The sequence below is a fragment of the Actinomadura sp. NPDC000929 genome (assembly GCF_040492065.1).
GTDB classification, from domain to species: Bacteria; Actinomycetota; Actinomycetes; order Streptosporangiales; family Streptosporangiaceae; genus Spirillospora; species Spirillospora verrucosospora.
Window position 1 is genome coordinate 1 of sequence record NZ_JBEUPA010000005.1, and the last position, 56,315, is coordinate 56,315.

General features: G+C 69.4%; 57 protein-coding genes and 1 riboswitch (1 of these 58 running past the window's edge). Of the genes, 29 read left to right on the plus strand and 28 right to left on the minus strand.

The features are described from left to right. Positions 1-735: 735 nt before the first annotated feature. The 7 genes from ABWI04_RS02975 to ABWI04_RS03005 all read right to left on the minus strand — a co-directional run bounded on the left by ABWI04_RS02975 (position 736) and on the right by ABWI04_RS03005 (position 8,732). Entirely contained in the window at positions 736-1,092 is a 357-nt protein-coding gene (locus ABWI04_RS02975; RefSeq protein ID WP_353831319.1) for a hypothetical protein, read from the minus strand. Between the two features lie 63 nt (positions 1,093-1,155). After that, positions 1,156-1,746 (minus strand): phospholipid scramblase-related protein, encoded by a 591-nt coding sequence (locus tag ABWI04_RS02980; RefSeq protein WP_345173111.1) that lies wholly within the window; start codon positions 1,744-1,746, stop codon positions 1,156-1,158. A gap of 410 nt (positions 1,747-2,156) precedes the next feature. Next, positions 2,157-3,785, minus strand: coding sequence for a chaperonin GroEL (groL, locus tag ABWI04_RS02985; protein ID WP_185031769.1), 1,629 nt, complete (start codon positions 3,783-3,785; stop codon positions 2,157-2,159). Between the two features lie 907 nt (positions 3,786-4,692). Further along, complete coding sequence (locus ABWI04_RS02990) at positions 4,693-5,709, minus strand: hypothetical protein (protein WP_353831320.1); 1,017 nt, start codon at positions 5,707-5,709, stop codon at positions 4,693-4,695. 297 nt (positions 5,710-6,006) lie between these two features. Next, positions 6,007-6,285, minus strand: coding sequence for a MoaD/ThiS family protein (locus tag ABWI04_RS02995; protein WP_149262935.1), 279 nt, complete (start codon positions 6,283-6,285; stop codon positions 6,007-6,009). A gap of 15 nt (positions 6,286-6,300) precedes the next feature. Next, complete coding sequence (gene thrC / locus ABWI04_RS03000) at positions 6,301-7,545, minus strand: threonine synthase (protein ID WP_345173106.1); 1,245 nt, start codon at positions 7,543-7,545, stop codon at positions 6,301-6,303. Positions 7,546-7,561: 16 nt separating this feature from the next. Next, positions 7,562-7,702, minus strand: a riboswitch (SAM riboswitch). Positions 7,703-7,796: 94 nt separating this feature from the next. Then, positions 7,797-8,732 carry a cation diffusion facilitator family transporter gene (locus tag ABWI04_RS03005; RefSeq protein WP_345173105.1) on the minus strand — a complete coding sequence of 312 codons (936 nt, stop codon included), beginning with the start codon at positions 8,730-8,732 and terminating at the stop codon, positions 7,797-7,799. A gap of 120 nt (positions 8,733-8,852) precedes the next feature. Between ABWI04_RS03005 and ABWI04_RS03010 the strand changes: the two genes are divergently transcribed. Beyond that, positions 8,853-10,346 (plus strand): alpha,alpha-trehalose-phosphate synthase (UDP-forming), encoded by a 1,494-nt coding sequence (locus ABWI04_RS03010; protein WP_345173103.1) that lies wholly within the window; start codon positions 8,853-8,855, stop codon positions 10,344-10,346. 64 nt (positions 10,347-10,410) lie between these two features. Here the strand turns inward: ABWI04_RS03010 and ABWI04_RS03015 are convergent, their stop codons facing one another. Both ABWI04_RS03015 and ABWI04_RS03020 read right to left on the minus strand, forming a co-directional pair. After that, the gene (locus ABWI04_RS03015; RefSeq protein WP_345173102.1) at positions 10,411-11,436 is read right to left on the minus strand and encodes a sulfotransferase family protein; all 1,026 of its coding nucleotides are present in this window, start codon (positions 11,434-11,436) and stop codon (positions 10,411-10,413) included. A gap of 86 nt (positions 11,437-11,522) precedes the next feature. Continuing rightward, the gene (locus tag ABWI04_RS03020) at positions 11,523-12,074 is read right to left on the minus strand and encodes an RNA polymerase sigma factor (protein WP_089313869.1); all 552 of its coding nucleotides are present in this window, start codon (positions 12,072-12,074) and stop codon (positions 11,523-11,525) included. A gap of 52 nt (positions 12,075-12,126) precedes the next feature. Here ABWI04_RS03020 and ABWI04_RS03025 point away from each other — a divergent pair, with 52 nt between their 5' ends. Next, positions 12,127-14,181, plus strand: coding sequence for a serine/threonine-protein kinase (locus ABWI04_RS03025; RefSeq protein WP_345173100.1), 2,055 nt, complete (start codon positions 12,127-12,129; stop codon positions 14,179-14,181). A 184-nt stretch (positions 14,182-14,365) separates the two neighbouring features. Further along, positions 14,366-14,974: a PadR family transcriptional regulator gene (locus tag ABWI04_RS03030; protein ID WP_345173098.1), complete on the plus strand. Its 609-nt coding sequence runs from the start codon at positions 14,366-14,368 to the stop codon at positions 14,972-14,974. Positions 14,975-15,026: 52 nt separating this feature from the next. On the opposite strand, the gene ABWI04_RS03035 is transcribed toward ABWI04_RS03030, so the two are convergent. The 3 genes from ABWI04_RS03035 to ABWI04_RS03045 form a co-directional block, all read right to left on the minus strand. Beyond that, on the minus strand, positions 15,027-16,193 hold the full coding sequence (locus tag ABWI04_RS03035) for a hypothetical protein (protein WP_353831321.1): 1,167 nt from the start codon (positions 16,191-16,193) through the stop codon (positions 15,027-15,029). A gap of 208 nt (positions 16,194-16,401) precedes the next feature. Then, positions 16,402-17,223, minus strand: coding sequence for a trehalose-phosphatase (gene otsB / locus ABWI04_RS03040; RefSeq protein ID WP_345173094.1), 822 nt, complete (start codon positions 17,221-17,223; stop codon positions 16,402-16,404). Positions 17,224-17,242: 19 nt separating this feature from the next. Further along, the gene (locus tag ABWI04_RS03045; protein ID WP_353831322.1) at positions 17,243-17,572 is read right to left on the minus strand and encodes a DUF3263 domain-containing protein; all 330 of its coding nucleotides are present in this window, start codon (positions 17,570-17,572) and stop codon (positions 17,243-17,245) included. Positions 17,573-17,891: 319 nt separating this feature from the next. Here ABWI04_RS03045 and ABWI04_RS03050 point away from each other — a divergent pair, with 319 nt between their 5' ends. Further along, a complete protein-coding gene (locus ABWI04_RS03050; protein WP_353831323.1) occupies positions 17,892-18,506 on the plus strand; it encodes a MarR family winged helix-turn-helix transcriptional regulator in 615 nt (204 codons plus the stop codon). On the opposite strand, the gene ABWI04_RS03055 is transcribed toward ABWI04_RS03050, so the two are convergent. The 6 genes from ABWI04_RS03055 to ABWI04_RS03080 all read right to left on the minus strand — a co-directional run bounded on the left by ABWI04_RS03055 (position 18,503) and on the right by ABWI04_RS03080 (position 24,452). After that, on the minus strand, positions 18,503-18,799 hold the full coding sequence (locus ABWI04_RS03055; RefSeq protein ID WP_353831324.1) for an SHOCT domain-containing protein: 297 nt from the start codon (positions 18,797-18,799) through the stop codon (positions 18,503-18,505). The two genes, ABWI04_RS03050 and ABWI04_RS03055, sit on opposite strands and share 4 nt — an antisense overlap. A gap of 107 nt (positions 18,800-18,906) precedes the next feature. Continuing rightward, positions 18,907-21,171 carry a S8 family peptidase gene (locus ABWI04_RS03060; protein ID WP_353831325.1) on the minus strand — a complete coding sequence of 755 codons (2,265 nt, stop codon included), beginning with the start codon at positions 21,169-21,171 and terminating at the stop codon, positions 18,907-18,909. Positions 21,172-21,361: 190 nt separating this feature from the next. Beyond that, positions 21,362-23,026 (minus strand): monocarboxylic acid transporter, encoded by a 1,665-nt coding sequence (locus ABWI04_RS03065; RefSeq protein WP_353831326.1) that lies wholly within the window; start codon positions 23,024-23,026, stop codon positions 21,362-21,364. Further along, positions 23,023-23,310 (minus strand): DUF485 domain-containing protein, encoded by a 288-nt coding sequence (locus ABWI04_RS03070; protein WP_353831327.1) that lies wholly within the window; start codon positions 23,308-23,310, stop codon positions 23,023-23,025. The genes ABWI04_RS03065 and ABWI04_RS03070 overlap by 4 nt, the downstream gene beginning before the upstream one ends. A 178-nt stretch (positions 23,311-23,488) precedes the next feature. Then, a complete protein-coding gene (locus ABWI04_RS03075; protein WP_345173084.1) occupies positions 23,489-23,773 on the minus strand; it encodes a GlsB/YeaQ/YmgE family stress response membrane protein in 285 nt (94 codons plus the stop codon). A gap of 31 nt (positions 23,774-23,804) precedes the next feature. After that, complete coding sequence (locus ABWI04_RS03080) at positions 23,805-24,452, minus strand: TetR/AcrR family transcriptional regulator (protein WP_345173082.1); 648 nt, start codon at positions 24,450-24,452, stop codon at positions 23,805-23,807. Positions 24,453-24,635: 183 nt separating this feature from the next. On the opposite strand from ABWI04_RS03080, the gene ABWI04_RS03085 reads away from it, so the two are divergent. Continuing rightward, positions 24,636-25,820, plus strand: coding sequence for an FAD-binding oxidoreductase (locus ABWI04_RS03085; RefSeq protein ID WP_353831328.1), 1,185 nt, complete (start codon positions 24,636-24,638; stop codon positions 25,818-25,820). Positions 25,821-25,824: 4 nt separating this feature from the next. Here the strand turns inward: ABWI04_RS03085 and ABWI04_RS03090 are convergent, their stop codons facing one another. Beyond that, positions 25,825-27,123 (minus strand): cytochrome P450, encoded by a 1,299-nt coding sequence (locus tag ABWI04_RS03090; RefSeq protein WP_345173079.1) that lies wholly within the window; start codon positions 27,121-27,123, stop codon positions 25,825-25,827. Positions 27,124-27,302: 179 nt separating this feature from the next. Here ABWI04_RS03090 and ABWI04_RS03095 point away from each other — a divergent pair, with 179 nt between their 5' ends. The 3 genes from ABWI04_RS03095 (at position 27,303) to ABWI04_RS03105 (ending at position 28,598) form a co-directional block, all read left to right on the plus strand. Next, on the plus strand, positions 27,303-27,740 hold the full coding sequence (locus ABWI04_RS03095) for a peptidase inhibitor family I36 protein (RefSeq protein WP_353831329.1): 438 nt from the start codon (positions 27,303-27,305) through the stop codon (positions 27,738-27,740). 119 nt (positions 27,741-27,859) lie between these two features. Beyond that, positions 27,860-27,991 (plus strand): hypothetical protein, encoded by a 132-nt coding sequence (locus ABWI04_RS03100; RefSeq protein WP_345173076.1) that lies wholly within the window; start codon positions 27,860-27,862, stop codon positions 27,989-27,991. Between the two features lie 250 nt (positions 27,992-28,241). After that, the gene (locus ABWI04_RS03105; RefSeq protein WP_353831330.1) at positions 28,242-28,598 is read left to right on the plus strand and encodes a hypothetical protein; all 357 of its coding nucleotides are present in this window, start codon (positions 28,242-28,244) and stop codon (positions 28,596-28,598) included. A gap of 85 nt (positions 28,599-28,683) precedes the next feature. Here ABWI04_RS03105 and ABWI04_RS03110 read toward each other — a convergent pair whose 3' ends face one another. The 3 genes from ABWI04_RS03110 to ABWI04_RS03120 form a co-directional block, all read right to left on the minus strand. Beyond that, positions 28,684-29,250: a GlcG/HbpS family heme-binding protein gene (locus ABWI04_RS03110; RefSeq protein WP_353831331.1), complete on the minus strand. Its 567-nt coding sequence runs from the start codon at positions 29,248-29,250 to the stop codon at positions 28,684-28,686. Positions 29,251-29,445: 195 nt separating this feature from the next. Beyond that, entirely contained in the window at positions 29,446-30,249 is an 804-nt protein-coding gene (locus ABWI04_RS03115; protein WP_353831332.1) for a phosphatidate cytidylyltransferase, read from the minus strand. Beyond that, positions 30,246-32,027, minus strand: a complete 1,782-nt coding sequence (locus ABWI04_RS03120) for a histidinol-phosphate aminotransferase family protein (RefSeq protein ID WP_353831333.1) — start codon at positions 32,025-32,027, stop codon at positions 30,246-30,248. The genes ABWI04_RS03115 and ABWI04_RS03120 overlap by 4 nt, the downstream gene beginning before the upstream one ends. A gap of 176 nt (positions 32,028-32,203) precedes the next feature. On the opposite strand from ABWI04_RS03120, the gene ABWI04_RS03125 reads away from it, so the two are divergent. Next, entirely contained in the window at positions 32,204-32,896 is a 693-nt protein-coding gene (locus ABWI04_RS03125) for a hypothetical protein (protein ID WP_345173068.1), read from the plus strand. 122 nt (positions 32,897-33,018) lie between these two features. On the opposite strand, the gene ABWI04_RS03130 is transcribed toward ABWI04_RS03125, so the two are convergent. Together ABWI04_RS03130 and ABWI04_RS03135 are read right to left on the minus strand one after the other, a co-directional pair. Then, complete coding sequence (locus ABWI04_RS03130; RefSeq protein ID WP_353831334.1) at positions 33,019-33,774, minus strand: hypothetical protein; 756 nt, start codon at positions 33,772-33,774, stop codon at positions 33,019-33,021. Positions 33,775-33,919: 145 nt separating this feature from the next. Beyond that, positions 33,920-34,585, minus strand: a complete 666-nt coding sequence (locus ABWI04_RS03135) for a metallophosphatase domain-containing protein (RefSeq protein ID WP_353831335.1) — start codon at positions 34,583-34,585, stop codon at positions 33,920-33,922. 77 nt (positions 34,586-34,662) lie between these two features. On the opposite strand from ABWI04_RS03135, the gene ABWI04_RS03140 reads away from it, so the two are divergent. Continuing rightward, a complete protein-coding gene (locus tag ABWI04_RS03140; protein ID WP_353831336.1) occupies positions 34,663-36,408 on the plus strand; it encodes a hypothetical protein in 1,746 nt (581 codons plus the stop codon). A 128-nt stretch (positions 36,409-36,536) separates the two neighbouring features. Here ABWI04_RS03140 and ABWI04_RS03145 read toward each other — a convergent pair whose 3' ends face one another. Together ABWI04_RS03145 and ABWI04_RS03150 are read right to left on the minus strand one after the other, a co-directional pair. Next, a complete protein-coding gene (locus tag ABWI04_RS03145; RefSeq protein ID WP_353831337.1) occupies positions 36,537-37,109 on the minus strand; it encodes a hypothetical protein in 573 nt (190 codons plus the stop codon). Between the two features lie 1,078 nt (positions 37,110-38,187). Further along, positions 38,188-38,775: a hypothetical protein gene (locus tag ABWI04_RS03150; RefSeq protein WP_353831338.1), complete on the minus strand. Its 588-nt coding sequence runs from the start codon at positions 38,773-38,775 to the stop codon at positions 38,188-38,190. A gap of 84 nt (positions 38,776-38,859) precedes the next feature. On the opposite strand from ABWI04_RS03150, the gene ABWI04_RS03155 reads away from it, so the two are divergent. From ABWI04_RS03155 to ABWI04_RS03175, 5 genes are all read left to right on the plus strand, one after another. Then, positions 38,860-39,192 (plus strand): hypothetical protein, encoded by a 333-nt coding sequence (locus tag ABWI04_RS03155; RefSeq protein ID WP_353831339.1) that lies wholly within the window; start codon positions 38,860-38,862, stop codon positions 39,190-39,192. A gap of 26 nt (positions 39,193-39,218) precedes the next feature. Next, complete coding sequence (locus tag ABWI04_RS03160; protein WP_353831340.1) at positions 39,219-39,443, plus strand: tyrosine-type recombinase/integrase; 225 nt, start codon at positions 39,219-39,221, stop codon at positions 39,441-39,443. Positions 39,444-39,446: 3 nt separating this feature from the next. Next, positions 39,447-39,596 carry a hypothetical protein gene (locus tag ABWI04_RS03165; RefSeq protein ID WP_353831341.1) on the plus strand — a complete coding sequence of 50 codons (150 nt, stop codon included), beginning with the start codon at positions 39,447-39,449 and terminating at the stop codon, positions 39,594-39,596. Between the two features lie 403 nt (positions 39,597-39,999). Continuing rightward, a complete protein-coding gene (locus tag ABWI04_RS03170) occupies positions 40,000-40,926 on the plus strand; it encodes a restriction endonuclease (protein ID WP_353831342.1) in 927 nt (308 codons plus the stop codon). A gap of 335 nt (positions 40,927-41,261) precedes the next feature. Continuing rightward, positions 41,262-42,302, plus strand: a complete 1,041-nt coding sequence (locus tag ABWI04_RS03175) for a pentapeptide repeat-containing protein (protein ID WP_353831343.1) — start codon at positions 41,262-41,264, stop codon at positions 42,300-42,302. Between the two features lie 692 nt (positions 42,303-42,994). Here ABWI04_RS03175 and ABWI04_RS03180 read toward each other — a convergent pair. Both ABWI04_RS03180 and ABWI04_RS03185 read right to left on the minus strand, forming a co-directional pair. Further along, positions 42,995-46,336: a tetratricopeptide repeat protein gene (locus ABWI04_RS03180; protein WP_353831344.1), complete on the minus strand. Its 3,342-nt coding sequence runs from the start codon at positions 46,334-46,336 to the stop codon at positions 42,995-42,997. 82 nt (positions 46,337-46,418) lie between these two features. Further along, positions 46,419-46,856: a hypothetical protein gene (locus ABWI04_RS03185; RefSeq protein WP_353831345.1), complete on the minus strand. Its 438-nt coding sequence runs from the start codon at positions 46,854-46,856 to the stop codon at positions 46,419-46,421. A gap of 312 nt (positions 46,857-47,168) precedes the next feature. Here ABWI04_RS03185 and ABWI04_RS03190 point away from each other — a divergent pair, with 312 nt between their 5' ends. From ABWI04_RS03190 to ABWI04_RS03255, 14 genes are all read left to right on the plus strand, one after another. Beyond that, positions 47,169-47,966, plus strand: a complete 798-nt coding sequence (locus ABWI04_RS03190) for a Scr1 family TA system antitoxin-like transcriptional regulator (protein WP_353831346.1) — start codon at positions 47,169-47,171, stop codon at positions 47,964-47,966. 76 nt (positions 47,967-48,042) lie between these two features. After that, positions 48,043-48,453 carry an ATP-binding protein gene (locus ABWI04_RS03195; protein ID WP_353831347.1) on the plus strand — a complete coding sequence of 137 codons (411 nt, stop codon included), beginning with the start codon at positions 48,043-48,045 and terminating at the stop codon, positions 48,451-48,453. A gap of 122 nt (positions 48,454-48,575) precedes the next feature. Beyond that, positions 48,576-49,421, plus strand: coding sequence for a sigma-70 RNA polymerase sigma factor region 4 domain-containing protein (locus ABWI04_RS03200; RefSeq protein ID WP_353831348.1), 846 nt, complete (start codon positions 48,576-48,578; stop codon positions 49,419-49,421). A gap of 10 nt (positions 49,422-49,431) precedes the next feature. Further along, a complete protein-coding gene (locus ABWI04_RS03205; RefSeq protein ID WP_353831349.1) occupies positions 49,432-50,256 on the plus strand; it encodes a protein phosphatase 2C domain-containing protein in 825 nt (274 codons plus the stop codon). Positions 50,257-50,376: 120 nt separating this feature from the next. Continuing rightward, the gene (locus ABWI04_RS03210; RefSeq protein ID WP_353831350.1) at positions 50,377-50,763 is read left to right on the plus strand and encodes an SCO3933 family regulatory protein; all 387 of its coding nucleotides are present in this window, start codon (positions 50,377-50,379) and stop codon (positions 50,761-50,763) included. A gap of 13 nt (positions 50,764-50,776) precedes the next feature. Then, entirely contained in the window at positions 50,777-52,117 is a 1,341-nt protein-coding gene (locus ABWI04_RS03215; RefSeq protein ID WP_353831351.1) for an FtsK/SpoIIIE domain-containing protein, read from the plus strand. 88 nt (positions 52,118-52,205) lie between these two features. Further along, on the plus strand, positions 52,206-52,490 hold the full coding sequence (locus ABWI04_RS03220) for a hypothetical protein (RefSeq protein WP_353831352.1): 285 nt from the start codon (positions 52,206-52,208) through the stop codon (positions 52,488-52,490). Next, positions 52,490-53,323 carry a DUF2637 domain-containing protein gene (locus tag ABWI04_RS03225; RefSeq protein ID WP_353831353.1) on the plus strand — a complete coding sequence of 278 codons (834 nt, stop codon included), beginning with the start codon at positions 52,490-52,492 and terminating at the stop codon, positions 53,321-53,323. The genes ABWI04_RS03220 and ABWI04_RS03225 overlap by 1 nt, the downstream gene beginning before the upstream one ends. 18 nt (positions 53,324-53,341) lie before the next feature. After that, positions 53,342-53,749 (plus strand): hypothetical protein, encoded by a 408-nt coding sequence (locus ABWI04_RS03230; RefSeq protein WP_353831354.1) that lies wholly within the window; start codon positions 53,342-53,344, stop codon positions 53,747-53,749. Beyond that, positions 53,749-53,898 (plus strand): hypothetical protein, encoded by a 150-nt coding sequence (locus ABWI04_RS03235; RefSeq protein ID WP_353831355.1) that lies wholly within the window; start codon positions 53,749-53,751, stop codon positions 53,896-53,898. Before ABWI04_RS03230 ends, ABWI04_RS03235 begins: the two co-directional genes overlap by 1 nt. 15 nt (positions 53,899-53,913) lie before the next feature. After that, entirely contained in the window at positions 53,914-54,069 is a 156-nt protein-coding gene (locus ABWI04_RS03240; RefSeq protein ID WP_353831356.1) for a hypothetical protein, read from the plus strand. Positions 54,070-54,214: 145 nt separating this feature from the next. Beyond that, complete coding sequence (locus ABWI04_RS03245) at positions 54,215-55,588, plus strand: replication initiator (protein WP_502913120.1); 1,374 nt, start codon at positions 54,215-54,217, stop codon at positions 55,586-55,588. Continuing rightward, complete coding sequence (locus ABWI04_RS03250) at positions 55,570-55,749, plus strand: helix-turn-helix domain-containing protein (RefSeq protein WP_353831358.1); 180 nt, start codon at positions 55,570-55,572, stop codon at positions 55,747-55,749. Before ABWI04_RS03245 ends, ABWI04_RS03250 begins: the two co-directional genes overlap by 19 nt. After that, positions 55,749-56,315: the start of a site-specific integrase gene (locus ABWI04_RS03255; protein ID WP_353831359.1), read on the plus strand. The gene runs 657 nt beyond the window's last position; only the first 567 of its 1,224 coding nucleotides appear in the window; its start codon is at positions 55,749-55,751; its stop codon lies off the right edge, out of view. Before ABWI04_RS03250 ends, ABWI04_RS03255 begins: the two co-directional genes overlap by 1 nt.

The following is a 56,315-nucleotide window of genomic DNA, read 5'->3' on the forward strand; positions in this document are numbered from 1 at the left end:
AGCGTTCGTCCTGAGCCAGGATCAAACTCTCCATCAAGGTCCAACGACCAGCCAGGGGGCGAACCCCGACCAGCCAAACCTCAGGAAACAATCCCGGCATCACCATCCCCAACGGGATGGCATTGCCTCAAAGAAATCCCCACCATCCCCGAAGAGATGGCACGGGGCGACCCGGCCGAAACAGACCGGGCCGATAAAGGCACTGGCTTTTAACACGCTGTTGAGTTCTCAAGAAACGGACACCCACCGTACCGGACCCGCTTTCGCGTTTCCCGCCCCGGGGCGACTTGTTCTTACTTTATCAGATCCGCTCGGACTGTCAATTCCGGGCTTTTCCGATACGCCATTCCGAATCCGCTTGCGCGGTTCCTTCCCGGCGGTGTTGCTATTTCATCAGATCCGGCCCGATTGTCAAATCGATCCTTTTCCGACCCATCCCGACGATGCGGGCGCGACGAAGTCGCGTCAGCTGATCGAGGATGGTTCCCCCGGGCCGGCCGCCGTCAGGCGTCCCGCACTCCCGTGGGGCGAAGTGAACAGTATGCCCAAGCGGAGGGGACGTCAAACCAGCTCGCACGCCCCAATGGCGCGGACTCGCGCGCGCGGCGCGCTCTGAGCCGCTCCAGCACGCGACCTACCTCGGGTTTCGTCCGGATCCACCCTGTTTGAACCGCTCGAACATCCCATTCACGCGGGCGAGGTTTCATTTCGGCAACGCCGACCGTTCGGCGCGCCTCAGGGCTTGGCCAGGTATCCGCCGACGAACAGCACACCTTCGGCGATCACCCAGGCGAAGGCCGTGACGGTGAGGGTCACGTCCAGCCGCCAGGGCCTGCGCCGGACGGCCGGCATCGACCACGCCGTGACGGCGACGGCCGCGGCGGCGACCGCCACGGGCGCCGAGATCCGCACGGCGTCCTCGAATCCGGCCGCGCATTCCAGGTCGCGGCCCTCGTCCTCACCGCAGAAGGCGGCGTCGCCCCAGCCGCCGAGGGCCGAGAAGAGCCAGAGGACGGCCAGCGCGCAGTTCGCGATCGTCGGAATCGCCGGCGAGATCCGCCAGCCGTTCGGGCGCCCGGACATGGCCTGCACGACCGGAACGTACCTCGCCTGGCGGGAGCCGGGAACCCCTCCGTGGGCGCGGCCTCCGGTCCGTCAGGTGATCTCTTTGGCCTCGTGCAGGTTCATGTCCATGACGATGGCCGTCATGACCGCCATCGTCCGCAGCGGTTCCCGGACGGGGTCGGCGATCTCCACCGCGTACTTGTCGGCGGTCGTGAGCAGGTGGGTGGCGAGGCCCGCCCACTTCTTGCGGACGTGCGCCACCTTGCCGCCGTCGGCGTCCTTCACCTCGAAGTTGTTGCGCGGCACGTCGACCTCGACCGTGCCGATGAGCGTCCCGTCGTCGTCGTAGACGACGTAGCGGCGGCCGACCCTCTCGGTGACGAAGGAGCCGACGCGCTCTCCGTCCGGCCGGAGGATCTCGGTGTACTCCCGGCCGCTCTGCTTGTCCACGACGTACAGGGGGTCGCCGTCGGGCGTCGTCAGCAGGACGGCTCGGGCGTCGAGGTTCGACTTGCCGGGGAACAGGCCGCGCATGACCGCGGCGTTGCCCTTGTCGTCGGTCGGCGCCGCGATGGCGAGGACGGTCCCGCCTTCGTCCAGCACCTTGTACCGCGACTTGGCCAACGGTCCCCTGCGAGGCTGTTCGACCCTGAGCACCGGGGAGCTGAACACTTCGCTCACGTGTTCTCCTGCCTCGTCGGCCGCATCGGCGACCGCCTCACTGTTCACTTCGCCTGCGCCCGCGTCCTCGGCGGCACGCCCTCCAACCGGCGATCCTGCCAAGCGCCGGGCCCGCAGGGGAAGCACTTTGCGCGCCCGTCTCCGCACGGCGGAATCGCCGCGCCCGCGCCCGGCTCACTGACCTGCACCGCCGTGGCCCGGGGTGCCCGTCCGAGAAACATTCTTCTTTCGGCCCGGCGTCCCCTGAGCATCCCCACGGACATCTCCGGCGCCCTACGAGCTTCCACAGAGCGTCGTCCTGCCCGAACCAGGGCTTCGACCCGCACCGGCCCTCGCGGACGCGGAAAGGGGCGGTTCCCGAAGGAACCGCCCCTTTCACATGCACTCGGAAGTGCGAACCGCGGACTCGCTCAGAAGTCCATGCCGCCGGCGTCGGGCATGCCGCCCGCCGGGGCCGGGTTCTTCTCGGGCTTCTCGGCGATGACGGCCTCGGTGGTGAGGAACAGCGCGGCGATCGACGAGGCGTTCTGCAGCGCGGACCGGGTCACCTTGGCCGGGTCGAGGATCCCCGACTCGAACATGTTGACGTACTCGCCGGTGGCGGCGTTCAGGCCCTCGCCCGGGGTCAGGTTGCGGACCCGCTCCACCACGACGCCGCCCTCGAGGCCGGCGTTGACGGCGATCTGCTTCAGCGGCTCCTCGAGAGCGCGCTTGACGATGTTCGCACCGGTGGCCTCGTCGCCCGCCAGCTCCAGCTTGTCGAACGCCTTGGTGCCGGCCTGCAGCAGCGCCACGCCGCCACCGGGGACGATGCCCTCCTCGACCGCGGCCTTCGCGTTGCGGACGGCGTCCTCGATGCGGTGCTTGCGCTCCTTGAGCTCGACCTCCGTCGCGGCGCCGGCCTTGATGACCGCGACACCGCCCGCGAGCTTGGCCAGGCGCTCCTGGAGCTTCTCGCGGTCGTAGTCGGAGTCGGTGTTGTCGATCTCGGTGCGGATCTGGTTGACCCGGCCCGCGATCTCGTTGGCGTCACCGGCGCCGTCCACGATGGTGGTCTCGTCCTTGGTGATGACGACCTTGCGGGCGCGGCCCAGCATCTCGGTCGTGGTGTTCTCCAGCTTGAGACCCACGTCCTCGCTGATGACCTGGCCGCCGGTCAGCGTGGCGATGTCGCCCAGCATGGCCTTGCGGCGGTCGCCGAAGCCCGGCGCCTTCACGGCCACGGACTTGAAGATGCCGCGGATCTTGTTGACGACCAGGGTGGCCAGGGCCTCGCCCTCGACGTCCTCCGCGATGATCAGCAGCGGCTTGCCGGACTGCATGACGCCCTCGAGGACGGGCAGCAGGTCCTTGTTGGCCGACGCCTTGCCCTGAACGATCAGGATGTACGGGTCCTCGAGGACCGCCTCCATCCGCTCGGGGTCGGTCACGAAGTAGTGCGAGATGTAGCCCTTGTCGAAGCGCATCCCCTCGGTCAGCTCGAGCTCCAGACCGAAGGTCTGGCTCTCCTCGACCGTGATGACGCCTTCCTTGCCGACCTTGTCCATCGCCTCGGCGATCATCTCGCCGATCTGCGGGTCGCCCGCGGAGATGGACGCCGTGGAGGCGATCTGCTCCTTGGTCTCCACGTCCTTGGCGAGCTTGGACAGCTCCTCGCTCACCCGCTCGACGGCGGCCTCGATGCCGCGCTTGAGCGACATCGGGTTCGCGCCGGCGGCCACGTTGCGCAGACCCTCGCGCACCAGCGCCTGGGCCAGCACGGTGGCGGTGGTGGTGCCGTCACCCGCGACGTCGTCGGTCTTCTTCGCTACTTCCTTGACGAGCTCCGCGCCGATCTTCTCCCACGGGTCCTCGAGCTCGATCTCCTTGGCGATCGACACACCGTCGTTGGTGATCGTGGGAGCGCCCCACTTCTTCTCCAGCACGACGTTGCGGCCCTTGGGACCAAGGGTCACCTTCACGGCGTCGGCGAGCTGGTTCATGCCGCGCTCGAGACCGCGGCGGGCCTCCTCGTCGAACGCGATCATCTTTGCAGCCATAGGCTCCAGTCCTCCCGGAACAAGGTGGCTTAGACGGATCGAGCCGACGCCCGCGACGGACGGCCCCGCCGACGACTTCCATTCCGCCGCCGGCCTGAGGCCTCATCGCCCCGACCCATGACTGTGTGAAGTTGTCACTCTCCACATCAGAGTGCCAATGCTTGTTTAGCACTCTACCCTGTCGAGTGCAAGCGCCACACATCACCGCCGCACGCGTCGCGCCGACCCGCTCGGAAGCGCTCTGACCTGCGCCGGAGGGTCACGTCAGCGCTGCCGACCGGCAGGAGGCGTCCGTCCGAAGAGCAGCCGAACCATCGCCTCGCCATGCGCGGCTCACCTCCCCGTAACGCTTTCGTTCTGCCTTGAGCAGGTGCCGCCCGAGCGCGGGGAGCGCCGGTCGTTCAGACGCCGGCCGTCCGGCTGCGCGCACGGGCGAGATCACCCTCGGTCGCGCCATCCGCCACTCCGACGGCGCCGCCGGCTTCGACGAGATCGAGTCCCCTACCGGGCTTCCCCGGGCTGACCCTGCGGCTGCTCGACCCGGCGACCGCAGCGCGCCGCGCGGACCGGCACCTCGCCTGAGAGGGGGTGCCGTCGCGGCCACCCGTTCCGCGTGCCATTGCACCGGCGGCGGCCTGTGCCGCTGTTTTTCCGCGGATTTTTTCGTCACGGACCGTTGGTGCCGGTTCTGTCGGTGCGACGACGTTTGCGGCGGCCCGGTGCACCGGGAATCACCACGGCCCGTTAGGGCCGCTTTCATGGAGTATGGCGAATGGTGAGGATGTTCTTTCAGTCCCGGGCAAAGGGCCGCCGCAAACGGGTCCGGACATTGGGCGGCCGCTCCGGCGTCGATGGTGACCGGGCCGGAGCGGCCGTGGTGCTTCGGTGTCCTGCTAGGAACCGCGGTTCACCGCTTGGTGGACTCCTGCTCGGGGCCCTCGACCGCGTTGATCACGGTGTTGTGCTTCCCGCCGTGGATGTGGCTGGTGATGGGCCCGGTCATCGTCGCGCTGTTGCCGGCGTAGACGTTCGAGCGGGGCGATCCGCTGAGGTTCGTGAAGATCGCGTCGCCCGAGCCGTTCTCGATGTTGGCGACGTCGCCGTTCTGGCCGACGATCGCCTTCTCGGCCGCGTGGACGTGCACCGGCCCGGGGCGGCCCCCCGTGGTGGCCAGCCGCTGTCCGGCCTGCGGAGCGTTGGCGTCGGCCTGCTGCTCCGGCGCGGCCTGCTGGGCCTCCTGCTGCGGAGCCGCCTGCTGCTCGCCCTGCTCCGGCGCGGCCTGCTGCGCGTCCTGCTGCGGAGCCGCCTGCTCCGCCTCCTGCTGCGGAGCCGCCTGCTGCTCGCCCTGCTGCTGAGCGGCCTGCTGCGCGTCCTGCTGCGGAGCGGCCTGCTCGGCGTTCTGCTGCGGGGCGGCCTGCTGCTCGCCCTGCTGCGGAGCCGCCTGCTGCGCCTCCTGCTGCGGAGCGGCCTGCTCGGCGTTCTGCTGCGGAGCGGCCTGCTCGGCGCCCTGCTCCGGCGCGGCCTGCAGCGACTCCTGCTGCGGGGCGGCCTGCTGAGGAGCCGCCTGCTGCTCGGCGGCCTGGTGCTCGGCCGCCTTGGCGAGCGCGACCTTGGTGGCCTCCTGCTCGGAGCCCTCGACGCCGGTGACGGCCGTGTTGTGCTTCCCGCCGTGGAGCTTCGTGGTGATGTCACCGGTCTTCACCGGCTTGTTCCCGATCACCGGCGCGGCCTTGGGCGACTTGGTGATGTCGGTGTAGATCAGGTCGCCCGGACCCTTCTCACTGATGTACGTGGGGCCGTTGTGCCCCACGTACGCCTTCTCCACCGCGTAGAAGTTGATGTCGGCCATGGCCGAGGGAGCCGCGAGGACGGCCGCTCCCATCGTTATGCCGGTCACGGCCATCGTGCGCAAAATGCGCTTCATGCCTTTCCTCACTCTCGTATGCCGTTCGGCGCCCCAGGGAGCGCCACTCCGGGTTCAATCTTCCAGGACGCGGCCAGCGAGAAACCCAAGTGACGGAGAGGCGGTGATCAAGATCAAAGCCGTGAAACTGGCGCTCGCTAAAACTTGTTCCATGCGCGTTTGGCCGGACGGGAGGAACAGTTGCCCAATCCAGCATCCACCGGGCAATCGCGTTCCGGAGAAGGGGGAATCGGCCAGATGTGAAAGGAAAAGCCCCGGCACGGTGGACGTGCCGGGGCCTCGCGGACGAGACGGACGTCAGCCGCCCGCCACCGCGGGGATGATGGAGATCTGGGCGCCCTCGGGCGTCGGGGTGTCGAGTCCCTCGGCGAAACGGACGTCCTCGTCCCCGACGTAGACGTTCACGAAACGGCGGATCTTGCCCGCGTCGTCCAGGATGCGGGCGGAGATGCCGGAGTAGCTGGCCTCGAGGTCGGCGACGACCGCGCGCAGGGTCGCGCCCTCGGCCTTCACCTCGGACTCGCCACCGGTGTAGGTCCGCAGGATCGTCGGGATACGGACGGACACGCTGCTCATGCTGCTCCTTCGTTCTCAGGCGAGGCCCGCGGCGCGGAACGCCTCCAGGGACGGGGCGATGTTCGCCGACGGCGCGACGACCGGGGCGACGGCGTCCAGGGTCTTCAGGCCGTCCCCGGAGTTGATGATCACGGTCTCGGCGCCCGGGTCGAGGGCACCGGCCTCGATGAGCTTGCGCAGGGTCGCGACGGTGACGCCGCCGGCCGTCTCACCGAAGATCCCCTCGGTGCGGGCCAGGAGCCGGATCCCCTCGACGACCTGCTCGTCGGTGACGTCCTCGACGGCGCCGCCGGTGCGGCGGGCCACGTCCAGGACGTAGGGGCCGTCGGCCGGGTTGCCGATGGCGAGGGACTTGGCGATCGTGTCGGGCTTCACCGGGCGGACGACGTCGTGGCCCGCCTTGAACGCGGCGGCGACCGGGTCGCACCCGGAGGCCTGGGCGCCGAAGACGCGGTACGGCTTCTCCTCCACCAGGCCCAGCTTGATGAGCTCCTGGAACGCCTTGTCGATCTTGGTCAGCTGGGAGCCGGACGCGACCGGCACGACGACCTGGTCGGGCAGCCGCCAGCCGAGCTGCTCGGCGATCTCGTAGCCGAGCGTCTTGGAGCCCTCGGCGTAGTAGGGGCGGACGTTGACGTTGACGAACGCCCAGTCGTCCTGCTCGCCCGCGATCTCGGACGCGAGCCGGTTGACGTCGTCGTAGTTGCCGTCGACCGTCACGAACGTCCCGCCGTACACGGCCGTCGTGATGATCTTCTGGGACTCCAGGTTCGACGGGACGAACACCGCGCTGCGGATCCCGGCGCGGGCCGCCGCGGCGGCGACGGCGTTGGCGAGGTTCCCGGTGGACGGGCAGGCCAGCACCTTGAACCCCAGCTCGCGGGCGGCGGCGAGCGCCACGGCCACGACGCGGTCCTTGAACGAGTGGGTCGGGTTGCCGCTGTCGTCCTTCACCCACAGGCTCTGCAGGCCGAGGCTCTCCGCGAGGTTGTCGGCGCGGACGAGGCGGGTCAGGCCCGGCTCGGTGTTCGGGGTGTCGGCGACGTTGGACGGGACGGGCAGCAGCCCGCGGTAGCGCCAGATGTTGCGCGGTCCGGACTCGATGGACTCCCGGGTGACGCCGTCGAAGTCGTAGGCGATCTCCAGGGGGCCGAAACACTCTTCACAGGCGTAGTAGGGCCCGAGGTCGCGGGACGAGCCGCATTCGCGGCAGACGAGAGCGGTAGCCGGTCCGAGGTCTGTGGCAGGCGTGAGTGCCATGAGGGCGAGGCCTTTCTCCCCATCTTCCCTGCGCCACCTTGGTCGCAGGCCGGAGTTGGCACCATCTCCCGGCCGGCCTCGCAGGATCGCGACGCGCCGCAGCCAGGTGGTTGCCGGGGCTTCGCAGGGCCGGTCCCTCCACCCCTCTGGATGAGCGTTATGAAGTTGTCGATCTACGAGCTTTGAACTCGTATGCGTGACTTTACATGAACTGACCGGATGCCAGACAGGCGGGTCCAGCGATTGAGACGTTACCCGGCGGGTGTCTTGATCACCCGTTGGGTCGGGTCGAGGAACACGTGCCGGACGGTCGGGACGCGCTCGCGGAGCCGCCGGTCGATCTCGCCGGCGACGTCCTCGGCCTCGTCGGCGCTGATGTCGTCGGAGAAGTGCACCTTCGCGGCGACGAGGATCTGCTCGGGGCCGAAGTGCATGGTGAGCAGTTCGTCCACGCCGGTCACGCCGGGCGCGCCGCAGATCTCGGCGCGGATCTCGCGCTGCTCGGCGGGGTCGGCCGCCTGGCCGATGAGCAGGCCCATGCTCTCCCTGCCGATCGAGAAGGCGAGGACGACCAGGAGGATCCCGATGAGGACGGACGCGAGCCCGTCCCAGAACTCCGACCCGGTGATCTGGCGCATCGCGAGGCCGCCGGCGGCGAGCGCGAGGCCGATCATCGCCGCGGTGTCCTCGAACAGCGCGGTCTTGAACGTCACGTCGGGCGACTTGCGGACATGCTCGACCAGGTCGCGGTCGCTGTCGCGCGTCTCCTTCTTGGCCTGGTAGAAGGCGCGGATCCAGGACGTCCCCTCCAGCACCGCGCCGAGGCCGAGGACGGCGTAGGCGAGCCACACCGTCGTCCCGCCGCCGCCGTGACCGGTCATGGTCAGGATGCCCTCGAAGATCGAGAATCCGGCGCCGGCCACGAAGATGCCGAACGCGGCGAGCAGCGACCACACGTACCGCTCGTTGCCGTATCCGAAGGGGTGGCGCCGGTCGGGGGGCCGCTCGCTGCGCCGGAGCGAGGTGTAGAGGAAGCCCTGATTGAGGGTGTCCGCCACCGAGTGCGCGCTCTCCGCGAGCATGGCGCTGGACCCGGCCAGCAGGCCGGCGAACAGCTTCGTGATCGCGAGGATGAGGTTCGCGGCACCGGCGACGAGCACGGTTTTCGTCGTCTCGGACTTGCTCATTGCCGCCGGATACCCCCTGGGCGGATGACTAATCGGGCGGAACGGACACAAGGGCGGGCGATGCCGGCCACCTCGCGGGTCACTTTGATGCGCCTCGGCCGCAACTGAGACCCTTCCCGTATGAGCCAAGTGCTGGTGGCCTCGAACCGGGGTCCGGTGTCGTTCTCGCTGTCGGACGACGGCGGGCTCACCATGCGGCGCGGGGGCGGCGGTCTCGTGTCGGGCCTCGCCGCCGTGACGGGCGCCCCGCGCGACCCCGGCCCGCCGCGTCCGGCCGAGACGGCGCGGGAGCCGTCCTCGACGGGAGCGGACGTGCTCTGGGTGTGCGCGAGCCTCGGCGAGGCCGACCGCACGGCGTCGCGCCGTTCCCCGGACGGCCGCCTCGACCTCGCCGGGTACGAGACCGGCGGGGCGGCGGTGCGCATGCTCGACATCCCGGCGGCCACGTTCGACCGCGCCTACAACGGCGTCGCCAACTCGACGCTGTGGTTCGTCCACCACCTGTTGTACGACACGCCGCGCAGCCCGCACTTCGACGCCCGCGCCCGGCGGGACTGGCAGTCCTACGAGGCGTACAACGCGGCCTTCGCGGACGCCCTCGCACGCGACGCCGCCCAGGGCGCGAAGGCGGCGATCCAGGACTACCACCTGTCGCTGGCTCCGCGGATGCTGCGCGACCGGCGCCCCGACCTGAAGATCGTGCACTTCTCCCACACGCCCTGGGCGCCGCCGGAGTACTTCCGGCTGCTCCCGGACGACATCGGCGCGCAGGTCCTTCTCGGCATCCTGGGCGCCGACCACGCCGGCTTCCTCACGGAGCGGTGGGCGTCGGCCTTCCTCGACTGCTGCGAGCTGCTGCCGGGCGCGCGCGTCGACCGCGTGGCCCGCACCGTCTCCTGCTCGGGCCACACCACGCGCGTGGGTGTGCACGGTCTCGGCGTGGACGGGGCGGCGCTGCGCAGGCGCGCCGCCGAACCGGACGTCGTCGAGAGGGCCCGCGCGCTGCGCGAGCAGGTGGGCGACCGCCGGCTCATCGTGCGGATCGACCGGACGGAGCTGTCCAAGAACATCGTGCGCGGGCTCGCCGCGTACCGGGAGATGCTCGTCAACCATCCCGAGTGGCGCGGACGCGTCGTGCACCTCGCGTTCGCCTACCCGTCCCGCTACGACCTGCCCGAGTACCGGGAGTACACCGCGGCCGTCCAGCGCATGGCCGGGCAGATCACCGACGAGTTCGGCACCGCCGACTGGGACCCGCTGATCCTCCAGGTGAACGACGACTACCCGCGTTCCCTCGCCGCCTACGGCCTGGCCGACGTCCTGCTCGTCAACCCGATCCGGGACGGGATGAACCTGGTCGCCAAGGAGGGGCCCGTCCTGTCGCGGCACGGCTGCGCGCTCGTGCTGTCGCGAGAGGCGGGCGCGGCGGCGGAGCTGTCCGAGGACGCGCTGGTGGTCAATCCCTACGACGTCTCGCAGACGGCCGAGGCCCTGCGCCAGGCCCTGCTGATGCCGCGCGCCCGGCGGGCCGAACGCTGCGCCCGCCTCGCCGACGCCGCGACCGCCCTGCCCCCGCAGCGCTGGTTCGCCGACCAGCTCGCCGCGCTGGACTAGCTCCCCGCGTAAAGGGAGCGGCGTGCTGCTCTGCGGGCGTCAGGGCAACACGCCGCGGGTCCGGTCAGGGGGCGCTGCCGGCGGACTGCTCGGCGGTGAGGAGGCACTCGACGGGGTTCGGCTCGTGGTGCTGCCTCCACCGCTCGCGCAGCGCGGCCTTGCTCTGCGCCATGCGCCGGTGGGCGGCGGTGCGGGTGAAGCGGGCGAGCAGGGCCGCGGACGGCTTCGGCAGGCCGCTCGGCTCGTAGCCGTACTCGGCGAGCCGCTCGCCGAACGCGGCCTCGGCCAGGCTGATCTCCCACGCGTCGAGGCGCTCCGCCCATGATCCGACGCGGTCGGTCGTGACGGCGTCGCGGGTCCGGCCTTGCCACTTCCTGGTGGACGGGACGATCCGCTTCGCCAGCCCCTCCGGGTGGGTCATCTCGGGGTCGAAGTCCTCGCCGAGGAAGCCGCAGAGCCGGGTCAGCTCGTCGGCGGGGTCGGCGACGAGCCGCTCGTACTGCAGCTCGTAGTAGGAGTCGGGGCCGAGGCGCTCGGCGAGCCGGCGGCCGCGGTCGATCGTCTCCCGCCAGGCGGAGACGGCGTGGTGGATGTCGGCGTCGAACCAGGGCATCTCCATCAGCGACGCGACGCAGTCCCGGCCGTCCCGGACAAGATGGACGAACTGGGCGTCGGGAAACATCCGCAACAGCGTGCCGACGTGCTGGGAGTAGCTCGGGCGCTTGTCGCCCCAGCGCGGTTTGCCGTGCAGGCGGGCGTAGGCGCGGAAGACGATGCCGACCGCCGAGCCGAGCGTCGGAGGCCCGTCGGCGATCTCCTCCACGAGCCCGTCGGCGTCCATGCCGAGCGCCCGCACCTTGGTGGCGCGTTCTCCGACGATCCACTCCGCGAGCATCCGCCTGTTCTTGCTGTCCCGGAGGTCACCGTAGTCGCACCTCGCCGCATAGGCGGGCAGGACGAACCGGGTCTCCGCCGGGATCGCGATGCGGGCGTGCGAGTGGAGCATCAGGCGCAGCAGCGTCGTGCCCGAGCGAGGACAGCCGAAGATGAAGATCGGACGATCGCGGCGGAGGGCCGGTCCTGGTGGCATGCACCGCATGCTGGTGCAGAAGCCCAGTTCAGAACCCGGCTTCTGCACCCACTGTTACGGTCCGATGACCCACCCTTGACCGGCGGTCAGGTGTAGGACTCGCCGAGCGTCTGCCTCACCTGCTTGCGCGCCTCGTGGATGCGGGACTTCACCGTGCCGAGCGGGAGCTTGAGCTGCTCGGCGATCTCCGCGTACTCCAGCTGCGAGACGTCCCGCAGCACCAGGGCCTGGATGAGGTCGGGCTTGCGGGCCTCCAGGTCCTCCATGGCGTCGAGGATGTCGACCCGGGAACCCGCGATGACGCTCGTCCGGCGCGGGTCGGGACGCTGCTGGGGAAGCTCGCCCGCCTGCTCGACCGAACGCCGCTTCAGCGAACGGTAGGTGGAGCGGGCGGAGTTGGCGACGACGACGTGCAGCCAGGTGCTGAAACGCGACCGGCCCTCGAACCGGTGGATGTTCCGGGCGACCTGGAGCAGCGCGTCCTGGCACGCCTCCTCGGCGTCCTGTCGGCAGGGCAGGAACCGGGAGCTGTGCCGCAGCACGTCCGGCTCGATCTTGCGGAGGAGCTCGTTGAGGGCGCCCTGGTCGCCCTGCGCGGCCTTGACCGCCAACTCCTCGGTCCTCTCGTCGAATGCCATGCCGCCTCATTGCTCGTTCGCGCGCTCACCCCGTTGTTGGGATGATACGGGAGTGTCTTTCCCACCATCAGTAGGCCGTTACCGGATCGATCGCGTCCTGGGGTCGGGGGCGTTCGCCTCTGTATGGCTGGGGCACGACGACGCCCTCGAGTCCCAGGTCGCCATAAAGGTCCTGAACGGCAGCCTGATCGACGATCTGGACGTGCGCAACAGGTTCCTCGAGGAAGCCCGGATCCTGCGCCGCGCCGACTCCGAGCGACTCGTCCGCGTCCACGACATCGGCGAGCTCCCGGACGGGCGCCCCTACTTCGTGATGTCGTACGCCGACCGCGGAACGCTCGGCGATCGCATGCGCGAGCGGCCACTTCCGGTCAGCGAGGCGGTGGCGCTCGCCGAGCAGATCGCCTACGGCGTCGAGGTGATCAACACGCTGGGCGTCATCCACCGCGACCTGAAGCCGTCCAACGTGCTGTTCCAGTCGACGCCGGACGGCGGCGAGAAACTGCTCATCGCCGACCTCGGCCTCGCCAAGGCGCTCGCGCACGCGTCCGGCGCCTTCACCCTTCCGGTCGGCACGCCCGGGTACATGTCGCCCGAGCAGGCGCGGTTCGGCGGCGGGCTCGACATCCGCGCGGACGTGTACGGCCTCGGCGCCCTGACCTACCACATGCTCACCGGGCGGGCCCCGGGCCCGGCGCCGGTCAAGAAGGCGCCGAGCGAGCTGCGCGAGGGCCTGCCCCCCGCGTTCGACCAGGTGGTCCTGCGGGCGCTGGAGGTCGAGCGGGAGAAGCGGTGGCCGACCGCCGAGGCGTTCGCGGAGGCGCTGTCCACGCTGCGGCCCACCTCCGCGCAGGCCGCGCCGGCGCCCGCCCAGACGGCGCCCCCGCCGCCCGAGCCGCAGATCGACGCCGACGCGACCGTCCAGGACTTCTACCGCGAGGGCGTCCAGGTCCAGCAGCAGCCCCCTCCCGTGCAGCAGCCCGGGCCCGCGCAGCCCACTCCCGCGCAGCCCAACCCCGCGCAGCCCGCCGCGGCGGCGGGCCAGAGCGCGCAGCCCGGCATGCACACGCGGTTCGACCGGCCCGGCGAGGACGACCTCCACACGTCCGAGATACGCGTCCCGCCCAGTACGCCGTCCGAAGAGGTGACGGTCGTCGACCGGCCCAGCGGGCGCTCCACACCCTTCACCCAGGTGGAGGCGCCCACATCACCCGACAACGACAACAACCCGACGATCGCCTACCAAGGTCCGCCGCCACAGGGCCAGCCGCAGGCGCCGCCGCAGAACCAGCCGCAGGGGCCGGACGACAAGACGACCGCGTTCCCGGCCCAGTCGCCGCAGGGCGGGGCCCCGCAGGGCGGGCCGATGCAGCAGATGGGCCCGGGCGGCCAGCAGCCCTACGGGCCGCCGCCGACCGGTTTCCAGCCTCCGCCGCAGGGGCCGGTCCAGGGCGGCGGGCAGGGCGGGCCGCGCGGCGGCGGAGCCCCGAAGAAGTTCGTCACGCCGCTGATCATCACGGCGGTCGTGCTGGTGGTCGCGGTGATCGGCGGCCTGACGCTCGGCATGATGTTCTCCGGCGGCGACGACGGCGGCAAGGACGGCAAGGACAAGAAGCCGGCGGTCCCGAAGGACTTCGTCGCGGCCGCCGACGGCTCGGGCAAGATCAGGACCGCGGTCCCGAAGGCGTGGCCGGTTCAGGGGCAGGAGCCGACGTGGACGCCGTCCGCCGTCGGCCTCGCCGACGGCCAGCCGCGCCCGGTGCTGCGCGCGACGCCGGACAAGGCCGCGTTCCTCGGCAACGGCAAGGGCCCCGGCGTGTTCGTCGGCGTGACCACCGACCTCGGTGCGAACCAGCTCCCGCCGCCGCGCGCCGCCGTCCACCCGCAGTGCACGAAGGCCGCGCCGGAGAACTACACCACGCCGGACGGCGCCCTCAGCGGGACGATCACCCGCTTCACCGCCTGCAAGACCGGCACGCCGTCGGTCACCGAGGTCGGCCTCAAGGACAAGTCCGGCAAGTTCGGCCTGTGGATCCGGGTCAAGGAGACCGACGGCCGCGACGCCACCAAGGACATCCTCGACAACCTGAAGGTCACCGGCCCCTGACCCGGGGCTCGGACCGGTACCACGAAGACCCGCGCATCGAGGCGCGGAGCGGCCCCCCGCTCCGCGCCTCGTTCCGTTCGGCGCGGGCGCACTCCGCAGTGATTCGCGTCACAATGTTGCATCGCGACATGTTAGCGATATATCGTTGAGGCATCGCAACCGATCAACAACGAAGGAGACTGCGATGCACGAGCACACGATGAGAAGGCGCGGCGGCTTCAGGCGACCGGAGGAGCGGGGTCGCCGCGGCGACCCGTTCGGCCCGTGGGGGTCCGGCGGCCCGGGAGGACCCGGCTTCGGTCCGGGCTTCGGTCCCGGCCATCGCGGACGCGGTGGCCGCGGGCGGCGCACCCGGCGCGGCAACGTCCGGGCGGCACTGCTCGCCCTGCTCGCCGAGCGGGCGATGCACGGCTACGAGATGATCCAGGAACTGGACGGCCGCACCGGCGGCGTCTGGCGGCCGAGCCCCGGCTCGGTCTACCCGACCCTCCAGATGCTGGAGGACGAGGGCCTGGTCAGCAGCGAGGAGCAGGGCGGCAAGCGGCTGTTCTCCCTCACCGACTCCGGCCGGGAGGAGGCGTCGGCGCAGACCGCCGCCCCCTGGGACGAGGTCACCGAGGCCGCCGGCGAGAACGTCCTGCGCGGGCGCGAGGCCGTCGGCCAGCTGATGGGCGCCCTCCAGCAGGTGATGTCCGTGGGCAGCGAGGCGCAGAAGGCGCGCGCGCTGGACGTCGTCAACGACGCCCGCCGCCGCCTGTACGGGATCCTCGCCGACGACCCCGAAGCCGAGTGAACCTCAGGGAGCACCGACCGGAACCGCCGTGGCCGCCCAGGTCACGGCGGTTTCATTTTCCCTTCGGAAACGGCGCCTCCCTGGCGAGCCGGTCGGCCATGTACAGCTGCTTCCACACGTACAGGGCCATGTCCGAACGCCTGACGCGGCGGTCGACCGGGACGCCCACCGTCGCGCGGACCAGGTACGCCGAGCCCGGCGGAAGGTACTTGTCGCCGCCCTCCCCCGCGACCAGCGCGCCGCCCGCGAGCCGCCGCACGACCTGGCTGTCGGTCGGCGGCGTGCACAGGCCCTCGGGGACGCCGGCCTGCGGCATGCAGCGCCCCCGCGCCGCCGGCGTGACGAGGTCGCGCCGGACGAACACGTCGCCGGGGAAGTCGAGCAGGACCTTCTCGCCGCTCGGGTTGGCGAGGATGTACTCGATGTAGGGGAACGCCGTCCCGGACGGCGGCGTGGACCGGGACGCCGTCCCCACGCCGTCGCTGATCCCGGACGTCACCGCGGCGATCCTGTACCGGGAGCCGTCGGCGGTGCCGATCGTGAGGGGCGCGCCCGCGGGCGGCAGCTTGGCGGCGCCGCCCGGCGCCCGCTCGCCCGCGGCCGGGGCCGCCTCGGTCGCGCCCTCGTCGCCGGAGCCGGGCGTCAGCACGACCCCGGCCGTGACCAGCCCGGCCAGGACGAGCACGCCCGCCGCGACCAGTCCGCTTCGGCGTCCCTTCCGCCGCCGCTCCCGGCGCTCGCGCTCGCGCTCGCGAGGCCCGAGCCGCACCTGGACGCCGCTGGTCTCGCGGACGCCCATCGGCCCCGTCGCCGACGACCGCTCCTCGGGTTCGGAGTAGGCGTCCTGCGCCTCGGGCACGGCGGCCCACTCCGACCCGCCGAGCGGCGGCTCCGCGCGCGACCGCGGCGGCTCGGGAGGCGACGGCGGCGGCAGCGGGGGCGACGGCGGGGGCGTGCCCCAGACGCGCGGCGGCGCCTGCGCGGCCGGCGCGGTGTGGACGATCGGACGCGTGGGGGCGTCCGGCGGGATGGGAGGCCCCGGCGGAACGTGCACGCCGGGCGGAACGTGCACGCCGGGCGGGACGTGCACGCCGGGCGGGACGTGGGCGCCGGGCGGGCGGCCCGGCGTCCCCTCTCTGGGCGTGGCCCTCGGGATGCCCTGGGAGGGCGTGTGCCTGATCTCGCCTGGACGGCGCGGAAGTCCCGGTTCCGTGTCCACCGTCTCGCCTCCCGATGTCCCTCGTGCGGCTTCCCCGCGAACCACACTCCCCACAATTCACCACATTTTGACCTAATCGCCTTCCGCTGCCACACCGGCCCCCGGAGTCTCGCGAGATGCGACAAGTCGAGCCGGGAGTCTTGTCACCTGACGGACAATTACTCCGCGCTCCGGCGCCCCGGGCGACGCCGGAGGCCGTTGGAGTGAGTCAGGAGAGGGAGTCGGCGAGCGAGCCGATGAGGTCGACCACGCCGGCGGGCCCGTCGACCACCAGGTCCGCCCGGTCGGCGAGCGCGGTGACCTCGGTCGAGCCGCTGCACACCAGCACGCCGGGCACGCCCTCGGCGCGCAGCGCGTCGACGGCGTCGAACGCGGCGAGGTCGCCGAGGTCGTCCCCGGCGAACAGCAGGGCGGAGGGGCGCGTCCCGCGGTCGTCGACGTACGCGCGCAGCGCCTTGCCCTTGTCCATGCCGGGCGGGCGCAGTTCGAGGACGTACCGCCCCGGCTCCACCGACAGCCCGGTCCGCTCGGCGAGCGCGGCGAGGATGCTGCGCAACCGGTCCAGCGCGACCTGCGGTTCGGCGCACCGGCGGGTGTGGACGGCGAGCGCCTGCCCCTTGTCCTCGACGAACGTCTCGGGCGGGGCGCCGGCGGCGGCGAGGACGCCGGGCAGCTTCGCGCGGGCCTCGGCGACGCCGGGCGGCGGCTCCGGCACGGTCAGCGTGCCGGAGTCCCAGCGTTCGAGCCCGTACTGCCCGAGCACGACGAGCCCGTCGATGCCCTCGAAGCCGCCGTACTCGACGGCCACGGCGGCGGGACGTCCGGTCACGATCAGCAGCGAGCCGACCAGCGGGGCCAGCCGGGCCAGGGCCGGCGCGGCGTCCGGATGGGCCCTCGCCGAGGCGGGGTCGGGGACGATCGGCGCCAGGGTGCCGTCGAAGTCGAAGCCGAGCACGGCCCCGGCCGGGTCGTCGCGGATGGCGTCAAGTCCTTCGGCGCCTGCGGCCGTCAAAGAGCGGGGAGAGTTCACGTGACCAATGGTGGCCAGGTCAGGGCCGGATGCCGAGCCGCCGCGCGGCACGGCCTCGTTGCCGCTGTGTCCGCATCCGGCGCAGGCGCTTGACGAGCATCGGGTCGCACTCCAGCGCCTCGGGCCGGTCGATCAGGATGTTCAGGAGCTGGTAGTACCGCGTGGCCGACATGTCGAACGTCTCGCGGATGGCCTGCTCCTTGGCGCCGGCGTACTTCCACCACTGCCGTTCGAAGGCGAGGATCCGGCGGTCGCGCTCGGAGAGCCCGCCGGCGCTGAACGCGGCGTCGTCCGCCGCGCCCTCCGCTTCGGCGGGGCCGGGCTCGGCCGGGGGGCGGCCGTCGTCCATGGTTCGGTCCTGTGGGGGGACGTCACCGCGGGGGTCACCGGGGGCGTTCGCCGCTCGCATCAGGTCCCCTCTGTGGTTACTGATCCCGGGTCGTCCGGGTTCGGGCGGGAGCCATGCTACGCGTCCGCGCGGACAAGTTCCGGCGGATCCCGGTGAACGGACGCCGGTGGTTCAGTGCATCACATCCCCCTTCACCTGGGGCTCTTTCGCTCCGTGTGTCTCACCGGCAACGGCGTTCACGTCACGGTGAAACATATGTACGCTGCATACGTTAGAGTAGGTGATCCGCAGCGTCCGGCGTTCGGAACGGAGACCTTGCATGGCGACGGAGACCTCCGCCACGGGACGGACCGCCGAGCGGGCCGCGCCTCGGGACGGGAGCCCTCCCGAACCCCCCGCCGACGGCTCCCTCACCGAGATCGCGACCGCGCTGTTCCATCTGCGCCGCGTGTGGGCCAAGCCCGACCTCGTCAAGCGCGTCCGCGCCCAGACCTCCACCGCCGGGGACGGGCGCCCGCTGCAGCTGTCGAACCTGATGGTGGTCAACGCGGTCGCCGCCCTCACCGACTGCGCGCGCCCGGACGAGCCCTCCTGCGAGGTCACGGTCGGCGCGGTCGCGGAACGGCTGGAGATCGACCCGTCCACGGCCAGCCGCCTCGTCGGGCACGCCATCGACGCCGGCCTGGTGTCCCGGCGCCCCTCCCCCGTCGACGCGCGCCGCGCCAACCTCGGCCTGACCGAGTCCGGGCGGCGCGTCAAGCAGGTCTCCGACCGGTTCCGCCGCGCCTACCTCGACGACCTGATGGCCGACTGGTCGGAGCGGGAGCGCACCGAGTTCGCGCGGCTGCTCACCCGCTTCGCCGACGCCGCCGTCCGGGCACCGATGTACCCGGACGGCATCGACCGCATCTTCGAGGAGGCGGCCGCCGACTAGGCACCGTTGCGCAGGGCGGACATGCGGACGTGGTACTCGTCCTCGTCGATCTCGCCCCGGGCGAACCGCTCGGCGAGCACCGAGCGCGCCTTGGTCATCGGGTCGGCCGCCGCCCTGGCCGCCGCGGCGCCGTCGTGCATGCGGCGCCGGATGAGGTAGAAGGCGGTGCCGAGCACGGCCAGCCAGAACAGGCCGAACGTGATGGGGAAGACCGGCCAGAACGCGGGGGCGTCCCCGTCGTGCCAGCCGCCCGGGTGCATCGCGGCCGCCTGCGTCGCCAACATCGTCACCATGGTTCATCGACCTTCCTGTGTCGGATGAGTCGATGCTCGGCGAGAGGTCCGGGGGGCCGCATCGTCCGGCCGGAGGCACTCGCGCTACGCCCGCCGGAGTACCGCGCTCACCACCAGGGCGGCCGGTACTCCTCGTCCTCGCCGGGCCGTGGCGGCCGCGAGTGCCGTCCGCGCGGCTCGCCGTCGGCGGGGTCGGGCGGCGGGACGGGCCCTTCCGGCGGTTCGGCGCCGCCCAGGCCGGGCGGCGGGACGTCGGGGAACGCCTCGGCCGGCGCCTCGTCCGCGTGAGGTACGGGCGGAAGCGGCGGCTCGCCGGGCGGTTCCGGCGGTACCGCGGCGAGCGGATCCGTCGCGGGCCCGGGGACGTCCGGCGCCTCCAGGGCGCCCCGGCGGAAGGCGTCCCAGTCGTCGTCATCGAGGACGGACGGCTCGTCCCGCGCCGCCCCGTTCAGCCCGGCGCCGTTGCGCCCCATCCCGTTGAGCGGATCGTGTCCGCTGAGGGGGTCGTGCCCGTTCAGCGGGTCGTGCCCGTTCAGGGGGTCGTGCCCGTTGAGGGGCTCATGCCCGTTGAGCGGGCCGTGGCCGTTGAGCGGATCGTGCCCATTGAGGGGGTCGTGGCCGTTGAGCGGGTCATGCCTCTGGTGCGTCCCGTGCCCGCCCGTGGTGAACTCACCGGGATCGAACGGGCGCAGCTCGCCCGGCATGACCGGCGGCTGCTTCGGCTCGATGGGAGGCGTCGGCCGCCCGTCCCAGCCGGACGGCGGCGGGGGCTCGGGGAGAGCGGGGTCCGGCGGCGGGAACGCGGCGGGGCCCGGCTCGGGCCGCGGGGCCTCCCAGAGCGGGGCGTCCCGCGGCGCGGAGGCCGGCGGCGGAGGCTCCTCGAAGGCGGGGGCCGGGTAGACCTCGTTGTTCTGGAAGAGCGGCGCGTTGACCGGTGCGACCACGGGCGCCGCGTACATCTCGGCGGGGGCCGGGGGCACGGCGGCCGCGGGCTCGCGCGGCGCGGCCGGGGCCGAGGGCAGGCCGTAGTCGGCGACGGCATCGGTGTCGCCGCCGTCCTCCTCGGGGCGCCGCCGCTGCCGCCACCCCAGCACGAGCCCGAGGACGACCAGCAGCCCCCCGCCGCCGAGGACGAGCGGGAACAGCACGCCGGAGTCGCGGTCGTCCCGCTGCGCGGCCGGCCGCGGCGTCGCGGCCGCGGGCGGCGGCGTCTCCACCGGGCCGCTGGAGGTCTTGTTGATCTGGTTGGCGGCGACGAGGGTGCGGACGGCGTCGACCGTCCCGCGGCATTCGGGCGACCCGGTGGGGTGGGCGGCGCGGGCCGGCGAGCCCTGGATGAGCGCCCGCCGGACCTCCTCGGGGCTCAGCCGCGGGTAGCGGGAGCGGACGAGCGCGGCGACCCCCGCGACGATCGCGGACGAGGCGCTGGTCCCCGTCCCGACGACGTAGCCGTTGCTGGCGTCCGCGCTGACGATCTCGACGCCGGGCGCGCAGACCGCGGCGCCCGAGCGCCGGTTGCTGTCCTTCCAGAGGCGCAGGCGGCGGTCGAGCGCGCCGACGGCGATCACGCCCGGGTAGGCGGCGGGGAAGTTCTTGCGGTTCGCTCCGGAGCCGTCGTTGCCGGCGGAGGCGATGAGCACGACGCCCTTGGAGAGCGCGTACCGGATCGCCTTCTCCTGCGAGGGCGTGCCGTTGTAGGACTGGCGGCCGCCGCCGAGCGACATGTTGATGATCCCGGCGCCGTGGTCGACGGCGTACCGGATGCCCTGGGCCACCGCGTCGCGGTCGCCGCCGGCGCCCGGCTGCTGCCCGTTGTCGCGGCGCAGCGGGTCGTCGTTCTCCAGCGTCACGCGGACGGACAGGACGTTGCTGAGCGGCGCGACGCCCATCATGCCCTGCGACAGCTCGGGACCGTGGCCGTGACCCGCGATGATGCTGGCCATGGACGTCCCGTGCAGGCCCCAGTAGCGGCTGCCCGGACGGCGTACGCCGCCGGTCAGGTCGGGGCCGGTGACGACGCGCCCGGTGAGGTCGGGGTGGCGCCGGTCGACGCCGGTGTCGAGGACGGCGACCGTGACGCCGCGCCCTCTGGAGTACCGCCACGCCTTCTGGGCGCGCAGGACGTCGAGGTGCCATTCGCGGGAGCGGATCTGGTCGGTCGGCGCGTTCAGCAGCGGCCCCGCCACGGCGCCGGCCGACGCGCCGCGCACGGTCCGGTCCTTCGCGGGGGAGTCGGAGACGATCGCCGCGGGCACGGCCACGGCGGCGCCGAGCGTGAGCGCGGTGAGGGTCGCGGTCGTCCGGGCGCCGAGCCGGAGCAACGGCACGGCCGGCCGGGGGTGCGCCGGACGGCGCCGACCGGCTTCGGACACGCCGCCCCTCCCTCTGGCTGACCGCCGCGCTCCACGGCGGGTGACATTCTGCCACGCGAACCGCCCCTGGCCCGGGCACTCGGCACATTAGGGCACGGGCCCGGACAGCGCGGATCTTCCCGGACCAGCCTTCCGTACTCGCGGGTAATCAAACCGGGCACGGCATGCTAACCCGTGCGCGCCGTCCGGGTCACTGTGATCCCGCACCCGTCAGAGCCCTGACCGACAGGTCGTCGTAACGCTCCCGGTCGGCCTTCTCCCGTCCGGCGAAGGTGCCGGCGACCGCGCACGCGAACCCGATCGGGATCGACACGAGCCCCGGGTTCTCCAGCGGGAACAGGTGGAAGTCGACGCCCGCGGGGAACAGCGACAGGCTCTCCCCCGTCACCGGATCGACCTTGCCGGAGACGACGGGAGAGAAGAGGACCAGCACCAGCGACCCGATCAGGCCGCCGTAGATGCCCGCGACGACCCCGGCGGAGTTGAACCGGCGCCAGAACAGCGACAGCACGATCGCCGGGACGTTCGCCGAGGCGGCCATCGCGAACGCCAGCGCCACCAGGAACGCCACGTTCAGGTCGCGGGCGACCACCGCCAGGACGATCGCCAGCGAGCCGACGAGGAACGAGGCGAACCGCGCGACCGCGACCTCCTGCGACTCGCGCGGGCGGCCGAGCATCAGCACCTGGCCGAAGTAGTCGTGGGCCAGCGACGCCGACGACGCCAGCACCAGCCCGGACACGACCGCGAGGATCGTCGCGAACGCCACCGCCCCGATGAACGCCAGCAGGACGTCCCCGCCGGCCCGCCCGCCGACGTGCTGCCCGACGGCCTGCGCGAGCTGCGGCACCGCGGTGTTGCCGGACGGGTCCTGCGCCACGATCGCGGACCGGCCCACCAGGGCCGCGGCGCCGAAGCCGAGCGCGAGCGTCATCAGGTAGAAGACGCCGACGAGGCCGATCGCCCAGGACACCGACGTGCGCGCGGCCCGCCCGTCGGGGACCGCGAAGAACCGCGAGACGACGTGCGGCAGGCCCGCCGTGCCGAGCACGAGGGCGAGCGCGAGGCTGATGAAGTCGAGCTTGTTGACCACGGTCCGGTAGGCGTCGCCCGGGACGTCCCGCCCGTACTGGAGCCCGGGGCGCAGGAACGCCTCGCCCTTCCCGCTCGCGTCGGCGGCCGACCCGAGCATCGCGCCGGCGTCGAACCCGAACCTGCCGAGCACCAGCGCCGTCAGCACCACCGCCCCGGCCATCAGCAGCCCGGTCTTGATGATCTGCACCCAGGTCGTGGCCTTCATGCCGCCGAACGCCACGTAGAGGATCATCAGCGCGCCCACCGCCACGATCGTGACGGTCTTCGCGGTGCCCGCGCCCATCCCGAGGAACCGCTCGCCGCGGTGGATGCCGAGCAGCAGCGACACCAGCGCCCCGGCCCCGACCATCTGCGCGAGCAGGTAGAACACCGAGACGGTCACGGTGGACACGGCGGCGGCCCGCCGCACCGGCGCCTGGCGCCGCACCCGGCGCACCAGCACGTCCCCCATCGTGAACCGGCCCGCGTTGCGGACCAGCTCGACCAGCAGCAGCGCGAGCAGCCACGCCACGAGGAACCCGATCGAGTACAGGAAGCCGTCGTACCCGTTCAGCGCGATGATCCCGGCGATGCCGAGGAACGAGGCCGCCGACATGTAGTCGCCGGCGAGCGCGATCCCGTTCTGCGGGCCGGTGAACGTCCGCCCGCCCGCGTAGAAGTCGTCGGCGCCGCGCGTGGTCGCCCGCGCCCGCACCGTGATGGCCAGCGTGATCAGGACGAACGCCAGGAACAGCCCGAACGTCAGCGCGCGCCCCGTCACCGGAGCTCCCCGGCCAGCGGGTCCAGCCGCCTGCGCGCGTACGCCAGGTAGCCCCAGGTCAGCGCGAACGTCGAGACGAACTGCAGCAGCCCCAGCAGCAGCGCGACGTTGACGTTCCCGGCGACCGTCCGCGCCATGAACCCGCGCGCGAACGCGGCCAGCCCGACGAACACGAGATACCACCCGAGGAACCCGGCCGCGACCACGGCCGCCGCCCGCCGGAACCGCCGCCGCAACAGCAGGAACCTCTCATATCCCGCAACTGGCGCAAGTCCCCCCGCCATCGGTCTCCCCCTGCCCCTTCGTTACTCTCCGCGTCCTTTCGGTCGCCCTATGAGAGCAAAGATTCGCCGACCGCAAGCGCCGTTTGACGAGATCCGCATGACGGCGGCCGGAGACGGCCAAACGACCGCCGTGCTGGAGCGGCGGCCGCGACCGTGCAGGTGAGGAGGGGAACGGCGGTCAGCGTTCGTAGCGGCGATGGCCGCGTCTGGCCCGGAGGCCGGCGACGATCGCGACGCCGACCACCGCCAGGCCGATCTGGAAGACCAGTTCGATCCAGTCGATCCCCTTGGTCGTGGCGACGCCGACCGACTGCGCGATCGCGGTGCCGATGATCGCGGCGACGATGCCGACGAGCACGGTCAGGAGGACGCCGATGGGCTGGCGGCCGGGCAGCAGCAGCCGGCCGAGCGCCCCGATGATCGCGCCGATCACGATCGCGCTGATGATGCCTGTGATGTTCATGTCCTCGCCTGTGCCCGTTCAGGCCCGAACGTCACCTTTTCGGGCCGTCTCCCATGGACCGCAGGTCGTCGAAGGTCAGCGCCGGGCCGCCGAGCTCCCCGGGGCGTCCGGCGCGCAGGCCGTCGACGAGCAGGTCGAGGTGCCGGTGCGCCAGCTCCTCGCCCGTCTCCCGCGGCAGCGGGCCGGGCAGCGGGCGCGACAACCGCACGAGCAGCATGCCGACATCGCCGTGGGTGACGTCCGGACGCAGGTCGCCGTCCTCCTGGGCGGCGGCGACGAGTTCCTTCATGACGGCGACGCCCTCCTCGCGGGTGGCGGCGATCTCCGCGTCGTCGAACGGGATCTGGTCCAGCAGGACGGGGAAGACGGCGCCGATGCGGATGTCCAGCACGCGGTGCATGTAGCGGACGAGGGCGTCGAAGGCGGTCCCCTCCTCGTCCCGCGCGCGCCTGACCTCGTCCCTGGTGCGCTCCAGGGCGTCCAGGGCGACGGCCCTCGTCAGCGTCCGCCGGTCCGGGAAGCGCCGGTAGAGGGTGGCGATGCCGGTGCCCGCGCGCCGCGAGATCTCCTCCAGCGGAGCGCCCGGTCCCTGCTCGACGAACACCTCACGGGCGGCGGCGAGGATCCGGTCGCGGTTGTCCCGCGCGTCGGCCCGCAGCGGCCGTTGCTTCGCACCCATGAACCCAGCGTAGTGGAGGCTCGCCCTCCGAATCTCCTCTAGTCACAGTTAGTGACTATCAAGATCTATGACTATAGCGTCCCCGAGCGGAGGAGCCGAGAAACGGCACTAACCGGAGACATAACCTCCGGCTAGTGCTACGGTGCGAATAAGTGGAGAAGGAACCTCCGGAAGGAAGAGATCATGAATGCCGCCACCCGGACCCCCGCCCGGACTCGCCCCGCCGAGCCGCTGACCGTCGACGCCACCGGCCCCGCGGACGTCCCCGCCGCGGTCCTCGCGTCCCGTGAGCGCGGGCTGCCCCTGACCGTCCAGGCCACCGGGCACGGCACCGTCGTCCCGCCGGACGAGGGGCTGCTGCTGAGGACAGCCCGCATGTCCCGCGTCCTGGTCGACCCGTCCCGCCGCGTCGCCCGCGCCGAGGCCGGGGCTCGCTGGAGCCACGTGATCGCCGCCGCCGCGCCCCTCGGCCTGGCGCCGCTGTCGGGCTCGCACGCCTCCGTCGGCGTCACCGGCTACACCCTCGGCGGCGGCGTCGGGTGGCTGTCCCGCCGTTTCGGCTTCGCCGCCGACCACCTGCTGCGCGCCGAGCTCGTCACCGCCGACGGCCGGCACCTCACCGCCGACGCCGACCACCACCCCGACCTCTTCTGGGCACTGCGCGGCGGCAGCGGCAACTTCGGCGTCGTGACTTCCCTGGAGTTCCGGCTCCACCCCGTCTCGACCGTCTACGCGGGAGTCGCGCTGTTCCCGGCCGAACGGGCCGCCGAGATCCTCACCCAGTTCCGGGACGACGCCGCCACGCGCCCCGACGCGCTCTCCGTCTCAGTGGCGCTGGCCGACCACGCTGACCACGGCCGGGTCGTCGTCCTCCGCGCCGTCTATGCGGGAACCGCTGAAGACGGCGCGCGCGCGTTGCGTTCCCTCCTGAAGGTCGCGGGCCCGCCACTGCATGACAGCTTCCGGACGATGCCCTACGCCGAGACCGAGTCGCTGGGAGGCACTCCGCCCCTGCACTTCCACCTGTACGCCGACCTACCCGACGCACTCATCTCTGCGATCGCCCGCAGCGACGCCTCGGGGATCGAGGTGCGGCACTGGGGCGGCGCCATGGCGTGCCCCGCCCCAGGCACCGGCCCCGTCGGGCACCGGGACGTCCCGTTCTCCCTCACGATCGAGGGCTCCGCCGCGGACGCCGCTCCGCTCGCCGCCTTCGCGACCGGAGGCTCGTTCCTGAACTTCCTGCACGACACGTCCAGGACGGCCACCGCCTACACCCCGGAGGACTTCCGGCGGCTGCGCGAGGTCAAGCGCGCCTACGACCCGCAGAACGTGTTCCACCGCAACCACAACATCCGGCCCGCCTGAGCGGCTACCTCCGCACGACCCGCATCGGAAGGGCCCCCGCGGGACGGAACGTGATCTCCGCCCGGACGGGCACGGTCACACCGGGTACCAGGTCAAGCCGGTGCGTCCGGGCGATGGTGGCGAGCACCAGGGTCGCCTCCAGCATCGCGAAACCGGCGCCCACGCAGATGCGGCGCCCTCCGCCGAACGGCAGATACGCGTACCGGGGATGTGTCTGCTCCCCCATGAACCGCTCCGGCTGGAAGCCCTCCGGATTCGGCCAGACCTCGGCGTTCCGATGAATCAGGTAAGGCGGCACGGCGATCGTCGAGCCTGCCGGCACCTGCACTCCGGCGACGTCGTCGTCTTCGAGGGCGTCACGCTCGATCGTCCAGGCAGGTGGACAGAGCCGCATCACCTCGGACAGGACGGCCTTCGTCCAGGGCATCCGGTCGACGTCCTCAGCCGTCGGTTCTCTGCCGCCCAGAACCTCGTCCACTTCGTCCTCTAGGCGGTCCCTGGCCGCCGGGTACTTCGACAGGAGCATGAACGTCCAGGCAAGCGAAGCCGCCGTGGTCTCGTGACCGGCCAACAACAGGGTGAGAACCTCGTCGCGCAGCTCCGCCTCGCTGAACTGACCGCTCTCCTTGAGCAGATTCAACAGTTCGCCGCCGGACGAGCCCCGCACGACCCGCTGGACCATGCCGTCGAGGTGTTCCAGCGCACCCCCAAGCCCCGGCACCCGCTGATACACGCCGCGCTTTGCGGCCGCCCCGGGCAGGAAGGTGCCGACGACGGCCGCTCTTTGGAGCGCCTCAAGCGCCCGCCCCGTCTTCTCGGCTTCCCCTTCGAGCTCGCTGCCGAACAACGCCCGTCCCACGATGCCCAACGTGAGGCGTCGCAGTTCCCTCGCCGCGTCCAGCGCGACCCCGTCCGGCCACCGTTCGACGGCTTTCGCGGCCGTATCGACCATCTGCGGTGCGAACCCGACGACATGACGCTGCGCGAACACCGGCTGCACCACCCGCCGATGCCGCCGCCACGTCCCGCCTTCGCTGGTCAGGAGACCGTCCCCGAGAACGGCCCGGAGCGGCCGATACGTGAATGCCTTGACGTAGTTATCCTGGTTGGCGACGAGGACCCGTTCGGCATGCTCGGGACGCGACAGAAGGAAGAACGCCCGGTTCCGTCCGAACGGCACCCGCACGGTGTCTCCGTAGCGTCTGGCCAAGGCCCCGTAGGTGTCGAGCGGGTTCCGGGCCATCCGGCCCCACCACCGAACAGCCTCGACCGCCCCCGGCCCCTGCGCACCCCGTCCGTCCATGCCTCAACCGTAGGAACCGTCCCAACCCCCGACAACCCTCCGCTCTATCTCACTATTGGTAGTCGATTGACCACATAAGGCCATCACTGCAAGCTGACGCACTGTCACTCTCCGTGCAACCGTGGTCGCGCGGCGTCACTCAAGCCGCCAACCACACCAGACGAACGGAGAGCCCCCCGATGGCCAATTGGAAAGCGCGCCTCCTGGTGACCACGACCGCCCTGGCCGCCTGCGCCATCGTGACCGGCCCCGCGGTCTCGACCGCGGCCCAGGCCGCCACGGTCAGGACGCGCACCGCCGAGGCGGACCTTCCCCCCGGCGTCGTCAAGCTCGGCGACGCAGAAGGCTGCCCCCCGGTCACCCTCTGCCTCTACCGGGACTACAACCGGCGAGGCCCGGCCTACGGCATCGGCGCCGGCTACAAGGTCGACCTCAAGGACCTGCCCATGGGCGACGACACCGCCGCCAACAACGTCTCCTCGTGGGTCAACAACACCCACGGCCTCGCCGTACTGATCGACGCGGACAACGGCAAGGTCCGTCCGCTGTACCCCGGCCAGCCCCTGGAGGAGCCGCCGTCCGACAACGACACCGTGGACCTGGTCGACTGGGCCTGACGCCCCAGAGGCCGGGCTCCTCCGATCCACTTCCCTTGCGCACTGCCACAAGACCAACACGGTAAGGAACCGACCGTCCGCACTAGGCGCGGGCGGCGACGCAAAGCAAGGAGGACGATGTGGACACGCATGTGCGCAAACGCAGGCTGAAGAAGTGGTGGGTGCTGGAAGTCGGCACCGACAGGGAGATCTCAGGGCCTTACGACACCAAGGAAGAGGCCGAGAAGGCGAGGGACGATGCGAAGAGCTGACCCGCCTTTCTAACTGAACCACCGGCTCCCCGCGCTGTGCGCGGGGAGCCGGCTTGTTTCACGCCATGCCCCGCTCCGGGCCCCCGCCTCCGCGACCAGCGGCTACAGATCGGTCCCCACCGGACGCTTGCGCAGTGGGCGCTCCTCGGGACGGTCAGTACCGCAGGCGTGCTCAGCGCGAACGTATTCCGACAAACCCAATTATCACAGCCGTGCTCAGCGCGGCCCTTCACGCAAAGGAAACCCGATCATGGACAACATCACCGCCATGCTCAAGCGCAACCGCGTCGTCATCGCCGTCGCGGCCTTCGTCACCCTCGTCGTCTTCGTCTCCGGCGACAGGGCCCACTTCATCTTCACCGCTCTGGGGGCCGGCCTGGTCCTCGGCGGCTACAGGATCGTCGTTCGGCTGGCGAAGAACCCCGCCGAGGGAAAGAAGTACCTGGTGGCCGGCTCGGTCGCCCTCACGGCGGTCATCACGACCGCCATCAACAGCGACCTCAGTGTCGACGCCGTGGGCAACATCATCACCGGCATCGGCGGCACCGGCTTCATGCTGCTGATGTTCCTGCTCTTCAAGCACTTCTGGGCCGACGGCTCGAAGTGAAACCCCACCGGGGCTCCCGCCGAGTCCTGGTCCGATTGAAAAACGGCCCCCTCGGGGCCGTTTTCTGCTTTCCCAGGCTTTTCGGTCAGCGGCCGATGGCCGCGAGGACGTCGTTGGCGATGGCCTCGTCGATCCTGCCGTCGGGTGCGCCACCGACGCCGATGCCGGCGATGGGGAAGCCCCGGTACTTGACGGGGACGCCGCCGGGCAGCACCAGGGTGCCGGGGATCTGCTTGATCGTTTCGTTTCCGGTCAGGGCGCTCGTGGGCTGGCCGAACGCCACGGCGGTGTAGGCCTTGCGCTTGGCGGACTCGTACGTCTGCGGGCCCGCCTTGCGGGTGCGGATTACGAGCCGGATGGTGCCGGCCCGTTCCATGATGACCATCGTCACGTGCTGGTTCCCGTGCCGCCGCGCCGAGTGCACCAGGGCCCTGGACGCCCGGACGAGCGCGCTGTCGGACAGGACCCGTTCCGGTGCCGTGGCCTTGCCGTGCCCGTCGTGTCCGCCATGCCCGCCGTGCCCGCCGTGCCCGCCGTAGACGGTGATGGCGGCGGCCGGCGCCGCGGCCGACGCCGTCCCCGTACCTGCGAAGGTCCCGGCCGCGACCGCGCCCAGCGCGATGGCGCCGCCCACGAGATGCCTGATCGACATGTCTCCCCGATTCTGCAACATCCGACTACATAGAGTGATCGTTCAGATATGCACGGTAATGGGGCCGGGGCCCGGGAACAACCCGCTGTGCGCAGAGCGCCGCGCAACACTCGGGAAACGAATCGCCATGGCTCCCCAAAGCCGGGGCACGGGGTGGGGGCGGCCGGTGATGCTCGCTGCACGACCGGCCGGTCGTCAGCCGAGCGCCAGGGCGAACACAAGGGCGAGAAGGAGAGAGTCGAGCCTGTCGAGGAGACCGCCGGCGCCCGCGAGCCACGAGGCGGAGTCCTTGGCCTCGACCCCCCGCTTGACCATCGACTCCAGCAGGTCCCCCAGCGGGGCGCCGACCGCCACCGCGACCGCCCAGGCGGGCGTGAACGCACCGAACACGGCCAGCGTCCCCAGCCCCGCGGCGGTCCCCGCGAGCAGGCCGCTCCAGTGCTTGGACGGCGACAGCCGGGAAAGGGGCGGCCCGCCCAGCGACCGGCCCGCGAAGGAGGCGGTGATGTCGGCGATCGACACCGCGGCGAACAACGCCAGGACCTCCGGTCCGAGCAGGACCACGCCGGCCAGCGGCGCGAACCAGATCACTCCCAGCACCCCGAAGCACAGCCTGGACAGGCCGCCGGCCGCGTCCCCGGCCAGCACCGGCACCAGGGCGACGGCCGCGAGCGTGAGGGCGAGGGCCTGGAGCAGATGGGCGGGCGCCACCCAGGCCGTCACGGGCGCGACGGGCACGGCGACGGCGAGCACCGCGCGGTCCGGCCGCGGGAGGTCGGTCAGGCCGCCGTATTCGATGGCGCACGCCACTCCCGCCGAGGCGGCGAGGACGGCCGCACCGCCGGGACCCACGTCCAGTGCGATGACCACCACGGGCACGCCCACCGCCCAGGCGCACCACCGGAGCATGTACTCGCGCCGTTTGGACAGCACGACCGCGATACCGCCGACGAGCAGCGCTCCGGCGAGGTAAGGGAGCGGACCCGCGACCCCGGTCACGCCATGCCGAGCGGGGCGCGCAGTGCCTCGGCGACGGTGACCGCCACGCGGGCGTTCGCCACGGCGTCCCGTACCGCGATCCGTACCGTCCTGCCCTCGAACGCCGGGGACATCGGCGACAGGTCCCGCAGGAACACCCCCCGCCGCCTGCACCGCTCGACGAGCCGGGACGCGGTGAGCCCGCCCCCGGGCAGCGTGAGCAGGACGAAGTTCGCCACCGACTCGCTGACGGACAGGTTCTCGTCGACCTCGGCGAGCGCCGTGGCGAGCTCGGCGCGCAGCACCGCCGTCTGGGCCCACCGGGAGGCGTAGTACGCCGGATCGCGCAGCGCGTTCACCGCGGCTATCTGGGCGGGCAGGCTCACCGCCCACGGCGGGGTCCAGCGGCGCAGTTCGGCCGCGATCGGCGCAGGCGCGGTGAGATAGGCCGCCCGCAGGCCCGACAGGGCGTACATCTTCGACAGCGACGTGCAGACGACGGCATTACCGGCCTCCGCCGCGTAGGGCTCCAGCGTCTGCCCCGCGCCGACGTAGCCGGCGTACGTCTCGTCGATCCAGAACCGGGTCCCGGCCGGCGCGTCCTCCATCACCTTCCGCAGCCGGGCCGCGTCGGCATGGACCCCGGTCGGGTTGTTGGGGTTGACGATGACCACGAGGTCATAGCGTTTCCGCAGGACGCGGGCGAGACGTTCCGGATCGATCCGCCAGCCCTCCGCGCGGTGCAACGGGAACCGGTCGGCACGGCAGCCGATCACCCGCTCGACGACATGCGCGTACTCACCGTAGGAGGGGTCGATCAGCAGCACCCGGCTGGAGGCGTCCAGCCAGCCGCGGAACGCGCGGAAGATCAGGTCCGAGGAGCCCGCCCCGACGGCGAGGGCGCTCTCGGGCAGGCCCCGCCGGCGCGCGATCTCCTCGACGAGCCCGTCCGCCCGCACCGGCGGGGACGTCCGCGCGATCCAGTCCAGCCCGCGGGTCAGGGCGGCGACCGCGGCGGGAGCCGGCGGGAACCACGCGTCGAGCACGTCGGCGGGGACCACCTCGCCGCTCGCGTCCAGGGTGTCGAAGCCCCGTCCGAGCGCTTCGACGGACGCACCGCCGTGCGCGCACATCTCGTCCCCGGGCAGGAACGGGACCTCCAGGCCCCAGCGCACCGTCCGTCCCAGCTCGCGCAGCAGCGGCCCGTGGCGTCGCAGGGTCCGGTCGGTGAGCTCGGCGACGTCGCCGGTGAGCAGCTGGAACCCGGCGGCACCGGAGCGCACCGCCGTCCCGGTGGACGCGAGCCCGAGCTCCAGGTACATCGGCAACAGCTCGACCCGGCCCAGGGCCACGATGCCCCGGCCCCCGTGCCCCGCCACCCAGCGGAGCGCCGCGTACATCAGCAGCCTGCCGATCATCCCGCCCCGCAGGCCCGGATCCACGGCCAGGATCCGGATCTCGAACAGGCCGTCCTCGCACAGCGCCGGGTGCTCGTCCCTCCGCAGGTGCCTGTCGATCGAGAAGCGGCCCGCCCACGGAGGCGTCACACTGATGAACCCGGCCGGGCGGCCGTGGTGGACCGCCACGATGTAGACGTTGCTCCCGTCGAGGTCGTCGGTGAGCAGCCCGGCGTCGTTGGGGGCGTGCTGGCCGAGTTCCCGCGCGTAGACCTCGTGCCGGAGACGGCCGATCCACTCGACGTCCGCTTCGGACGACATCCGAAGTTCCAGCTCCTCGACGCCGGGCGCGACGAGCGCACCGGCGGCGGACGTTCCCGGAAGTTGCTGATCCGTAGTCATTGACCTCACCTCGGGCGCCACTCTGCCGAGGCCGTCGCGCCACCGCCTGGGTACCCGTACTCAGCCCTCCGGCGCCTCGTACTCAACAGCGCCGGAACCGGTGGTCCCCGCTCGCGGTGCCATCGAGCCGGGGCATCTGATTACATCGGGTCACTTGGACGCGAAGAAGGAGACCTGTGACCGAGGACGCCACCGACAGCCAGGTCTGGGACCCCTACGGCACGCTTCGCCGGGTCCTGTGGGTCGGAGGCGGGCAGTGGGCCGGCAAGTCCACCGTGACCCGGCTGCTGGCCGACCGCTACGGGCTGACCTGCTACAACTACGACTACCACGACGCCCGCGGCCACAACGACCGCCGGATCGCCCGCCGGATCAGGCTCGGCCATCCGCCCGCCGACCCCGACCCCGACGCCACCTGGGTGAACACCACCCCCCAGGACATGGCCGCCGAGACGCTCGCCGGCTTCCCGGTCCGCTTCGAGTGGGCCCTGGACGACCTGCGCGCCCTCGTCTCGGGACGCCCCGTCATCGCCGAAGGCTGGGGACTGCGCCCCGAGCTGGTCGCCCCGGTCCTCGGCTCCCCCCGGCAGATGGTCGTCATGGTGCCCACCGAAGCGTTCCGTGACCGGCAACTGCGCGAACTCCCCCGAGCCGCCGCCTTCGGACCCCGCGTCAGCGACCCCGCGCGGGCCCAACGCAACCGCATCGAACGAGACCGCCTCGTCGCCGACGACGCCGTCCGCTCCGCCCGGCGCCTCGGCATCCGCGTGATCGAAGTCGACGGGACCCGCGACGCCGGCGCCGTCGCCGACATCGTCGCCGACCACTTCCGCCCGTATCTCCCGCCACCGGAGAAACGCGACCCCTGACCGCCGCAGGCGGTCGTCCGCCCCCGGAGAAGCCTGTTCGGCAGAGAGATGTGGCCCCTCCCGAATGCTCGGGAAGGGCCACACTCCTGGGGAGCGACCCCCGTCGAAGGGTCGCCCGTGTCTCAGCCGACCGCCCAGACCTTCAGGCCATCGGCGACGTAGAGGTCCGAGGACCCGGCAGCGGACGTGCGGGCTTGCAGGCCGTGCTCCGAGAAGTCGACCCACAGTTCGGTGTCCGCGCCGGCGCGCCGGCGGAAGGACTCGTCCGCACGCGCCTTGATCAGCGCGTTCCGCACGACCTCCTTCTTGGTGCTCCCCGTGACGCCCATGAGCAGAAGAGGTTCGACCTCCTCGTCGAGACGCGGACGCCTGATCGGCTCGACCGCCGCGACGTTCACCCAGGAGGTCTCGTAGCGGGGACCGTCGGCGTCCTCGTTCTCGTACATCACGCAGTAGAACATCTCCAGCCGCGCGACTTCGCCGACGCAGGCGCGCGCCTTCTTCAGCGCCGTCTGCTCGATCTCCTTCTTGCCGGCCCCTGTGAGGCCGCTGAACGCGAGAACGGTGACCGTCTCCTCGTCCTTGTTCACCTCGGTGAGGATGGTGGGTCCGACCTCCACGACGTCCACGACCGGAATTCCCTGGTCGGGGGCGACCTCAAGGGAGGCCTCCGGGGGGAAGCACCGACGCGCCCTCTCAAGCGCCACCGCTTCCTTCTCCGCCCGGTCGGCTCCGGCGAGGTGCCAGAAACCGAGAGCTGCCAACGTCACGTTGATCTCGGCGATCGCCATATCTTCGTCCTTCACGTGAGTTTTTTGATTGATCTGGGAACGCGTTCCCCTCAGGCTGAACCGTACGGCATCGCGGGTGTCGGTCAAGGTCGTCACGGACGCGGGCCGACCGTGGCATCGGAAAGGGTGCACACGCCAAAACAAAGAGCGGCCACGCGCCGGGCAGAAAAGGCCTCCGTGGCCGCACTTCCGTACCGTTCTCATGCCCGCATAGAGCAGGCCCGGCCGTCGCTCAGCGGGTTCGCGCGGGCGGCACGATCTCGCCCACCGCGCCCGAGGCGTCCAGGCGGACAACGGTGGGGCCGCGCTCGCATTCCCACGTCGTGACGTTGGCGAAAGTCGTCTCCCCGTGGCGCCAGAGCCCACCGTCCTGGTGGATGTGGCCGAACAGGTGCAGCTTGGGGCGAACCTGCCGCACCCGGGCCAGCAGATCCTCACAACCGTGGCGTCCGGGATAGGCGTTCGCGTCACCGATTCCGAGCGGAGGCCCGTGGGTGACCAGGACGTCGACGCCGTCAGGAATCAGAGCCCATTTCTCCGCGAGGGAACGGCCCCGAGGGAGATTGAACGCCCACTGGTTGAACTCCGGCTGCCAGGGACTGCCCCAGAAGGTGACGCCGTTGATCTCCGTTCCGCCGTCCTCCAGATAGCGGATACCGCGATCGGCGAGAACGGCACGGGCCCGTGCGGGGTCGTCCATGAACATCCAGTCGTGGTTTCCCGCGACGACCACCTTCACGCGATGCGGAAGGGCCTGCATCCAGTCCGCGGCGTCCTCGAGTTCTCGCAGGTCCTTGCCGCGCCGGCACAGGTCACCGGCGTGAACGAAGACATCTCCGTCGGGGACGGCGAGCTCGCGATGATAGGTGTGCGTATCGGCGACCGCCACAATCCGCATGAGCCGAGCGTACTGAGCCGCCCCACCGCCCTTGAAGACCACCGCCCGCAGGGGCGGTCCAGGGCTAGAGTGCGCGCGTGGGCTCAGTGATCGGGTTCGACTGGCAGGCGGTGGTCTACCGGGACTTCGACGTCGACCTGGACAAACCCGGCGAGCGCAGCGGCGCGGCACTGGAGGCGCTGCTGGCCGACCTGAACGTGGAGGTCGAATCGCCGTTCATCCTCGGCGACTGGGTCGACAGACTGGGCGCTTCCGCGAACGCGGAGCCGGCCGCGCTGCTGGAGCGGCTCACCCACCCGAACGTTCAGATCCGCCGGATCCTGGCCGTCGTGCTCACCTACCTGGACATGCCCGACGATGCGGTTTCCCGCATCCGCGCCAGGAGCGAGAGCGACCCGGACGCCCCGACCAGGCTCGGGCTGCTGCTCGCCCTAGGCCGGTACCCCCTGGCCCACGACCACCTGCGCCGCCGGCTGGATCGCGAGCCGTCCGACGCGCTGGGCGCCGCGCTCGGCCTGCTGCTGCACAGCCCCGAGACGGTGGACGACGCGGTCCTCGACGCGCTCACCCACTGCGACGGCGAGGCCGGATCGGCCCTGGCCGAACTGGCCTGGGGCGACCCCGAATGGGTCGGCCTCCCGCCGGGCGGCCCCGTCGACGCCGTCGTCAGCTGGCTTCACCCCCCGCCCGAGCTGCACTCACGCTGGCTGGCCCGGATGCTGGCGCGCTTGAGGACCGGCCCAGCGAACCCAGCGGCCACCCACCTCCTGGTCGCCTCCGCGGACCGCCTGTTCCCCCGGTTCCCCGAACACGCCCCCGCCGTCGCGTCCCTGCTCCGGCACCCAGACCCCGCGGTACGGCGAGCGGCCGTGGCCACGAACCACCTGCCGTCCCACCCCGCATACGCCGATGCCCTCGCGGCCTGTCTGAGCGACCCCGAGTTGTCGGAGATGGCCCTCGTCGCACTGACCCAGCGCGGTGACCCTCGATGCGTGCCCGCGCTTCAGCGCCTGATCGCCCACGCCCCCCTGGATCTCCAGCTACAGCACCGGTTCCGTGCGGCATCGGCGCTGGCCGAGCATCTCTGGCCGCAGGTCCGAGCCCGGCTCGCCAGCTCCTCCGCCTTCGAGACCAAGGCCCTGCTGTCGTGGATCAGGGAATGGCCCGATGGAGAAGAGGCCGTCGCCGAGGTCACCGCCGTCCTCGAAGGACTGATCCCGCGGCTCGGCGTCCCCGCCCCCGACAGCGGTGACCTGGAGACCGCCGCCGCGTGCTGCATGTTCCTGCGCAGATGGGGCCTGGCCGACGAACAGGCACTGACCGTCCTCCGGCGGGTCGCGTCGGGCCCGGACCCAGAGACCGGCCTCGCCGCCATCCGCGCCCTCATGGGCCTCGGCGAACCGGCTGACGAAGAGGTCGTCGGCCTGCTGCTGCACGTCCTGGAGCGCCGCCACCAGTTCGACCGCAAGGCCGGACGCCACGGCTGGCGCTTCGACACCAACGCCTGCGACTGGCTCGGCGAACTCGGCCCCCGGGCCCGCGCGGCCGTCCCGGCCCTGCGCGCCGTCCGCGACGACCCCACCGAACCCGCCCGCGCGGCCGCGGCCTTCGCCCTCTGGCACACCACCCGCGACGCCGACGAGGCACTCCCCGTCCTGATCGAACAGATTCCCGTCGACCCGGCGCGCACGCTGTACGACCTGAGCCTGATGGGCGAAGCGGCCCGCCCTGCCCTCCCCATCCTCCGCGACTACGCCGAAGGCGAGGGAGACGTGGCAAAACACGCCCGCCAGGCCCTGAGACGCATCGCTCCCGAGGCGTGATGAACCGGTGCGCCCGGGCGCTGGATTCTCGATAGCGGAAACAGCAAGGGCCCGGCGATGCCGGGCCCTGCTTGTTAGGGAGGCACCAGCCAGCGCTGGAACCCCTTGATGTGCAGGTGGCGGATGGATCACTCCTTGCGGAAGGTCACCTTCCCGCCCTCTTCGCGTACGTCCAGGGCGTCCTCCTGCCACTGACCGGAGACCTCGACATCACCGCCCCCCGTGCTGATCACGAGCTCGGTGGGGTTGTCCGCCCGAACACTGGCGTTCCCGCCATGGGTGTACAGGTGGACCTTGCCGGCAGCCCTGCCCACGACGATCGGGCCGGACGAGGTGAGGGAACCGAAGGTGAGTTCCCCGATCGTGATGCCCTTCCGACCGTCCAGGTGTACCCAGTCCGAAGGGCCGGAAACGGTGATGGCACCTCCGCTGGTCGCCTCCATCTGACGGACGCTGAGCGGCAGGCCGACGGTGACGGTCTCGATCCGCGACAGGCTGCGCCGATGACGGCCCTCCACGGTGTCGAAATGGGGACCGGAGAACAGGAAGGCGCCGTCGGGCACCCTCTTGAGTCCGCGTCCGCGGTAGTCGAGGACGACCTCGATCTCTTCTCGGTCTTCCACGACGATGACCACGTCGGCGGCTCCGCCGTTGATGACGATGGCCCTGTGGGTGTGGAGCATGGTGATACGACGCTGCATGTCGAATCTCCTAAGTGAGGTGTTTGGGTTGCTTCACGCGTCGATGTACGAGCGCTAAGAACAACCGTCCCGGAAATGCCCCCGCCCGCCAGCCACAGACATCACCCTGCGAAAAGCCCTCGACACTGAGCGCTGGTAGCGCAAGCGACACCTAGGCCTCAGTCGGCAAAACGCACAGCGCCGACGCTGAGCGCCTTCAACAGGTCAGAGGGGTTACGGTGACTTCGGACAACAGCGGGCGGTCCGGCACATATTCGGCAGACTCACCATCCCCCGACGTGCCGCAGGGCCTTTCCGGGCGTTCACCAGATCGTGCCTGCTGATCAGCGCCATGTGCGCTCGGGCATCCGCCAGCACCGCAGCGAGCCTTGCCAACGAACGGTCGACCGCTACGGGGGCCTCAAGCAGGGGCGGACAGACGGTATCCGTCTACCTCAAAGCGGCTGGCGAGCAAGAGTCGGCCGGAAGGGCCAGCCGTTTGATCGGCACGGCCGGACGGCCGCGGGCGGCGCGGCGGGCCGGCACCCACGCCAGACGGCCGTAATGCCTCCAGGAGCGGGCGACCTTGGCGGCGTCGGACATCTGTTCACAAGAGACTGGCCGCCCAAGATCGCCACGCGAACCCAGGCAATCCGTGTGCACTTGGTGGTGGCTGCCAGCAGTTCTGTCGCGGTACTTCTCGCCTGATCACGGCGTCCGCCGGCCTCCGAGCCCGTGTTCGAGAAGGTTCTCGTTGGAGGTGTTCGACGGGCCTTGGGCTTGGCGGACGGCGGGCCGGTCGCCACGTGGCAGGTGCCCGTGGCTCGACGAGTTGAGGCTGCCGCCATCCCTCGGTGCCTCCGCCTTGCACAACCTGTAAGCCCGTAAGACCTCCCGAAGAACGTTGCTCTTCCCTGCACAGGATCCCCGGAAGCCGCTCACAACATGTCGCGATACGAGCCAGTACCTTCACCCGCGCACGCCCTATGGCGTCGCGGATGAGGAGGGGCTCGCACGAGACGGAAGGGCGAGGCGGATCGTTGGGATCCGCCCCGCCCTCGACTGGCGTCCCGGCGCCGTCAGTGGCGCAGGAAGGAGTTCATCGGCCAGGACCGAGCCGCGAGTCCCGGTCGGGCCAGTGACCGTACCCCCGTGCTCCGACGAACAGGTAGCCGGAGACCGAGGTGTCGTTCAGCGGGCCATTCCCGCCGATGCCGGTCTTGGTGAGATCCCCGTCGACCGTTTCCATCAGCCGCCGGAAACTCTCCAGCGCGGTTTCCTCGGAGCTGGAGAGACGGACCACGGCCGCGAGCTCGGAAGCGACCGGCCGGTAGATGGTCTTGCTGGAGACTGCCGGCTCGACCTTGTCGATCGCGAGGGTCAGCATGGTCTTCTCGATCGCCATGGACTGGGGATCGGCTTCGGAACTGCCGGGGCAGCCGGGTGCCCGGAGGAGATGGACGTCGACCCAGATGACGGCGTAGACGTCTTCCGACTCCTTCTGGGTTTCCAGGGCCCGCGTCAGGGCCTCGCCGCCCGGCAGGTCGGCCAGCATCTTCGCGGCCTGCGCGCAGGCGTCGGCATAGGTCGGCGGCCGGCCGTCGGTCTCTCCGAGACCGCAGCCGCTCGCGAGCAGTGCCAGCAGCGCCAGAAGCACCGCGATGGCCCCGCGTCGTTTGGTAGACACGTTGGGTCCTCCGAATTTTCTTTGCGGACCGCTCTTCCTGGCGGTCGTTCTCAGAAGACCGTCGCTGGCCGGCACCGATCGGCAATGCACCGCCCGAGCGGCTTGCCGGTCAAGCGGGGGAGCCGACCGGGGGAGGTCCGCGAGGCAGTCGATACGGGCACGGTGCCGGACGACCGGATCACAATGAAGGCGTCCCTTGAACGCTGGGTGTCGGTGAACCCACCGGGCACTCTGGCAAAGTCCACGGAAGACGACTACGCCGACATGGTCCGTCTGCACCTGGTGCCGACGTTGGGCTGCAAGAAGCTCACGGTGGCCAAGGTCGATCGGCTCTGGAACAGCGAGAGGCCAGATACGCCGCAAACTCCGGAAGAGAACAGCGGCCGCAAGACGCGCATCGTGTGCTCAGCGAGCTGAAGACGGCCAAGTCACGGCGGACTCTCGTGTTCACGCCAGAGATCGTGAGCAAGCTCCGCACGCTGCACACCGACCAGGCGGAGGTACGGCTCGCGCTCGGCGAAGCCTGGCAGGATCACGAGCTGATCTTCCCGTCCGAGGTGGGCACCCCCACCGCCCCAGACAACTTCTCGCACACGTTCTCCAAGCTGGCCCAGCGGGCGGGCCTCGGTCACCGGCATCCGCATGAGCTGCGGCACTCGGGGACCTAGCTGATGCTGGCGCAAGGCACGCCGCTACACGTGGTCTCAGAGATCCTCGGGCACGCAGGCATCGCCATCACAAAAGACACCTACGGTCACCAGATCGTGGACGACAAGCGCGCGACAGCCAAAGCCATGAGCAGCGCACTGTTCGGCGGCTGATTCCCGTGGCTCCCACGGCGGCTCCCACGGCGGCTCCCACGGTGCCGCAAAAGCCCCCTTCCAGCGCTGGGAAGGGGGCTTTGAGCTGGGAGCCGGCGAGGGGACTTGAACCCCTAACCTTCTGTTTACAAGAGACTGGCCGCACCAAGATCGCCACTCGCACCGCAGGTAGACCCGTGTGCGCCTGGTCGCCGGTGCCAGCAGTCGTAAGCCTCTGTTGCGGTACTTCCGTGCTGTACAGCAGCCGCATGCTCCCGCCACCCTTCTCAGGGTGGTAGGTGACGATTGCGGCAACTTCCGCCCGGTTACTCGGCCCAGGCTTGAAGATAGAAACGGCCTACCTGATCGAGAGGGCTCGACCTTGTCGATCCTCGCCACCTCGTCCGTACTGACAAGGAGAGTCGTGCCAATCCCCGACTTCCAGACCTTGATGCGGCCTGTACTGGAACTGCATGCCGACGACGAGGACCACGAGTCTGCCGCGATCGTTGCGGCGATGGCCGACCACTTCACCCTGAGTGCGGACGAGCGTGCAGAGATGCTGCCATCGGGTGGGCAGAAGCTGTTCAACAACCGGATCGCCTGGTCCATCACCCACATGGCACAAGCGGGGCTGCTGGAGCGGCCTCGCCGGGGTGTCACCCGGATCACCACTCGTGGCCAGAAGGCCACGGCGGAGAACCCGGACCGGGTGGACATGAAGGTCTTGAACCAGTTCGCCGAGTACCGCGAGTTCCGTGCCCGACGCAGCAAGCCCAGCAAGCCGGTCAACGAGCAGGCCGATGACGCGGATCTGCCGCAGGCGGATGCGTCCCCCTTGGAACTGATCCCGCAGCTGGTATCTGAGGCTCACACCGCTCTAGCCGACGAACTTGTTGAGCGACTCCGCCAGGCACCTCCGGAGTTCTTGGAGCACTGTGTCCTAAAGTTGCTGACCCGCATGGGATATGGCGGCCCTGAAGGCGATGTGCGTCATCTCGGCGGCCCTGGCGATGAGGGCATGGATGGCCTGATCCGCCAAGACCCCCTTGGCCTGGACGTTGTCTACGTCCAGGCCAAGCGGTACGCCTCCGACCGGACCGTCCACCGCCCTGACGTCCAAGCGTTCGCCGGCGCACTCCAAGGGGCCCAAGCTGCCCGAGGCATCTTCATCGCCACCACCCGCTTCTCACCAGGGGCCATCGACTTCGCCGAGAAGGTCCCCTCGCGGATCATCTTGATCGACGGCCGACGACTCGGCGAACTCATGGTCACCTATGACTGCGGCGTCCAAGAAGCCCAGACCGTCACGATCAAGAAGATCGACGAAGACTTCTTCACCACCGAATGACATCCTGAACCCATGAGATGCCGCAGCCCCCGACGGATTTACGTTCCGCCGCTAAGCACCGTCTGACCTGCAAACTCTTCACCCTCGGCCGCCACTTCGGCACACATTTGGCATACTGCTGTGTGAAACTTCCTGAAGCCGTGGCCACGAGCAGGCTTGACCGCGGTCAGTGCCGATGAACTGCCGCTGGTTTCTGTGTGTCTCATGAGCGGCCAGTTGGACGCGAAGGATGAGTGAGAGCGACGATGTTGCATCGGCTTCGCCGGGGAGCGGTGACGATCCTGGCATGGTCGCGAAGGCCCTCCGCTGGGCGGCCACTGAAGGCCGGGCCTTGGATGGTGGCGACGCTAATTACGGCGGTAGCGGCAATATGGATTACGACTGCGTGGCTTCTGAGTGCGGTCGATGACGCCACGGTCAGCACCGACCGGGCCCGAGTCAGGGTCGAGGCGGTACGCACAGGGCTAGCAGCTGGCGCCGGCTCAGGTGCGGCGGTCGGCCTGCTCCTGGCGTTCCGTCGTCAGGCACATCAGGAACATGACACGGCCGAACGGCGCATCACCGAGCTTTATAGCACCGCCGCTGATCAACTCGGATCCGAAAAAGCCCCGGTGCGGCTAACAGCGCTGTACACGCTGGAGCGGTTGGCTAATGACAATCCGCGCCAACAGCAGACGATCGTGAACATTATTTGTGCCTATCTCCGTATGCCCTACGCTGTGCCGTACAAATACCCGGCAGCTTACAGCAATGATGCAAATCCCGAGACGTCCCGGCGCAATATATTGCGCTACCGCGCGATGCGCATGGGCCACCCAACTCCGCTCGAAGTACCCAATAACGAACCGCACGAGGAGTACCAGGTACGGGCCATCGCTCAGGGCATTCTGAGCGCTCACCTCCGTCCGGGCACGGGTGAGGTGTTTTGGCCTGATATATCATTGGACCTGATGGGCGCAACTCTAACAAACGGACTCGACCTGACTGGCTGCAGTATCCATAGCGCCAACTTCAGGAGGGCAACCTTTATTCATGGCGCCTCGTGCGATTATATCAAAATCGCCGGTGCAGCTTATTTCGAAAATGCAATATTTGCCGGACCGGCAAATTTCAAGAAGGCAACCTTTGGCGATGTTGCCTATTTTCGCAAGGCCACATTCAAGAGTCGATCCCTCTTTCGCAGAACATTTTTCACAGGCCACATTAACTTTGACGCCTTGAAGGGAGGAGGCGACCTTCTCCTAGAGAACGCCAAGGTCGCAATTACCGATATGGAGCAGCCCCATGTGCCTCCAGCAGGGTGGCGAATCGAAACGATCGATGGTGGCTCTGGCCGCTTCGTGCGCAGTCCGACATCCGCGTCCGCTGGCGCGTGATACCTGCGGTCCGCAGATTGGTTCCTCTCTCTGACCCGATGGCGGTTAGGGAAAGTCTGTGGCGATAATCGTCGCCCCCTTAGCGCTCATTCTGAGCCGCCGCCACACCTTCCCTGGCGTACTTTACCGCGCTAGGCGCATTGCGTCGTGAATAAAAACTCGCACTTAGGTCTTCTGTTTACAAGCGAGATCAGCGACGCCCAGGCATGTCCCCCCGTGCCCGCTGACCAGCGCTGCAAGCTCCCGGCCGTCCACAGCCGTCCAAGATCATCCGACTCCGTTGTTAGCACCACCGTTAGCACCCACACCCGCCCCGGAGGGTGCGCCCGCGCGAACGACGAGACGGTGTGACAGACAGTTTCGCGCGGGCGTACCCTCCGGCCCGCGGGGGGCTGGGGGCCGCGAGGCCCCCGCTTCACGCTCGACCAGTAGACGCTTCGATCTCAAGGTGACAACTTGACGACAGAAGCGAAGAGGCATCCCGGCCATGTGTCTCTGCGGAGATTCGCGTGAACTGTCGTGGGGATTCTTGTAGTGCTTCCTAGCTGTACAGCACTTTTCCCACCGTGCTGTAGCAGCACTGTGTAACTCCCCGAGCAACCGGCCCACGCATGGAGCCAGCCATAGCCGGACACCGAACGCCACGCATCCCCCGTACCCTTGGGAGAGTGGGACGCTGCTGTGGAGGAATACTATTCCTCTCTCTGCGCATTCCTGACCTGCCGGACCATCGAGGTTTGCAGTGATTCCAAACTTCTCTGCACCCGAAGAGTGCTGGGATGTTCGTCGCCCAGGATTCGGCGGCGGGCACCAAGTACTGCACGGTATTCGGCCTCTGCAGCCTCCAACTTCCCACCCTTGAAAAGCAACCCAGCCAAGCGATAACGAGTGGCCAATGTGTTGGGATGCTCCTCACCGAGGACCCGACTCTCGGCTTCGAATACCGCACGGTATTCGGCCTCGGCGGCCCCCAACTCCCCACGCTCGGAAAGCAACCCAGCCAAGCGATAACGTGTGGTCAATGTGTTGGGATGCTCCTCACCGAGGACCCGACTCTCGGCTTCGAATACCGCACGGTATTCGGCCTCGGCGGCCCCCAACTCCCCACGCTCGGAAAGCAACCCAGCCAAGCGATAACGCGTCCCCAATGTGCTGGGATGCTCCTCACCAAGGACCCGACTCTCGACCTCCAGTACGGCACTGTATTCGTCCTTAGCGGCCCTCGACTGTTCACGCTTGGCAAGCAACCCAGCTAGACAGTGCCAGGTATTTAATGTAGTGGGATGCTCTTCACCCAATGCTCGTCGCTGCAGGCCCAACACCTCGCGATGCTCCTTCTCCGCCTCCTCCAACTTCCCTCGGCTATCGAGCACGTGGCCCAACCCATGTCTGGTATTCAATGTGTCGGGGTGTTCCTCGCCGAGGACCCGAATTTCGACGCCCAGTACCGCGCGATACTCGGCCTCAGCAGCCTCCAACTGCCCACGCATGGAAAGCAGGCCAGCCAGACACTGCCAAGTATTCAATGTGGTGGGATGCTCTTCACCCAATGCTCGTTGCTGCAGGCCCAACACCTCGCGATGCTCCTTCTCCGCCTCCTCGAACTTCCCCCGCTTTTCGAGAACATGCCCCAGTCTGTGCCTGCTATCCAATGTGCTGGGGTGTTCTTCACCGAGGACCCGCCCCTCAATTTCTACTACCGCGCGATATTCGCTTTCAGCAGCCTCCAACTGCCCACGCTCGGAAAGCAACCCAGCCAAACGGTAGCGCGTGCCCAATGTGCTGGGGTGTTCTTCACCAAGGACCCGCCCCTCAATTCCTAGTACCGCGCGATATTCGCTTTCAGCAGCCTCCAACTGCCCACGCTCGGAAAGCAACCCAGCCAGCTGACGCCAAGTGGTCAATGTTCCGGGGTGTTCCTCACCCAAGATCTGGCGACGCTTATTGAGAACCGCATGGTATTCGACTTCAGCAGTCTCCAACCGCCCCCGCCTTACGAGCAAACCAGCCAGACAATGCCAAGTTTCCAAGGTGTTGGGGTGCCCTTCACCTAGCGCCCTTCGCTGCAGACTCAATACCTCACGATGCTCAGTTTCCGCCTCCTCCAATTTTCCACGATCGGCGAGCACGTGTCCCAGTCGATGCCTTGTGGACAACGTACTTAGGTGCTCTTCTCCCAGGATTTGGCGACGCTTATTGAGAACCGCACGGTATTCGACCTCAGCAGTCTCCAACTGCCCGCGCCTTGCGAGCAAACCAGCCAGGCAATGCCAGGTAGTTAATGTGTCGGGATGCTCTTCACCTAGCGCCCTTCGCTGCAGATCCAATACCTCACGATGCTCGGTTTCCGCCTCCTCGAATTTTCCTCGATAGTCGTAGACGTGTCCCAGTCTATGCCTCGCATGCAATGTGTTAACGTGTTCTTCTGTAAGAATTCTAGTTTGAACTCTTACTATTGCTTGACATTCAAGTTCTGCTTGCTCGTAGTAGCCACGCGATTGTAGATATTGAAGGCTCGCGTCAGCCGAGTCGGCAGCCAATTGTAGGATGTCTGAATTTTCGTAAGCAGCATCGAAGGCCAGGCTTTCAGAAGATCTCAGAAGGAACGAGACGTGAGGGAAAAGAGCACTCCATAGTTGCCAACTTTGCGGGTCGCGCGACTGCCTCTCCAGGCCCGCCGCAGTGCGATGAGCAAGGGTTACAGCCAATTCGAAGTACTCGAATGGATAGTTACTCTTGCTATTCTGATGACGACTGATTCCACGCACTAGAGGGTGTACGCGGAGAGTCCCAACGGCATTTTTAGTTTCGCTGGTCCACGATTCATCCGAGTCAATCAGGCCAAGAGCATTAAGCGCTTGCAGGGCTTCCCAGATCTCTCGTCCTGAGACATTCGAGAATATTGTCGATTCTGACAGCCTTTGAGCGTGCAACAATGCCCTATATGGAATAGGGGCATCCGCAAAAGAGGAGAGGAGGCGGAGCACTTGCCTTGCTTTCTTGATTCCTCGGCGATGCAGCAGGTCAAGGGACATTTCCCAAGTCTGGGTAACCAGTCTGCGAGCTTCTTCGTGTGCGAATGAGCCTTCATCGTTTGACGAAGGGAATACTTCGTCAAAGCGTCCCTGCTCGACCGCAGCCTGATATTGCGCAAAAGTCAAAACCGCATCTTCGTCTGTAAATTCTGGAGGAATGTTCGTGGCATCCGCCAGATAGGCTCCCGCCAGGCGTAGCGCCAATGGCAAGCCGCCAAGCTGCTGCGCCAATTCGGTTGCTTGTTGGTGTGAGCCAGCCTTGTTGCCAACGTAATCTGTAAGCACTTTCGCCGCCTCGCCTGACGAAAGAACTCTAACCTCATGGAATATGCACCATGAGCCCCACCCGGCTCTTGAAGAATCTCGGCTAGTGACGACGGCGGTTCCAAAGGGAGAGAGTATAGGGCGCAACCAACCTGTTCCCGAGATTAGGTTTTGCCCGGCCACCTCCATTATCTCAGGATCGTCTACATTATCGATAATTAGCAGCCAAGGGCGTCTTAGTTCATTTAGGCGCTCCCACAAAAAATCGGGTCCATCTCCATGTTTTATGTCGTCCGAGGAGATTCCCATGCGCCGACACAGCGCATACATGCCCTCAATAAATCGATCTCTTGTTGCTGCAGGCACCCACCAGGTTTCTACGTCGTGGTTTAGGGCGACTGCAGCCACCTCCAATGCGACACTGGTTTTTCCGGAACCGCCCAATCCATTCAAGATGTGAACCCGCGGATTGGGATCTTTGTTCAAAACTGCCTTAAGTAGAGAATCAACCAACTCGTCGCGTCCGCGAAGGGGGAACCGAGGGTCGCGCTGCCCGAGGGGCGGCGCAATTGAGACTGGCGCAGCGGAAATTTCTGTTACGCCATAAAAATGATTATATTGGTCTCCTGCGCCGAGACTCGCCGAAATTCCCTGACCAGAAGTAATTATCTCCTGGCTAAAGGCCTCTCCTAGGGGAGGATTGGAGACTTGCTGCCTCGGCATTTTTTCGTTCATGCTCTGAGTCCTGCAGGAGAGGGAGTTTGCAGCGGCCTCTGTTGACTCAAATAATCGTCTGTCCTGGATGCCATCGACAAAATCACACACCCCCATCGGGAAGGGTGAAAGTGTTATTCTGAATGCCCTGGCCTTGCACGGCTTGCTGAGCATGGTCGGTAGCCTGAGCATTGACCTGTACGATCCCTGCGGCCGGGCCAGCCTGCTCGGCCAGGAACGCCACTAGGTCTCGCAGTGGCGCTTGAGCCTCAGGCTCGTCCTCCAACAGATCAGCAAACCGGGTCCTCCACGCCCACTCCTGAAGGCGACGCACCTCCTCGGCCTGCTTTCCCGAAGCCTCCATCACCTCCCGGCGGGCCAGTTCGAGCCGGGCTTCGTGACGCTCTTCTTCAGCAGCATCCCCCCTGGCTAGCAAGCGCGCCACTCTTGTGCGTGCTTGCTGCCACCCATCTGTGACCATCGCCGACACCAGCCCGGTCCCTGCCGATGCCGCCAACCCAGCCAACGCTTCGTTCAACATCTGGGCCCTTACCTCCTTGAAGTGAAAGCTAGGCTAATACTCTAGGTCGACCCTACAAAAGGTATGTCAGATGCCTTGGCCGAAGTCGGCGAGATCATTTCTCACCGACCCAACGAAGTCGGGTGGCCGGGGCGGGTCGGCCCGGAGAGGCCGCACGCCCGGCCCGGCCGCCGGCGGCCGCGTAGCGGGCGCCCTTGAAGACGTAGAGAAAGTTCTCATCCGGTACGGCATGCATGCTGCTGACCTGCGGGTTTGCGGTCTGAGCGCTCGTGTGGCTGTGGGGTCCGGGTTCGGGTGGTAGAACGCTCGGTTATGGGTGCTGAGCGGCTGCGGGAGATCGGGCAGGAGTTGCGGCGGCTTCGGGTGGCTGCTGGGTTGTCCGGGGTTGGTCTGGCTTCGCGAGCTGGGGTGCCTCAGTCGACGGTGTCTCGGGTGGAGACGGGGCGGCGGGTCTCTGATCCGGACGTGGTGTCCCGGTTGTTCGGGGCGTTGGAGTTGGGGCCGACAGAGTCTGAGCGGCTCGCCCTCCTGGTGCGGGCGGCGTACGAGGAGACTGCCGCTCGTCGGGTTGATGCTGGGGTGTCGTTCCGGTCTGGGGCCGGCGTCGAGTGGGCTCGTGAGGCTGAGCTCGTCCGGGCGTTCGGGGCGGTGGTGCTGCCTCGGCTGGTGTGGACGGCGGAGTTTGCTGCTGTTGCGGGGGCCGGCGGTGATGCTGACGTGTGGGCTTCGCTGGCTCGTGATGGGGCGCGGCGGTTGGTGGTTGTGGTTGCTGAGGCTGCTTTGCGGACTTGGCCGGGGTCGGGTGAGGGCATGGTCGAACAGCTCGCCTACCTGGCTGAGGCTTCGAGGTGGGCGCATGTGCGGTTGGGTGTGGTTCCCGAGGGTGTGATGCCTCGGGTGCCGCTGCATGGGTTCGCGATGTACGACCAGGCGGCCGTCACGGTGGAGACGTTCACGCGTGAGCTGACCTTGGCTGACGCCGAGGAGGTGGCGGTGTACGCGGGAGTCTTCGAGGAGTTCGAGCGGGCCGCGGTGTTCGGTGACGAGGCGCGAGTCCTGGTGGAGAGGGCGGCCGCTGAGCTTCGGAACGCCCTAGGCTCTATTCACTGAACGTATTGAATAGATCTCCAGATCTGGCATACGCTGCGTCTTCCTCGGGGTGTGTAGCCCCCTAGACGCGCGGGTGGTGATCGACGTGACGCGCTGGTCTCGTCTGTTCGAGGGCCGACTCGGATCGATAAGCGACGCAAGGGCCTTCTCTCGGGCACTCGTCGTCGAGCGGGTGCCGGACGATCTAGTTACGACAGTGGAGCTCGTGGTCAGCGAGCTTTGCACGAACGCCGTGCAGCACACGGCGAGCGGTGAGGATGGGGGGCACTTCATCCTGGAGCTGGAGGCGCATCCGGAGCACGTCCGGGTGGCGGTGGTCGATCTCGGGGCGCAGACTCCCCCGGTCCTCCGCGGTGGGCCTGCGAGCACTGATGCCGTTTCCGGGCGGGGCCTGCTGATCGTCGACGCGGTCTCCAAAGCCTGGGGGACGGAGGCGGTACGCGTCGGGCGGCGTGTCTGGGCGGACGTCGTCGGCGCGGCGGTGTGAGCGGTCCGCCGATACCGCGCCGTCGGCGGCGTTTGCGCACTGTGAGCTCCTCGACTGGCCATGAGCTATCCGGCACCTTGTCTAGGGTCCTAGACTCACTGGTGGACTCCGGAGGGGGTGTCATGCCAGGTGAGTTGGAGCGCATCGCGCAGATAGACGACCCGTATGAGCTGCTGCGCGCTGCGACTGAGCGTCTGGCGGAGGCTCAGCAGGAGGTCACGGAGTTGGCGCGGCTGAGGCGGCGTCTGATCCAGGACTTGCACGCGCAGGGGATGTCGTACGCGCAGATCGCACAAGCGGCGGGGCTGAGCCGCGGGCGTATCCATCAGATCCGGCACACGGGGCCGGCGCCTGAGGGCGCGTTCCTGGGGGCGGGTGAGGTGATCGTGGTGACTCCCCTGCGGCCCGACCCTGCGAGTGATCGGACGTATGTCGCCCTGGACGACCTGAAGACCGGGCAGGCGTTGGAGGACCTGGCGCGGACGTTCGACCTGACCGTGAAGTCTGATCACGTCGGGCTTGATGGCGGTATCGACCTCAACCGCGCTGGGATGCTGGTGATCTGCGGGCCTCGGATGTCGCCCGCGATGCAGGAGGCGTACGGCAAGGATCCCGTTCTTGCGTGGGAGCGGGACGAGGTCGGTTGGCTGCTGCGGGACACCCGGACTGGCAACGGCTATCGGTCGGGGCAGGAGGAGCGTCCGGCCCGGAACTACGACGTGGGGTACCTGGGGCGGCTGCCTCGGCCGGACGGCAAGGGAAGCTTCCTGGCTGTCGCCGGTATTCACCCTGAGGGGTCGCTCGGTGTGGTCCATTTGCTGACCACGGATATCGGGAGCCTGTGGGGGCAGGTCGGCAACGAACGGTTCTCGGTCGTGGTCGGCACCGAGTACACCGCGGACACCCATGAGCCGGTGCGGACGGAGTTGCTGACCCCGATCTACCGGCACGACGAGGCGGCTAGCTGACGAGGGACGGATGCGCGTACAGATCGCCAGCGAGGCGGGATATCCGGACCGAGACAACGAAGACTTCGCGGCGACTGCGCCGGGGTTGTTCGTCGTCGTGGACGGGGCGGGGACGCCGGCGGGCGTGGGCTCTGGATGCGTGCACTCGGTTGCCTGGTACGCGCGAAACCTGGGCGGACTGCTTCTAGCTACCGCTACGGACGTCGGCGTCAGCCTGGACGAGGCGCTCGCCGTCGCCATCGAGCGTGTCAACGCGCTGCATGCCGGGACATGTGATCTCGGGCATCCTGGGTCCCCCTCGGCCACGGTCGCGCTTGCGAGGGCGAGCGGGGAACGCCTCGATTACCTGGTGCTCTCGGACGCAGTGGTCGTCCTCGACCCGGTCGACCAGGAGCCGGCGGTCATCACTGACGATCGGCTCGCAGAGGTGATCACTCGTCTGAGCGAGCCGGGCGAACTGCCCGCGGTGGGCAGCGGCGAGCATGCCGAGCGGCTCCGGAGTCGAGTCGAGCGGCTCGCGTCCTACCGCAACCAGCCAGGCGGCTTCTGGGTGGCGAGCACGAAACCGGAAGCGGCCGGACAGGCTCTCACCGGGGCGATACAGCTCGGCGAGCTCGGCGCGGTGGCGCTCCTGAGCGACGGCGCTAGCCGGCTGGTCGACACCTTCGACCTGATGAGCTGGCCTGAGCTGCTCGCGGTGCTCCGCAAGGACGGACCGGCCGAACTGATCACCCGGACGCGGGAAGCAGAGGCGTCCGATCCGCACGGAACACGGTGGCCACGCGGCAAGGCGTCCGACGATGCCACTGCGGTCTTGTGGGTCTCCGGAAACTAGTTCAGAGACTTCTGTAGACCCCCCTAGACAGTCTCCCTCCTCATCGCATACCTTCACTGTGCACCCCCCTAGACAACCACCTTCCGAACAGGCGACTCGAACTGTCTAGGGGGATCGACAGTGGAGGTCTTCGTGCGCAACATCCCGGTCGACGTGTCGGCGCTGACGGTCGTCTGCGTGTCGCCGCCGCGTCCGAAGCTCGTCAACCAGGACACAGGGGAGGTGAAGACGGACCGCAACGGTCAGACGGTGTTCACGGTCGGTCTGTCGGCTGCTGACGCGATGGGGCGGGTGGACCTGCTCCAGGTGGCGGTAACCGGCGACCAGTCGATCACCCTCGGGGAGGTCGTCACGCCGGTCGGGCTGGTCGCCTTCCCCTGGGAGGCGGTTCTCGGGGGTGAGAAGCGGTGGGGTGTGGCCTACCGCGCCGACCGCATCGTCCCCGTCTCCGCCGCTCCGGCGTCGGGTTCCTCGTCGGATGCGTCCGCTCCGGCGGGCGTGGCCTGAACCGGCGGCCGTCATGACTGACTTCGTCCTGGTGCTCGGGGTCCTGGCCGCTGCGGCGGCCGGGCTCTGGGCCTGGCGCCGGTTCCATCCGGTGTCGTTCTGGTACGGCGTCGGCTTCCCGGCCCGAGCGGTGCTGGTGTACCTGACGTGGCATCACGTCGCCTCGGGCTGCAAGCTGACCCGCAACCGGCGACGGTTCCGGCTCACCCTGGACGCTCTCCCCGTGGTCGGGCCTGCCTCGCGCTCGGCTGCGACGGTGGTCGAGCACAAGCGGCGGGTGCGGCGGGTCGACGTCGAGCGCTCGCCCCGCCTCGGGCTGCTGCGGCCGACCCGGCTGGGGTGGCGGATGCGGCTGCGCCTGCACGACGGGCAGGTCCCCGCCGACTACGAGAAGGCGGCCGAGGGGATCGCGCACGCCTGGCGCGTCCACTCCGTCCGGGTGGTCGATGTCCGGCCAGGCTCGGTGACGCTGTGGGCGACGATGCGTGACCCGCTGATCGAAGTGGTCACCGAACCGGAGACCGGTGATCTGCTAACGGTGCGTCCGGGGAAGCTGGAGAACGGCCGTGACTGGGTAATCGACTTCCGCACGATCCCGCACTGGCTCAACGTCGGCGCGACACAGTCGGGGAAGTCGAACCTGGCCAACGCTCTGCTCAAGGGATTAGCTCCGCAACCGGTCGCCCTGGCGGGCTTCGACCTCAAAGGCGGCGTCGAGTTCACGCCCTACGCCCCGCGTCTGTCGGCGCTGGCCACGACCCGCAAAGAGTCGGTCGATCTGCTGGCCGATCTGGTGGGCGAGGTCGAGAACCGCATGGCCACCTGCCGGGCGCACGGTGCGCGCAATGTGTGGACGCTGCCTGAGGATCTGCGGCCGATGCCCATCGTGGTCCTGGTGGACGAGGTCGCTGAACTGTTCCTCATGGCCGACAAGTCCGAGAAGGACGAGGTGTCGCGGACGGCTACCGCGCTGCTGCGGGTGGCCCAGCTCGGGCGGGCGTTCGCGGTCTACCTGGTTGTGTGCGGGCAACGCGTCGGCTCCGACCTGGGACCTGGCGTCACCGCGCTACGCGCCCAGTTGTCGGGGCGGGTGTGCCACCGGGTCAACGACCCGGAGACGGCGAACATGGCGCTTGGTGACCTCGACCCGGCCGCGCTGGACGCCGCCCGCGTCATCGCGGCTGAGACTCCGGGCGTGTGCATCGTCGCCGGGCAAGACGGCTCGTGGCACCGTGCCCGCTCGGTCTACGTCCCCGAACACGAGGCCGAACAGGCAGCGCGGGACTACGCGCACCTGACCCCGGCCTGGGAGACCCTCGTCGGCTCCGCCCCGGTCGTCCGCCCCGCCGCATAGACACCCCCACCTTTCCCGGCTCGGCGTGAGCCCTGATCACGCCACGTCCCTACCCGACCCATGTCCGAATCCGGTCCTGGAGGCTCTCGTGGCTACCCGCGTCCTCGCCGTTCGTCCTCGGCCCGTCCCCGTCCTGGCCGCCTCGGCCCTGGCATCGTCCCGGCCGTCCGCCGTCTCGTCCTCGTCGGGCCGCCGGCCGGTGCGCGTTGAGTGGGACGAGCTGCGGAACCTGGACGTCGCGGTCTGTGGATCCTGCACCGAGTCGTTTGCCTCGCCCCGGTCCGGCGAGGTCGACGCCTGGGCCGACGCGCACATCTGTGATGCCGAACTGGTCGCGCTGCTCGCCCTCGTCCTCCACCGGCGGGCGGCGTGATGCGGCGGCTCGCCGGGGCGGTAGCCGATTCCGCGCCGGTCGTCGTCCTGGCCGGGATCGCGGCGGCCGGGTCGTTCACCCACATCCGCGACACCGCCACCGAACACGGTCAGCAGGGGTGGATGGCCTGGGCCATTGCGGTCTGCATCGACCTGACATGCGTCATGGCGGCCGCGGAACGCCAGCGGGACAAGAGCACTGGGCGGGAGACGGGGCGGCTGTCGTGGCCGACCGTGGTCCTGGTCGGCGGAATCCTGCTGTCGCTGGCTGCCAACCTGGCGCAGGCCGACCCGTCGGTCTGGGGCTGGATCACTGCCGGGACTCCGGCGGGCGCGTTCCTGGTCGCGGTGTCGATGCTGGAGCGCCGAAAGGCCGGCACCCCGGCGGCGGCGCACACCTCGCCCGTCCCGGAGTCCTTCGGCCGTCCCGACCCTGCCCCGGCCTCGTCCGGCTCGCCCTCGGCATCGTCCTCGTGGGTGGTCTGGGAGGACGAACGCCCCACCGTCGCCGCTGCTGCCGTCCCCGCTGCCCAGGACGAACCCCGCGACGGTGCCCGCGACGAGCAGGACGGGCAGACCTCTATCCCCGTCCCCGCCGACCAGTCCTCCGCGGCGCCGTCCGCTCCGCCGTCCGCCTCGTCCTCGCCGACTGGGACGGCTGGCCCGCTTGTCGACTTCGCGCGCCGTGTCGCCTCCGAGCACGAAAGCCGGCACGGGCGGCCGATCACCCGTGACGCGCTACGCGCACGGCTCGGCGTCTCCAACCAACTCGCCTCAGACCTGCTCCGCCAACTCCGCACCGAACAGCCCCACGCAACCGCGTCCGTTTCTTGAGCACTGGAGGAACCTGCAATGACCGCCCACACCAACCCGACCGGTCACGCGTCCCTGCTCGTGCCCGGTGATCTGTTCGCCCGCCACCAGACCATCACCGGCCTTCGCGCCCTGGCCGACTTCCTGGAGGCCAACCCCGCCGTCCCGGTCAATGAGTACGGCAGGGAGTACAACGTCTACGCCCGCGCTGAGGACGAGGCCGCGGCGGTCGCCATGGTCGACCAGGTCGCCGCGCTGCTCGGGGCCGAAGTCATCGACAACCGCGCCGAGGGCGGCCATTACAGCGCTGAGAAGACCTTCGGCCGCATCACCTACGGCATCGTCCACGTCCCCCAGCGCCGCCACGACGAATACGACGCCTACACCAGCTACCGCCACAACATCCGCCTCGACCCCGACCAGGTCGACGAGGGACGGGCGGCCTGATGACCGCCGACCAGGACCCGGCGCCCTCCCGCGCGCTCGTCCCGCTCGCCCGGTTGGTCGTGGGCTGGGTGTGCGGGACGTGCGGCGGGGGCGGGATCGCCTCCGACGGGTCGACCTGTCCTGACTGCAACGGCCACGGCCACACCTGACAGAAGGGGCACCTGATGTTCCTGCGCCGCTGCGCCTTCGGCTGCTTCTGGCTGGTCCTGGGCCTGTTCGCGGTCCGGCATCCCGAGCGTGCCGCCGCGACCGTCCGCGCCATCGCTCACGGCCTGGCGCTCGTGGCCGACGGGCTCGCCCGGCTCACCTCGGCCTTGTAGTTCCCCGGCGTGGCCGCCGTCGCCGGCAAGCAAGTGCGGCCACGCCGGGCCCATCACCCGCCCATCCCACAGACAGGCAGGAGACCCCTTCATCGTGCCCGATCCCGCCCCCGCTCCGCTCATTAACGGTGTGGCCGCGCGTGACATGGCCAACCGGTACAACCGCGCCGACTTCCGCGCCTGGGCACGCCGCGCACACTCCACCGGCGGCTGCGCCCAACCCGTCCACCTCCGCGGCCGCGTCACCCACCTCGACCCGCAGACCGGTGAGATCCTCCGGCACTACTCCACCGCCCAAGAGCCGGGCGGGACACTGCGGGTGGCGTGCAAAACCCGGCGCGCGTCGCGGTGCCCGGCGTGTGCTGAGACCTACCGCGCGGATACCTATCAGCTCGTCCGGGCGGGCCTGGTCGGCGGCAAGGGCGTACCGGACACCGTCACACAGCATCCGGCGGCGTTCGTCACCCTGACCGCGCCCTCGTTCGGGCCGGTTCACTCCCGCCGCACCGGTAAGGCCGGCGGCGTGGTGGCCTGCCGTCCTCGGCGCGATGGCGGGACGTGTCCGCACGGGCGGCCCGTCTCCTGCACCGTCCGCCACTCCGAGGGGGATCCGCGGCTCGGGCAACCCATCTGCCCCGACTGCTTCGACTACGCCAGCGCGGTGCTCTGGAACGCGCACGCCCCTGAGCTGTGGCGCCGGTTCGCCCTGGCCTTCCGGCGCTACGTCGCCCGCTCGGCGGGCCTGCGCGTGGCCGACCTACGGGACGTGCTCACCGTCTCCTTCGCCAAAGTCGCCGAATACCAACGGCGCGGCCTGGTCCACTTCCACGCCGTCATCCGCCTCGACGGACCCGGCGGCCCCGACACGCAACCGCCCGCCTGGGCCACCCTCGGCCTCCTCAAGGCGGCCGTCGACCACGCGGCCGGGGCCGTGACGGTGTCGAGTCCAGCGGCCGGTGACGTCCCGGCCCAAGAGCACGTGTGGGGCTCACAGGTCGACGTCCGACCGATCACCACCACAGGGGACCTCACCGATACAGCGGTAGCGGGCTACATCGCCAAGTACGCCACCAAAGCCGCCGAATGCGTCGGCACCCTCGACCGCCGCATACGCCCCACAGACGAACTGACCGACCTACCTGTGAGCGGCCACGCCCGGCGACTCATCGCCGAATGCCTCCGACTGGGCGCGCTGGAGGAGTTCGCGAGGCTGCGGCTGGCCGAATGGGCCCACATGCTCGGCTTCCGCGGCCACTTCTCCACCAAATCCCGCCGCTACTCCACCACCCTCGGCGCACTCCGCGCCGCCCGCATCGACCACAACCAGCACCAACACGACGACATCACCACCGGACGCCTCCCCTTCGACGACGACCAAGTCCTGGTCGTCGCCCACTGGCGCTACCTCGGCCAAGGCATGACACCCGGCGAAGCACTCCTCACCGCCGCACTCACCGGCAAGCCCATGCCGGCCCTCACCACCGATGAACGGAGTTTCGCGTGCCCAAGCTCCTGCTGACCGTCCCCGAAGCGGCCCAAGCTCTGTCCATCTCCCGCAGCAAGCTCTACGAACTCCTCGCCTCCGGGGCCATCCGCTCCGTCCGCATCGACGGAGCGCGCCGCATCCCGCTCAACGCCCTCAACGACTTCGTCAACGCCCTGATGGAAGAGGCAGCCTGATGGCAAAGACCGCCCTCGCCAACCCCGAAGAGCCACGCCGACCCGGCAAGTCCAAGCTTCGTGACGGCGTGATGAAGCGGGGCAAGACCTGGTCCTATGTCATCCGCGTCACGGACCCCGAAACCGGCGTCTCAAAACCCAAGTGGGTCGGTGGCTTCCCGACCGAAGACGCCGCCAAAGAAGCCCGCGACGAAGCACGCGTGCGGGCACGGCGGGGCGAGTACATCGACCGCAACGCCATCACTGTGAGCGACTACCTGGACGAGTGGCTCGACGCTCACGCGGTCGAGATCAAGCCCAAGACCCTGGCCAACTACCGCTATCTGATCGACCGGCACGTCCGACCCAACATCGGCGGCCTGCGGCTCCAAGCCGTCCGGCCCGGCCAGATCACCAAGCTCTACCGCGACCTCGTCACCGTGGGAGGCCGAAAGGGTGCGGGGCTCTCGCCTCGGACGGTCGCGCACGTGCACTCGGTGCTCCGGAAGGCGTTCGGCGACGCCGTCCGGGTTGATGAGCTGATCGCGTCCAACCCCACGGAACGCGCGAAGCGGCCTCGGCTGCAT

Coding starts and splice junctions, on each gene's coding strand:
- groL (WP_185031769.1), bottom strand. CDS start 3,785: ATGGCTGCAAAGATGATCGCGTTCGACGAGGAGGCCCGCCGCGGTCTC.
- ABWI04_RS02990 (WP_353831320.1), bottom strand. CDS start 5,709: ATGAAGCGCATTTTGCGCACGATGGCCGTGACCGGCATAACGATGGGA.
- ABWI04_RS02995 (WP_149262935.1), bottom strand. CDS start 6,285: ATGAGCAGCGTGTCCGTCCGTATCCCGACGATCCTGCGGACCTACACC.
- thrC (WP_345173106.1), bottom strand. CDS start 7,545: ATGGCACTCACGCCTGCCACAGACCTCGGACCGGCTACCGCTCTCGTC.
- ABWI04_RS03005 (WP_345173105.1), bottom strand. CDS start 8,732: ATGAGCAAGTCCGAGACGACGAAAACCGTGCTCGTCGCCGGTGCCGCG.
- ABWI04_RS03010 (WP_345173103.1), top strand. CDS start 8,853: ATGAGCCAAGTGCTGGTGGCCTCGAACCGGGGTCCGGTGTCGTTCTCG.
- ABWI04_RS03015 (WP_345173102.1), bottom strand. CDS start 11,436: ATGCCACCAGGACCGGCCCTCCGCCGCGATCGTCCGATCTTCATCTTC.
- ABWI04_RS03020 (WP_089313869.1), bottom strand. CDS start 12,074: ATGGCATTCGACGAGAGGACCGAGGAGTTGGCGGTCAAGGCCGCGCAG.
- ABWI04_RS03030 (WP_345173098.1), top strand. CDS start 14,366: ATGCACGAGCACACGATGAGAAGGCGCGGCGGCTTCAGGCGACCGGAG.
- ABWI04_RS03045 (WP_353831322.1), bottom strand. CDS start 17,572: ATGGACGACGGCCGCCCCCCGGCCGAGCCCGGCCCCGCCGAAGCGGAG.
- ABWI04_RS03050 (WP_353831323.1), top strand. CDS start 17,892: ATGGCGACGGAGACCTCCGCCACGGGACGGACCGCCGAGCGGGCCGCG.
- ABWI04_RS03055 (WP_353831324.1), bottom strand. CDS start 18,799: ATGGTGACGATGTTGGCGACGCAGGCGGCCGCGATGCACCCGGGCGGC.
- ABWI04_RS03070 (WP_353831327.1), bottom strand. CDS start 23,310: ATGGCGGGGGGACTTGCGCCAGTTGCGGGATATGAGAGGTTCCTGCTG.
- ABWI04_RS03075 (WP_345173084.1), bottom strand. CDS start 23,773: ATGAACATCACAGGCATCATCAGCGCGATCGTGATCGGCGCGATCATC.
- ABWI04_RS03080 (WP_345173082.1), bottom strand. CDS start 24,452: ATGGGTGCGAAGCAACGGCCGCTGCGGGCCGACGCGCGGGACAACCGC.
- ABWI04_RS03085 (WP_353831328.1), top strand. CDS start 24,636: ATGAATGCCGCCACCCGGACCCCCGCCCGGACTCGCCCCGCCGAGCCG.
- ABWI04_RS03090 (WP_345173079.1), bottom strand. CDS start 27,123: ATGGACGGACGGGGTGCGCAGGGGCCGGGGGCGGTCGAGGCTGTTCGG.
- ABWI04_RS03095 (WP_353831329.1), top strand. CDS start 27,303: ATGGCCAATTGGAAAGCGCGCCTCCTGGTGACCACGACCGCCCTGGCC.
- ABWI04_RS03105 (WP_353831330.1), top strand. CDS start 28,242: ATGGACAACATCACCGCCATGCTCAAGCGCAACCGCGTCGTCATCGCC.
- ABWI04_RS03110 (WP_353831331.1), bottom strand. CDS start 29,250: ATGTCGATCAGGCATCTCGTGGGCGGCGCCATCGCGCTGGGCGCGGTC.
- ABWI04_RS03120 (WP_353831333.1), bottom strand. CDS start 32,027: ATGACTACGGATCAGCAACTTCCGGGAACGTCCGCCGCCGGTGCGCTC.
- ABWI04_RS03135 (WP_353831335.1), bottom strand. CDS start 34,585: ATGCGGATTGTGGCGGTCGCCGATACGCACACCTATCATCGCGAGCTC.
- ABWI04_RS03145 (WP_353831337.1), bottom strand. CDS start 37,109: ATGCAGCGTCGTATCACCATGCTCCACACCCACAGGGCCATCGTCATC.
- ABWI04_RS03155 (WP_353831339.1), top strand. CDS start 38,860: ATGCACCGCCCGAGCGGCTTGCCGGTCAAGCGGGGGAGCCGACCGGGG.
- ABWI04_RS03165 (WP_353831341.1), top strand. CDS start 39,447: ATGCTGGCGCAAGGCACGCCGCTACACGTGGTCTCAGAGATCCTCGGG.
- ABWI04_RS03175 (WP_353831343.1), top strand. CDS start 41,262: ATGGTGGCGACGCTAATTACGGCGGTAGCGGCAATATGGATTACGACT.
- ABWI04_RS03180 (WP_353831344.1), bottom strand. CDS start 46,336: ATGAACGAAAAAATGCCGAGGCAGCAAGTCTCCAATCCTCCCCTAGGA.
- ABWI04_RS03185 (WP_353831345.1), bottom strand. CDS start 46,856: ATGTTGAACGAAGCGTTGGCTGGGTTGGCGGCATCGGCAGGGACCGGG.
- ABWI04_RS03190 (WP_353831346.1), top strand. CDS start 47,169: ATGGGTGCTGAGCGGCTGCGGGAGATCGGGCAGGAGTTGCGGCGGCTT.
- ABWI04_RS03200 (WP_353831348.1), top strand. CDS start 48,576: ATGCCAGGTGAGTTGGAGCGCATCGCGCAGATAGACGACCCGTATGAG.
- ABWI04_RS03205 (WP_353831349.1), top strand. CDS start 49,432: ATGCGCGTACAGATCGCCAGCGAGGCGGGATATCCGGACCGAGACAAC.
- ABWI04_RS03215 (WP_353831351.1), top strand. CDS start 50,777: ATGACTGACTTCGTCCTGGTGCTCGGGGTCCTGGCCGCTGCGGCGGCC.
- ABWI04_RS03225 (WP_353831353.1), top strand. CDS start 52,490: ATGCGGCGGCTCGCCGGGGCGGTAGCCGATTCCGCGCCGGTCGTCGTC.
- ABWI04_RS03230 (WP_353831354.1), top strand. CDS start 53,342: ATGACCGCCCACACCAACCCGACCGGTCACGCGTCCCTGCTCGTGCCC.
- ABWI04_RS03235 (WP_353831355.1), top strand. CDS start 53,749: ATGACCGCCGACCAGGACCCGGCGCCCTCCCGCGCGCTCGTCCCGCTC.
- ABWI04_RS03240 (WP_353831356.1), top strand. CDS start 53,914: ATGTTCCTGCGCCGCTGCGCCTTCGGCTGCTTCTGGCTGGTCCTGGGC.
- ABWI04_RS03245 (WP_502913120.1), top strand. CDS start 54,215: ATGGCCAACCGGTACAACCGCGCCGACTTCCGCGCCTGGGCACGCCGC.